Annotated in this window: 45 protein-coding genes, 1 tRNA gene and 2 pseudogenes (2 of these 48 only partly in view); 26 read left to right on the forward strand and 22 right to left on the reverse strand. The window is 40.7% G+C overall.

All coding sequences use genetic code 11. From position 1 onward, the window contains the following. Positions 1-563: the final stretch of an arginine--tRNA ligase gene (argS, locus tag P2E05_RS10835; RefSeq protein ID WP_163861885.1), read on the forward strand. Its footprint begins 1,168 nt before the window's first position; 563 of the gene's 1,731 nt are visible here — the last part of the coding sequence; its start codon lies off the left edge, out of view; the stop codon is at positions 561-563. A gap of 114 nt (positions 564-677) precedes the next feature. Here argS and murJ read toward each other — a convergent pair whose 3' ends face one another. Both murJ and rimJ read right to left on the reverse strand, forming a co-directional pair. Next, complete coding sequence (murJ, locus tag P2E05_RS10840; RefSeq protein ID WP_276122740.1) at positions 678-2,213, reverse strand: murein biosynthesis integral membrane protein MurJ; 1,536 nt, start codon at positions 2,211-2,213, stop codon at positions 678-680. 172 nt (positions 2,214-2,385) lie between these two features. Further along, positions 2,386-2,973 carry a ribosomal protein S5-alanine N-acetyltransferase gene (rimJ, locus tag P2E05_RS10845; protein WP_154622284.1) on the reverse strand — a complete coding sequence of 196 codons (588 nt, stop codon included), beginning with the start codon at positions 2,971-2,973 and terminating at the stop codon, positions 2,386-2,388. Between the two features lie 177 nt (positions 2,974-3,150). Between rimJ and mdtH the strand changes: the two genes are divergently transcribed. Together mdtH and P2E05_RS10855 are read left to right on the forward strand one after the other, a co-directional pair. Next, positions 3,151-4,353: a multidrug efflux MFS transporter MdtH gene (mdtH, locus tag P2E05_RS10850; RefSeq protein WP_154622283.1), complete on the forward strand. Its 1,203-nt coding sequence runs from the start codon at positions 3,151-3,153 to the stop codon at positions 4,351-4,353. Positions 4,354-4,479: 126 nt separating this feature from the next. Beyond that, the gene (locus P2E05_RS10855) at positions 4,480-5,040 is read left to right on the forward strand and encodes a lipoprotein (RefSeq protein WP_154622282.1); all 561 of its coding nucleotides are present in this window, start codon (positions 4,480-4,482) and stop codon (positions 5,038-5,040) included. 230 nt (positions 5,041-5,270) lie between these two features. Here P2E05_RS10855 and P2E05_RS10860 read toward each other — a convergent pair whose 3' ends face one another. Then, positions 5,271-5,816, reverse strand: coding sequence for a TorD/DmsD family molecular chaperone (locus tag P2E05_RS10860; RefSeq protein WP_154622281.1), 546 nt, complete (start codon positions 5,814-5,816; stop codon positions 5,271-5,273). Positions 5,817-5,999: 183 nt separating this feature from the next. Then, the gene (ghrA, locus tag P2E05_RS10865; RefSeq protein WP_272657703.1) at positions 6,000-6,941 is read right to left on the reverse strand and encodes a glyoxylate/hydroxypyruvate reductase GhrA; all 942 of its coding nucleotides are present in this window, start codon (positions 6,939-6,941) and stop codon (positions 6,000-6,002) included. A gap of 319 nt (positions 6,942-7,260) precedes the next feature. Here ghrA and P2E05_RS10870 point away from each other — a divergent pair. Continuing rightward, positions 7,261-7,348, forward strand: a tRNA-Ser gene (locus P2E05_RS10870). A gap of 6 nt (positions 7,349-7,354) precedes the next feature. On the opposite strand, the gene P2E05_RS10875 is transcribed toward P2E05_RS10870, so the two are convergent. The 5 genes from P2E05_RS10875 to P2E05_RS10895 all read right to left on the reverse strand — a co-directional run bounded on the left by P2E05_RS10875 (position 7,355) and on the right by P2E05_RS10895 (position 13,550). Beyond that, positions 7,355-8,884, reverse strand: a complete 1,530-nt coding sequence (locus P2E05_RS10875; protein WP_154622279.1) for an alanine/glycine:cation symporter family protein — start codon at positions 8,882-8,884, stop codon at positions 7,355-7,357. Positions 8,885-8,965: 81 nt separating this feature from the next. Next, a complete protein-coding gene (locus P2E05_RS10880) occupies positions 8,966-10,450 on the reverse strand; it encodes an aldehyde dehydrogenase (RefSeq protein ID WP_272657701.1) in 1,485 nt (494 codons plus the stop codon). 9 nt (positions 10,451-10,459) lie between these two features. Further along, entirely contained in the window at positions 10,460-11,323 is an 864-nt protein-coding gene (gene dapA, locus P2E05_RS10885; RefSeq protein ID WP_154622277.1) for a 4-hydroxy-tetrahydrodipicolinate synthase, read from the reverse strand. A gap of 19 nt (positions 11,324-11,342) precedes the next feature. Further along, entirely contained in the window at positions 11,343-12,590 is a 1,248-nt protein-coding gene (locus P2E05_RS10890) for an NAD(P)/FAD-dependent oxidoreductase (protein WP_154622276.1), read from the reverse strand. A 9-nt stretch (positions 12,591-12,599) separates the two neighbouring features. Next, positions 12,600-13,550, reverse strand: a complete 951-nt coding sequence (locus P2E05_RS10895) for a 4-hydroxyproline epimerase (protein ID WP_272657699.1) — start codon at positions 13,548-13,550, stop codon at positions 12,600-12,602. A gap of 151 nt (positions 13,551-13,701) precedes the next feature. Here P2E05_RS10895 and P2E05_RS10900 point away from each other — a divergent pair, with 151 nt between their 5' ends. The 6 genes from P2E05_RS10900 to dauA all read left to right on the forward strand — a co-directional run bounded on the left by P2E05_RS10900 (position 13,702) and on the right by dauA (position 21,328). After that, positions 13,702-14,517, forward strand: a complete 816-nt coding sequence (locus tag P2E05_RS10900) for a helix-turn-helix domain-containing protein (protein ID WP_163861898.1) — start codon at positions 13,702-13,704, stop codon at positions 14,515-14,517. Positions 14,518-15,064: 547 nt separating this feature from the next. Continuing rightward, positions 15,065-15,700, forward strand: coding sequence for a CDP-alcohol phosphatidyltransferase family protein (locus tag P2E05_RS10905; RefSeq protein WP_154623331.1), 636 nt, complete (start codon positions 15,065-15,067; stop codon positions 15,698-15,700). Continuing rightward, complete coding sequence (locus tag P2E05_RS10910; protein ID WP_154623332.1) at positions 15,697-17,463, forward strand: bifunctional alpha/beta hydrolase/class I SAM-dependent methyltransferase; 1,767 nt, start codon at positions 15,697-15,699, stop codon at positions 17,461-17,463. Before P2E05_RS10905 ends, P2E05_RS10910 begins: the two co-directional genes overlap by 4 nt. A 187-nt stretch (positions 17,464-17,650) precedes the next feature. Continuing rightward, entirely contained in the window at positions 17,651-18,991 is a 1,341-nt protein-coding gene (locus tag P2E05_RS10915) for a phosphatase PAP2/dual specificity phosphatase family protein (protein ID WP_272657698.1), read from the forward strand. Further along, positions 18,988-19,395, forward strand: a complete 408-nt coding sequence (locus P2E05_RS10920; protein WP_154623334.1) for a hypothetical protein — start codon at positions 18,988-18,990, stop codon at positions 19,393-19,395. Before P2E05_RS10915 ends, P2E05_RS10920 begins: the two co-directional genes overlap by 4 nt. A gap of 238 nt (positions 19,396-19,633) precedes the next feature. Beyond that, positions 19,634-21,328, forward strand: coding sequence for a C4-dicarboxylic acid transporter DauA (gene dauA / locus P2E05_RS10925; protein WP_154623335.1), 1,695 nt, complete (start codon positions 19,634-19,636; stop codon positions 21,326-21,328). 263 nt (positions 21,329-21,591) lie between these two features. On the opposite strand, the gene P2E05_RS10930 is transcribed toward dauA, so the two are convergent. Genes P2E05_RS10930 through hemA form a run of 6 tightly spaced genes read right to left on the reverse strand, consistent with a single transcriptional unit; the run spans position 21,592 to position 27,436 of the window. After that, on the reverse strand, positions 21,592-22,494 hold the full coding sequence (locus P2E05_RS10930; protein ID WP_154623336.1) for a TIGR01212 family radical SAM protein: 903 nt from the start codon (positions 22,492-22,494) through the stop codon (positions 21,592-21,594). A 12-nt stretch (positions 22,495-22,506) separates the two neighbouring features. Next, entirely contained in the window at positions 22,507-23,361 is an 855-nt protein-coding gene (gene kdsA, locus P2E05_RS10935) for a 3-deoxy-8-phosphooctulonate synthase (RefSeq protein WP_154623337.1), read from the reverse strand. 44 nt (positions 23,362-23,405) lie between these two features. After that, entirely contained in the window at positions 23,406-24,215 is an 810-nt protein-coding gene (gene sirB1, locus P2E05_RS10940; protein WP_154623338.1) for an invasion regulator SirB1, read from the reverse strand. Next, positions 24,215-25,060, reverse strand: coding sequence for a peptide chain release factor N(5)-glutamine methyltransferase (gene prmC, locus P2E05_RS10945; RefSeq protein ID WP_154623339.1), 846 nt, complete (start codon positions 25,058-25,060; stop codon positions 24,215-24,217). The genes sirB1 and prmC overlap by 1 nt, the downstream gene beginning before the upstream one ends. Continuing rightward, positions 25,060-26,142 carry a peptide chain release factor 1 gene (prfA, locus tag P2E05_RS10950; RefSeq protein ID WP_154623340.1) on the reverse strand — a complete coding sequence of 361 codons (1,083 nt, stop codon included), beginning with the start codon at positions 26,140-26,142 and terminating at the stop codon, positions 25,060-25,062. Before prfA ends, prmC begins: the two co-directional genes overlap by 1 nt. A gap of 31 nt (positions 26,143-26,173) precedes the next feature. Further along, positions 26,174-27,436, reverse strand: a complete 1,263-nt coding sequence (gene hemA, locus P2E05_RS10955; protein WP_154623341.1) for a glutamyl-tRNA reductase — start codon at positions 27,434-27,436, stop codon at positions 26,174-26,176. A 572-nt stretch (positions 27,437-28,008) separates the two neighbouring features. On the opposite strand from hemA, the gene lolB reads away from it, so the two are divergent. From lolB to prs, 3 genes are all read left to right on the forward strand, one after another. After that, entirely contained in the window at positions 28,009-28,647 is a 639-nt protein-coding gene (gene lolB, locus P2E05_RS10960) for a lipoprotein insertase outer membrane protein LolB (RefSeq protein ID WP_375097495.1), read from the forward strand. Beyond that, entirely contained in the window at positions 28,644-29,519 is an 876-nt protein-coding gene (gene ispE, locus P2E05_RS10965) for a 4-(cytidine 5'-diphospho)-2-C-methyl-D-erythritol kinase (protein ID WP_154623231.1), read from the forward strand. The genes lolB and ispE overlap by 4 nt, the downstream gene beginning before the upstream one ends. Positions 29,520-29,583: 64 nt before the next feature. Further along, positions 29,584-30,531 carry a ribose-phosphate diphosphokinase gene (gene prs / locus P2E05_RS10970; protein WP_006661866.1) on the forward strand — a complete coding sequence of 316 codons (948 nt, stop codon included), beginning with the start codon at positions 29,584-29,586 and terminating at the stop codon, positions 30,529-30,531. A gap of 651 nt (positions 30,532-31,182) precedes the next feature. Here the strand turns inward: prs and ychH are convergent. After that, positions 31,183-31,455 carry a stress-induced protein YchH gene (gene ychH / locus P2E05_RS10975; protein ID WP_154623230.1) on the reverse strand — a complete coding sequence of 91 codons (273 nt, stop codon included), beginning with the start codon at positions 31,453-31,455 and terminating at the stop codon, positions 31,183-31,185. Positions 31,456-31,749: 294 nt separating this feature from the next. On the opposite strand from ychH, the gene pth reads away from it, so the two are divergent. The 13 genes and pseudogenes from pth to P2E05_RS11040 form a co-directional block, all read left to right on the forward strand. Then, positions 31,750-32,340 (forward strand): aminoacyl-tRNA hydrolase, encoded by a 591-nt coding sequence (pth, locus tag P2E05_RS10980; RefSeq protein WP_163861917.1) that lies wholly within the window; start codon positions 31,750-31,752, stop codon positions 32,338-32,340. 120 nt (positions 32,341-32,460) lie between these two features. Beyond that, the gene (ychF, locus tag P2E05_RS10985; RefSeq protein ID WP_154622881.1) at positions 32,461-33,552 is read left to right on the forward strand and encodes a redox-regulated ATPase YchF; all 1,092 of its coding nucleotides are present in this window, start codon (positions 32,461-32,463) and stop codon (positions 33,550-33,552) included. Between the two features lie 201 nt (positions 33,553-33,753). Beyond that, positions 33,754-34,880, forward strand: a pseudogene (locus tag P2E05_RS10990) (tyrosine-type recombinase/integrase); the annotation flags it as partial. 775 nt (positions 34,881-35,655) lie between these two features. Beyond that, positions 35,656-38,364 carry a DUF2345 domain-containing protein gene (locus tag P2E05_RS10995; RefSeq protein ID WP_272658104.1) on the forward strand — a complete coding sequence of 903 codons (2,709 nt, stop codon included), beginning with the start codon at positions 35,656-35,658 and terminating at the stop codon, positions 38,362-38,364. Between the two features lies 1 nt (position 38,365). Further along, the gene (locus P2E05_RS11000; RefSeq protein ID WP_272658103.1) at positions 38,366-40,288 is read left to right on the forward strand and encodes a phospholipase D-like domain-containing protein; all 1,923 of its coding nucleotides are present in this window, start codon (positions 38,366-38,368) and stop codon (positions 40,286-40,288) included. Then, positions 40,289-41,254: an SEL1-like repeat protein gene (locus P2E05_RS11005; protein WP_276122741.1), complete on the forward strand. Its 966-nt coding sequence runs from the start codon at positions 40,289-40,291 to the stop codon at positions 41,252-41,254. A gap of 2 nt (positions 41,255-41,256) precedes the next feature. Next, a complete protein-coding gene (locus tag P2E05_RS11010) occupies positions 41,257-42,246 on the forward strand; it encodes an SEL1-like repeat protein (RefSeq protein WP_276122742.1) in 990 nt (329 codons plus the stop codon). Between the two features lie 74 nt (positions 42,247-42,320). Beyond that, positions 42,321-43,238 (forward strand): DUF6396 domain-containing protein, encoded by a 918-nt coding sequence (locus P2E05_RS11015; protein WP_420794211.1) that lies wholly within the window; start codon positions 42,321-42,323, stop codon positions 43,236-43,238. A 2-nt stretch (positions 43,239-43,240) separates the two neighbouring features. Next, positions 43,241-44,230, forward strand: a complete 990-nt coding sequence (locus tag P2E05_RS11020) for an SEL1-like repeat protein (RefSeq protein WP_272658101.1) — start codon at positions 43,241-43,243, stop codon at positions 44,228-44,230. Positions 44,231-44,232: 2 nt separating this feature from the next. Next, complete coding sequence (locus tag P2E05_RS11025) at positions 44,233-45,222, forward strand: SEL1-like repeat protein (protein ID WP_272658100.1); 990 nt, start codon at positions 44,233-44,235, stop codon at positions 45,220-45,222. Positions 45,223-45,234: 12 nt separating this feature from the next. Then, complete coding sequence (locus tag P2E05_RS11030) at positions 45,235-45,498, forward strand: PAAR domain-containing protein (protein WP_251464284.1); 264 nt, start codon at positions 45,235-45,237, stop codon at positions 45,496-45,498. Further along, the gene (locus P2E05_RS11035; RefSeq protein ID WP_251464286.1) at positions 45,495-46,619 is read left to right on the forward strand and encodes an alkaline shock response membrane anchor protein AmaP; all 1,125 of its coding nucleotides are present in this window, start codon (positions 45,495-45,497) and stop codon (positions 46,617-46,619) included. Before P2E05_RS11030 ends, P2E05_RS11035 begins: the two co-directional genes overlap by 4 nt. A 439-nt stretch (positions 46,620-47,058) precedes the next feature. Continuing rightward, positions 47,059-47,420 (forward strand): annotated as a pseudogene (locus P2E05_RS11040) (Arm DNA-binding domain-containing protein); the annotation flags it as partial. 384 nt (positions 47,421-47,804) lie between these two features. Here P2E05_RS11040 and P2E05_RS11045 read toward each other — a convergent pair. The 6 genes from P2E05_RS11045 to P2E05_RS11070 all read right to left on the reverse strand — a co-directional run. Next, a complete protein-coding gene (locus P2E05_RS11045) occupies positions 47,805-49,370 on the reverse strand; it encodes a DKNYY domain-containing protein (RefSeq protein WP_272657358.1) in 1,566 nt (521 codons plus the stop codon). A gap of 851 nt (positions 49,371-50,221) precedes the next feature. Continuing rightward, positions 50,222-50,365, reverse strand: coding sequence for a hypothetical protein (locus tag P2E05_RS11050; protein WP_154635653.1), 144 nt, complete (start codon positions 50,363-50,365; stop codon positions 50,222-50,224). Between the two features lie 828 nt (positions 50,366-51,193). Continuing rightward, the gene (locus P2E05_RS11055) at positions 51,194-54,433 is read right to left on the reverse strand and encodes a type I restriction endonuclease subunit R (protein ID WP_154625029.1); all 3,240 of its coding nucleotides are present in this window, start codon (positions 54,431-54,433) and stop codon (positions 51,194-51,196) included. 64 nt (positions 54,434-54,497) lie between these two features. Further along, entirely contained in the window at positions 54,498-55,640 is a 1,143-nt protein-coding gene (locus tag P2E05_RS11060) for a restriction endonuclease subunit S (RefSeq protein WP_163861927.1), read from the reverse strand. After that, the gene (locus tag P2E05_RS11065; RefSeq protein ID WP_272657359.1) at positions 55,637-57,184 is read right to left on the reverse strand and encodes a type I restriction-modification system subunit M; all 1,548 of its coding nucleotides are present in this window, start codon (positions 57,182-57,184) and stop codon (positions 55,637-55,639) included. The genes P2E05_RS11060 and P2E05_RS11065 overlap by 4 nt, the downstream gene beginning before the upstream one ends. Before the next feature lie 202 nt (positions 57,185-57,386). Next, positions 57,387-57,671 carry the 3' portion of a LysR family transcriptional regulator gene (locus tag P2E05_RS11070; RefSeq protein WP_154624116.1) on the reverse strand. The gene runs 594 nt beyond the window's last position, so only the last 285 of its 879 coding nucleotides appear in the window; its start codon lies off the right edge, out of view; the stop codon is at positions 57,387-57,389.

Consider the following 57,671-nt stretch of genomic DNA (forward strand, 5'->3'; position numbering starts at 1 on the left):
TTTCTGATTTATTAGATGAAGCGATCGAACGCGCGCAAATTCTAATCCGTGCTAAAAATCCTGATATGCCCGAAGATGAGCTTAATAATGTTGCTAATGTTGTTGGTATTGGTGCCGTTAAATATGCGGATCTATCAAAAAGCCGTACAACAGACTACATTTTTGATTGGGATAACATGCTCGCTTTCGAGGGAAATACCGCGCCATATATGCAATATGCCTACACCCGTGTCGCCTCAATCTTCAAAAAAGCCAACATCACACAAGCTGATCTGACTCAGCCAATGGCGTTACAAGATCCTCGTGAACTCGCACTTGCTACTCGTCTCATGCAGTTTGAAGAAACAATATTGATGGTAGCACGTGATGGTACGCCTCATGTCATGTGTGCTTATCTGTATGATTTAGCAGGTCTGTTCTCTAGTTTCTACGAGCACTGCCCTATTTTAACTGCTGAAAACGATGCACAACGTCAAAGCCGTTTAAAACTCGCACTATTAACTCAAAAAACCTTGAAAGCGGGCTTAGATACATTAGGCATCGAAACTGTCGAACGCATGTAATATACCGCTTGACCATCAACCCATATCCTAGGATATGGGTTTTTTATAGGTATCTTAATAATAAAAAACGCGCCCAAAACAGCGCGTTTTTTATATATGAATCAACAAATAATATTAAATGCTGTGCTTTTTAAAATCCCTTGGGCGGAAGCCTAAAGCAAACAGAGCCGCAAAATAACTCCCCGCACCGATAATCACGACAAACATTAAACGCAACATGCGCATGGCCATATTCCCGTCTTGCCATTCTGGCATAAACTGCAATACACCAAACAGAACCGCTGCCATGACAATAAGTGCGACGATGAGTTTAAAAATAAAGACTTTCCAACCTGCAAGTGGTTTGAAAATTTCTTGTTTGCGTAACTGCCAATACAGAACCCCAGCATTAAAACAGGCCGCCAAACCAATTGACAGCGCTAAACCTGCATGCTTCATTGGCCCAATAAAGGCTAAATTCATTAATTGCGTTAAGATTAACGTAACAATAGCGATTTTAACTGGCGTTCTAATATCCTGACGAGAATAAAAACCCGGTGCTAAAATTTTCACTAAAATCATGCCGGTAAGCCCTACACAATATGCCATCAATGCATATTGTGTCATCAACGAGTCATGCGCCGTAAACTTATCATATTGGAATAAGGACACGGTTAATGCTTCTGACAAAATAGCTAATCCAATGGCGCAAGGTAAGGCTAACAATAAGCAAAGGCGTAGCCCCCAGTCCATTAAATGACGGTATTCTTGATGATTGCCACTCGTAAAACTTTTTGATAGTGATGGCAATAAAATAGTCCCTAACGCAACCCCAAGAACACCGGAAGGTAATTCCATCAACCTATCGGCGTAATACATCCAAGATACGGAACCTGACTGCAAGAATGATGCGAAGATCGTATTGATAATCAAAGAAATTTGACTGACCGACACCCCAATAATAGCTGGCCCCATCATTTTCATCACTCGCCAAACCCCACTATCACGAAAAGAGATCCGCGGGAGGACAAGCATACCGATTTTTTTCAAATGAGGGAGCTGATAGACCAGCTGTAAAACCCCTCCCACAATAACCGCCCAAGCCAATGACATCACTGGCGGATCAAAATAAGGGGCAGCAAATGCAGCAAAGAAAATCATACTCACGTTCAGAAGGGTCGGGGCAAACGCGGGGACCGAGAAGCGGTTCCAAGTGTTCAATATTGCCCCTGCCAGTGATGCTAATGAGATCAAGAAAATATAGGGGAAAGTAACACGTAAGAGATCGGTGGTTAACGCAAATTTATCGGCATCTGTGGTAAAACCGGGTGCAGTGACATAGATTATCCATGGTGCGGCGATCATCCCAAGGACAGTCACAATGGCTAAAGCCAATGTCAGCATTCCAGAAATATAAGCAACAAAAGTACGGGTTGCTTCATCGCCTTGTTGATTCTTATATTCCGCTAATACTGGCACAAATGCTTGTGAAAATGCGCCCTCGGCAAAAATTCGGCGCAACAGATTGGGCAGTTTGAATGCAACAAAAAAAGCATCTGCCGCGGCTCCAGCCCCAAATACTCGAGCAATGATAGCATCACGGATAAACCCAAGCACTCGAGACATCATCGTCATGGAGCTTATCGCTGCTAATGATTTTAATAAATTCATGATAGGCAAACTAAAAGAAAACAATCGTGCCAGTTTATCAGCGCAGAGCATAACTGACTATGATTGAAAAGTTAAAATCGGATTTTACTCGTCTACTGAAAGCGACAACCCAGCGAGCATAGCCAGTGGCTGGTGTTTAGCAGCTCTTCAGCATATTGAGCAAGACACTTAATCAAGGTTTTATTTGTTTCCAATTTTCATTGGTAAGTGCTGTTAAAACATGATCACGCCATTGACCATCAATTTGCAAATATTGTTTTGCATAACCTTCTCGTTCAAAACCAAGACGTGCTAATAGATTGCCACTACGCAGGTTATGTGGCATATAGTTCGCCATAATCCGGTGCATGCCTTGATGTGTTTGCATATAACGGATAGTGTGAGCAAGAGCCTCATACATCAATCCCTTCCCTTGCCATTTTTCACCTAACGAGTAGCCTAAATAGCATGCATGAAAAGCGCCACGCAGCACATTACTAAAGTTAGCAACACCGATCACTTCATTTTCTTGATTATCTAATAATAAAAAATGATAGGCATTACCCTGACGATGCAATTCGGTCATTAGGTGTAAACGATTGTTCCAACTTGATGGATTGAAATGTGAGCTATCGCGAGTCGGCTCCCATGGTTTTAAAAACTCTTTATTTTCGCTGTAATAATCCGCTAACCGATAGCTATCACGCTCATACGCTAAACGTACAACCATTCTTTCTGTCACAAGACGTACTTTTGGCTCATTTGTTCGATAACCAAACATCGTTAACCCTTTTAAAATTGAATCACCAGAAACGGCGTAATGCTAAAAAATAAAACATTAATAACTCATCGTTCTAACGATAAAAAAATATCATCTTCCCTAGCCTATTCTACTGATATTATTGATGGGAGACATTAAGAATCCTTCCTTCTTTGTTATTTTTTACGATGGTGTGTCATGGCGCAGGTATCACAGGCGAGAAGTCTGGGTAAATATTTTTTACTCCTAGACAATATGTTGGTTGTTCTAGGTTTTTTTGTCGTGTTTCCATTAATTTCCATCCGTTTTGTTGACCAATTAGGTTGGGCGGCAGTCATTGTCGGCTTTGCACTCGGTCTTAGGCAATTTGTGCAACAGGGTTTAGGCATTTTTGGTGGCGCTATTGCAGACCGTTTTGGTGCCAAACCAATGATTGTCATAGGCATGTTACTGAGAGCTTGTGGTTTTGCATTAATGGCAATCGCTCATGACCCATGGGTGCTGTGGCTATCCTGCATACTATCCGCATTAGGTGGCACCTTATTTGACCCTCCCAGAACGGCATTGGTTATCAAATTAACCCGTCCCTATGAGCGTGGCCGTTTTTATTCGCTACTTTTGATGCAAGATAGTGCTGGTGCAGTGATCGGCGCACTGATTGGCAGCTGGCTACTCCAATATGACTTCCATTATGTCTGTTGGGCGGGTGCCTTCGTCTTCGTGGTTGCCGCAATCTGCAATGCTTGGTTATTACCGGCTTATCGTATTTCAACGGTTCGAACACCAATCAAAGAAGGCATGGGGCGTGTTCTTAAAGATAAACGCTTTGTCACCTATGTTGTTACCCTCGCCGGTTATTTTATGTTATCCGTACAAGTGATGTTGATGTTTCCCATCGTTGTTAATGAGCTGGCAGGTACCCCAACCGCAGTAAAATGGATGTATGCGATTGAAGCGATGATTTCATTAACGTTGCTTTATCCTATCGCTCGTTGGAGTGAAAAGCATTTTCGACTCGAGCAACGTTTGATGGCAGGACTCTTTTTAATGAGTTTAAGCATGTTCCCGATTGGCATGACAAGCTCATTACAGGTTCTTTTTGGGTTAATTTGTTTATTCTATTTAGGCACGGTGACCGCAGATCCTGCAAGGGAAACGCTAAGTGCTTCACTGGCTGATCCCCGTGCCCGCGGCAGCTATATGGGGTTTAGTCGCTTGGGATTGGCCTTAGGTGGCGCAGTTGGTTACACTGGTGGCGGCTGGATGTACGATATCGGTCATCAATGGAATGTACCACAACTACCTTGGTTCTTATTAGGAACGATTGGATTTATTACCCTGTGGGCACTGCATAAACAGTTTAACCGCAAAAAAATTGAATCCACCATGCTAAGTGGCTAATTCAACGTATGTTTAAGTGACTCAAGCAATCATAAATTGTAACGCTCACCAATAAAAATCAGAACAGAAGACCAACTAACCCCAATTATAGGATAAGATAATGGGGTTACTGTAAAAGGAGTGTTTATGAAACAATTTATCTTGGCGGCAATGATTGGCTGTTTGACGATACTGACTGGCTGTAGTCAAATCACTGAATTTTCTATCAGTGAAAACACACTTAACCAATATCTTGCGACAAAAGTTAAATATAACCATAAAGTCGGTATTTCCGGTGTGGCTGATGCAGATATTCAATTAGCTAACTTGAAATCAGAAATTGGTCGTAGTGAGCCCGGAAAAGTAGCATTAACAGGTGATGCAACCGTCAACTTAGACACTTTATTAGGTAAAACAGAGGCTAAAATTGCATTAACATTGACAGCCCGTCCCTATTTTGATGTAAAAACAGGGTCAATTTACTTAAAAGAACTCAATATTAGCCAATACCAAGTGACCCCAGAAAATATGGATACCGCTATCGCCGCTGTCATCCCTTATTTAAATAGTTCACTGGAAACTTTTTTTGAAACACAACCCGTTTATGTGTTAAATCCTGACAATGGTGCAGCTGAAGCAACCGCGAAAAAACTCGCTAAAGGGTTAGAAATTAAACCTGGGAAGTTAATTATTCCTTTAGTCGAGTGACATCCATAAATTTTTTCGATTGAAAACAGCACAAAAGGCAACGAATAATACGTTGCCTTTTTGCTATTTCGTCTTATTAGAAAGAACTTCACCGCTAATGTTGCACATGAGCAACCTATAACAGGTTCAAAAACACAAAACTTATCGTCAGAATAGTCCCTCATAAAGAGAAACGGCTCACCTATAGGATGGAGCTCCCTCTGAATAAGTGAATCGCAAAAGTGACAGCGTCACTCTGATTCTAATTCGTCACGCAGTGCAATAACTGCATCACGAGCAATTTGAGCTAATGTACGATAAAACGCGGTTGTTGCATGTGCTTCCATTTTTCCCAAAAATGCCCCATACCAGCTCAAGATAAAGCTATCAAATAACTCAATTTGGGCTGCTATTTCATCTTCTGCCGCTTGATCTTCCAACCACGATGCCGCCAATAGCAACGCACCAAACGCATCGACTCGGCCAGCAGTGAGTGTCATTCCTCTTTCAACAAGAAATTCACGAATTTCGGCTTCTGCTATTTCTTCATCATAATCATGAGCGAATACTGAAACTGCCGGTGTTTCACCAGTAAATAAAGCTTGATAGTCAGCAACGATAGCTTTCATATCAACCGATTTGGCCATACGTGCCCACAACTCATCCTGCTCTAATGGCCATGATGCTTTCAGTTTATCTTGAGCGATCATATCCAGTAGTGGCTTAACCACGCTATCATCAGGAGCACGTTGAAAAAGCGTTCCTAGAATACGACAAACGATCGAAAATTCGTTCATTTAAGTTTCCTGTGTTGCATTACGCGATAACTTATCATAAGTATACTCTATATCACTCCAGACGTAGTGAGACAAAAAACGAATCAGCGGCTAGCCATACCAATCACTCTATGGCTAGCACACCTAAACGCAGGAAAATGTTCTCTCGCACTCGCCTACCGTTTGAAGTCTCTCAAGTATACCTTAATACCCCCGCTGCATATCAACAACACCAACAGGTTCTTGTCCATTTTCAATTCGTTGAATATTGCTACTGATCATATCCATCGCTTCTTTCGGTAAAGTAATAGCAGCAATATGAGGGGTTATCGCCACACGTGGGTGGGTCCAAAAAGGGTGCATCTGAGGTAATGGTTCACTGGCAAATACATCTAAAGAAGCACCCGCAACCTGACCTGAGTCAAGTGCTGCCAGCAGATCTTGCTCAACTAGGTGAGAGCCTCGAGCCAAGTTAATAATATAGGCATTTTTTTGTAACTGACTAAATAAGCTTTGATTTAAAATACCGACGGTTTGTGCTGTACTCGGCAGTAAATTGATTATTACCCGAGTGCCCTGCAAGAAGCGACTTAATTGATCCTGCCCATAATAACTTTTCACTTTATGAATTTGTTTTTCGCTTCGGCTCCAAGTTCTCACATGAAAACCAAACTCTACCAGTCTTTTGGCGACGGCTTGCCCTAAGGCCCCTGCTCCCATGACTCCCACCACAAACTCTTCGTGTCGATTGGCAGGAAGAGGTTTCCATTGGCGCTGTGATTGAAATTGACGGTATTCATCCATGCGACGGAAGTAATACAGCACTTTCGCCATTGCGTATTCTTCCATCTGTTGTGCCATACCTGTGTCTTCTAAGCGCATTAATGGAACGCCAGCGGGTAAAGTGCCAAGGTTCTCATGCTCTTGTTTTAAAATAGCATCAACCCCCGCACCAAGGGCAAATATGCCTTTAAGATCTTTTCGGCCTGCTAGGCACTCATAAGGAGGTAGCCAAACCATAGCATAATCGGCACTTTGCTTATCGCCTCTAACCCACTGACGAATATTGGCTTGTGGAAGTCTTGCTTTCATGCCGTCTATCCACTCACTGGCATCAAAAAATGGATGATAAAATAGAATATTCATGACAACTCCTCTTGTGTTTACCACAGAGTGTGTCGAAAATGTTTTATTTTCAAGCGAATGCAACGAATGATAAGCGCTGTGATTGAGGTTTTGTTAAGCGGATAACGAATTTAATAATTAAGACTTGAAGTTTATAATTATTAAAGATCCTCGTCGAAAGATTAGATAGTAACCAAATTGTTTTTTATTTAACTAAACAGACCATCAAACTGCTAAAAAGCATCAATAGGGAGTTGACGCAAGGCCCACTTTTCCCTATAGTAGCGCCCCGTTGCAGTACGAGTTATTATCTAGCACTGCAACAAGGTATTTAAAATACGGTGAGGTGTCCGAGAGGCTGAAGGAGCACGCCTGGAAAGTGTGTATACGGCAACGTATCGAGGGTTCGAATCCCTCCCTCACCGCCATTTTATTTATAACTGCCTGTCCTCTGAGTATTTATCCTGTTCTGTTGTAAGTCGTTTCTCTGTTTCTTCCTGCTTATTGTCTTGATGATGTGATTGATATTCGCGACTAATTTCTTCCCATACTTCCGCATTTTCGATACCGGCTACTTTGGGGTCAAATACAGGGTCGATACCTAATTTCTCTTGTCTCTCATAGTCACGTAACGCACGAAGAGCTGGCTTAGATAAAAACACAATCGCAATTAAGTTTAGATAGCTCATACTGCCAAAACCAATATCACCCAAGCTCCACATCATGCTAACGGATTGAATACTGCCGATAAATATAATGACCAAAAAGACAATTTTTAGCAGCAGCTTTAAAATAGGGTATTTGAGTTTGCGATCCAAATAAACAATCGTCGTTTCCGCAATATAGTAATAAGCCATCAACGTGGTAAAAGCGAATAAAAAGACCGCTACTGAAACAAACCCAGAGCCCGTTGACTCAAAGACTGTTGAAACCGCCATTTGTGTCCATGCCGTTCCCGCCGCGACGCCCGGTATATGTTCAATGAGTGCAGTCGAGCTCCCATCAGGAAAGACGTTATACATATTAGTGACCAAAATCATCAGCCCTGAGGCAGTGCACACTAACACCGTATCAATGTAGATGGAAAAAGCTTGAATCAATCCTTGCTTTGCAGGGTGACTCACTTCTGCGGCTGCGGAACTAAAAGTGGCTTCCCCTGCTCCAGCGACATTCGAAAATACAGCTCGACGAACCCCCCAAGAGACAGCAGTCCCAACGATCCCCCCGAATACCGCATCCATCCCTAACGCACTACGGAAAATCAAACTAAACATAGCGGGCACTTTGTCATAATGGCTAGATAAAATAATCACCATCATCACAATATAAGCGAGTGCCATTAATGGAACAATTTTGTCCGCTGCGCTAGCAATACGTTTAACACCACCAAAAATTAGCCATGCCATGAGTAATGTCACGATTAATCCCGTCACCACAGGCGGAATATTAAACGATGTTTGGAATGAATCAGCTATCGTATTGGCTTGAATACCCGGAACTAATACGCCGTAAGACAGACAGATTACTGCCGCAACAAAAATAGCAAACGGCGTTAGCTTTAACCCTTTTTCGATATAGTAAGGTGAACCGCCGCGATATTGCCCATCAGAGCGTTGCTTATAAATTTGTGCAAGAGTTGACTCAATAAACGCACTCGCACCCCCTAAGAGCCCCATGACAACCATCCAAAATATCGCCCCTGGCCCACCTGCGGCAATAGCCGTTGCAACACCAGCAATATTACCGACACCAACACGACCTGATAAGGCTAAACAAAATGCTTGGAATGACGAAATCCCCTCTTTTGATGCTTTATTTTCTTTGAGTAAACAGATCATTTTAATCAAATAGCGAAACTGCACACCGCGTGTAGCTAATGTAAAATAGAGACCAACGCCAAGTGATAAAATCACTAAAGCATTACCCCAAATGTATCCAACGAGCGTGTTAACGATGGCTTCCATATGAGTACTCCTTCGTTATTGTCATGATGTTTGCAAGGTAAAAAAAAACCTGAACTTAATAAGCTCAGGTCTATCAAGGAATTAATGGTGGATCATCCAAATCACTTTTGTTTGTGTGTATTGCTCGAAAGCTTCCAGTCCATTATCTTTCCCGCCAAAACCGGATTGTTTAAATCCACCAAACGGCGTGGTAATGTTGCCCTCGCTAAATCCGTTAATGGATACCGTGCCAGCATTAATTTGGCGGGCCACTTTCATGACTCGGTGCACATTCTGACTGTAAAATGAAGCCGCTAACCCATAGTGAGTCTTATTGGCGAGAGTGATAGCCTCTTCATCGCTAGAAAACGTGGAGACGGCAAGTAAGGGACCAAACACTTCATTTTGAAACAGTGACATCTCCGGAGTAACATTGTCGAATATCGTCGGTTCAATGTACCAACCACTCCCGAGTTCACTGTGAATTTTGCCCCCAGCCACCCTTTTTGCGCCCTGTTGTAACGACAATTCAATAAAGGATTTTACTTTTTCAAAATGGGCTTTTTCGACCATTGGCCCAATTGAAACAGATTCATCCATCGGATTGCCAACTTTCCAATCCGCAATTGCAGTAACAAGCTTATCTAACAGTTTACGATGAATGCTTTCATGAACAATTAAGCGCGAACCACAACTGCAATTTTCACTCATATTCCAGAAAGCGGAGGCCATAATATGTGGTACTGCGGCATCGAGATCCGCATCGGCAAAAACGATTTGTGGGCTTTTACCACCACATTCTAAGACTATCTCTTTTAAATTACTTTCAGCGGAGTATTTAAGGAATAATCGGCCCACGTCAGTCGACCCCGTAAAAGAAACAATATCAATATCGTTATGCCGACCTATCGCCTCTCCTACTTTTTCACCTAGCCCACACACTAAACTCAAAGCGCCCTTTGGTACACCGGCTTCATAAGCCAGTTCCACCATTCGATAAGCGCTAAGTGAGGTTAATTCTGCGGGCTTCACGATTACCGAATTACCGGCAGCCAACGCTGGCGCCACTTTCCAAGCAAACATTTGCGCTGGAAAATTCCACGGTAAAACAGCACCAACAACCCCGATAGGTTCTTGAACAATCAATCCCAACTCTTGCTGACCCGTTGGGGCTACTTTGCCGAACATTTTATCCAGCGCTTCTGCATACCAATAAAAGGTTTCCACCGTTGCTGGCATGTCCGTATTCAAACATTCAGTAATTGGTTTACCTGCATCGATACAATCGAGCGCCGCCAGTTCCTCACTATGATATTCAATCAATTCAGCCCAGCGCAGCATTACCTGTTTGCGCTCTTGGGGTGATAAATTTTGCCAACAACCCTCAACAAAAGTACGCCTTGCGGTCAATACCGCGGCTTCAACATCTTGAGCATTACCATCTGCAATAAAACCGATTAGGCTATCGTCGATAGGCGTGCGGTTTTCCAGTTTTGCGCCACTATCACGATAGTTATCGATTAAGTTCCCTGCCCATAATTGACCTGCACGTGCACGTTTAAACACCTCTTCTTTAGTGGTTTTCATGGGTTCTCCTTATTTAATCAGAGCGAGAAAATCACGTTGTTGCTGTGGTGAGATATTTGATAGCGGCATTCTTACTGGGCCAACATCAACAGTGCCCTTGATACAACCGGCTTTGGCTTTCTGGTTATAATCTCCCGACTCCATTGAATAAATGGCAGGATAAATCTCGGACATGATGCGTTTTGCTGTTGACCAATCACCTTGCTGTGCCGCGTTATAAATAGCGACTTGCTCTGCTGGAAAGACATTTCCAGCACCTGCAATCCAGCTTTTCGCTCCCCAAAAGAAAAAATCAACGGGTTGGTCATCACACCCACAAATCACTTCAAAATTGTCAAACGGGGTTTGCAATAAGCGTAGCGCTCGACTGAAATCCCCACTACTTTCTTTAATGGCGACAATATTTTGAACTTTAGATAAATGCACTACGGTGTCATATTCAATTTCAATACCAATTCGAGCAGGGAAGTTATACATGATGATCGGCAATGGCGTTGCTAAAGCGACTTTTTCATAATGCGCGATCACACCCTGTTGATCAGGCAAGCTATAGGGAGGAGGCGACAGCATCAATCCTTCGTAACCTAAGGATTCCGCTTGATGCGCTCGTTTAATCGCTCCTTCGGTAGATAAGTCATTAATACCCGCAATTAGAGTGACTCGTCCTTTGGCGATTTTACTTACTGTCTTAAGAACTGTTTCACGTTCCTCTTCACTTAATGCGTAGTATTCTCCAGTCGTACCACAGACGACTAGGCCAGATACCCCCTTTTCGATTAACGTTTCGGTTAACTTAGCCAATCCACTGATATTTAAAGAATAATCATCATGAAAAGGTGTCACAATTGGAACGACGATGCCATGAAAATTCATATTAAATCTCCTTAAAATATTAAATAAAACGCTCAATTGAATAAGGGGAACAATCGATTGGTGTCGGTTGTTTTTTAAACAAGCAATGCACAATTTTGGCGGTGATTGCCGATTGAGTTAGCCCTAAATGTTGATGGCCAAAAGCAAAAATGTAAGGTCCTTTTTTATCAATAACTGGTAAAGAATCGGATAGCGTGGGGCGAAACCCCATCCACTCAGTACGTTGGTTTTCATTAAGTGGAGTTTTAAGCATGGGGTTAGCAAGAGGAATAAAATGGCGGGCACGTTGCATATTGGCAGGACGTTTTAATCCTGCGTACTCAACGGTGCCAGCAAGACGTAACCCCCCCTTCATTGGCGTCATGATAAAACGTCTATCTAAACTTGAGACAGGTATGCTCAAGCGATCCGTTTCATTCGGTAGCATTAAGTGATACCCACGTTCAGTTTCAAGTGGCACGCGAATACGACTGACCATGTTCACTAATGATTTAGAAAAGGCACCACCTGAAATAACGACCTGTTTAGCAACTAACTGCCCTTTGGTTGTCGTTAAAATGACGCGCTCACTTGAGGGAGAGTGAATGGCAGTCACTTCACATTGAGAGAGCACTTCACCACCTAATCTCACAAAATGCTCGGTTAATTTAGTGTGTAACGCTTTTAAGTCGACAACATGGCCAGTATCCGGATAGTAGAGCCCGCCCAATTGGTTGTTCGCAAGCCCTGGCTCACGTGCTAACAATTGCGCTTGGCTCAACCATTGGTTACTAACCCCTATTGAATTGAGATATTCACCTTGCTTTTGTAACTTTTCACCGGAGGCTTCTTTTTCAACGACTAATAAAGACCCCTGAATTTTGACTAACTCGGTTAATTGCCATTGGGCGCTGAATTCTTGCCATGCGGCAAGTGCTACACCATTAATCGTAGAAAGTGCATGATGAATATGCATGAAAGGCTTATGGCGCATATTACCTAACAAACGCAATAACCACGGTGTTAAGGGCAATAGGTAGCGCCAATCCAAACGCAAAGGACCAAGAGGATCAAATAGCATTGCCGGAATCGCTTTTAAAATCGCTGGGTCGGCGACAGGAAATACTTGTTCAGTCGCGATATGCCCCGCATTACCAAATGAAGCACCAGCACCAATATGATCTTTTTCCACAAGCAAAACATCGATATCATCGGCCTGTAGCGTAAGCGCGATACTTAATCCAATAATGCCGCCACCAACCACAATAACGGAATATTTTTTGTCCATAGGCACCTCTCACGAAGCCGTGATCCCCCAGCGAAACGGGTCTTCTTCATCAATGAGCAAGGTATTACGACCGCTAATATATGCCGTCCCTCGAATCGTTGGGATGATGCCATTACCATCGGCCCAGAGATAACTGGCTTCAAATTGGCTCCCAATCACACTTGCCTGATGCCAAAGTGCCCCTTCATTGAGTTTTCCATCTGCGGCTAAACAAGCGAGTTTAGCGCTGGTACCAGTACCGCAAGGGGAACGGTCATACGCACCACCAGGGCACAATACAAAACTTTGGCTATCTGCTTGTGAATGAGGAGCGAAAAGTTCAATGTGATCAATCTCTTGATCATCTTTTCCATAGATATTTTGCTCGGCTAACGCTGATTTGATTTTCAGGCAAATTTCTGTCAATGCTTTGCTATTACGGTGATGAATTGCTAATGGCGATTGCTCAACAAGAAAAAACCAATTTCCTCCCCATGCAATATCCCCTGTCACAATGCCGACTTCCGGAACATTCACGCTGACAGCTTTGCGATAGCGATAGGAGTAAACGTTTTGAATACTCACACTTCCGTCAGCATGTAATGTTGCCTGCACATCACCAACCGGTGTTTCAATCCTGTGCTCACCCACTGTTATTTTTCCGAGGTAAGCTAAAGAAGCCACAAGGCCAATCGTGCCATGTCCACACATGCCTAAATAACCTTCGTTATTAAAAAATATAACGCCCGCAGCGGCTTGTGGGTTTTGCGGCTGACAAAGTAGTGCGCCAACTAAAATATCATTGCCACGCGGCTCAAGTATGGTGGCCGTACGCCATGGGTCATATTCGTTTTTTAATCGTTGTAAACGCGATGCCATACTGTCGTTACCAAGATCAGGAAAACCGTCAATGACTAATCGCGTTGGTTCACCTGCCGTATGGGAGTCAATTACCTCAATTTGTGTATAACGCTTGTGCATATCACATCCTCTGTTCACATTAATTGTTAACAGAATGCTTGATTATTGTTAAAGATTCTTGATATCTTTCGTGCACACTGATGCGCAATTCAGCACAATATAAAAATATTTCAGAGAACTAATCACATTTGTTGAACCTGCCGGAGGCCGCATGATTAATTTAAATAAATTGCTGTTAATTAGTCAGGAAAATATGCTGTTTCCCGTTGATAATATTGAAATATTATTAAATCACCTCGGTCTCGTCATGCCGTTAATTAATACATTACCGAATGTCACTTTTTTTGTTAAAGATGAAAATGCAAAATATCTTCTTGCGAATGAAAATCTCGCTAAGCGTTGTAAAATGAATACTGTTGATGACGTCATTGGAAAACGTGCCGAAGACATCTTTCATTCTGAATTAGGCCGCAGTTACAGTTCACAAGATTATCTTGTGATGCAGAAAAAAATTAGTGTTATTAATAAACTGGAGTTACATCTTTATAAAGCTGGAATGCTAGGTTGGTGTGTTACGACGAAAGTCCCTATTTTCAATACCCATAACCACGTTATTGGTGTAGCAGGGATTTCTGTTGATTTACAAGACGAAAAGTCAGTAAGCCAAAAATTAAATAAACAGTTAGATCAAGTTGAAAAATTTATTAGTCACCATTTTGATACCCCGATCAAAATAACAACGCTTGCCGACATATCAGGTTTATCATTATCACAGCTTAATCGTCAATTTAAAGCGGTGTTTAACATTACCCCTCAACAATATATTCAAAAAAAACGCCTAGAACATGCTATAGAATTACTTGAAGAAGACCATTCAATTACTGAAATATCCATCAAATGTGCATACGCAGACCACAGTGCTTTTTGTCGCAAATTTAAAGAAATGACGACCATGACACCGAGCCAATTTAAACGAATGAGATTAAATATTGCGAATAAATATGTGATTGATGAACCGCTAATTTAAACAATAAAGTCACGGTTAAAATTAACTTATTCTTCCATCTTTTCGAAAAAACATCTTCTATTAAGATGTTTTTTTATGTTTTACATTTTATTCATGCCAAATAGCAGAATGGCTACCTTACCTATCTATCCTTCATCGGCACAATAATGAATATGATTAAACAGGCTGGAGGATTTTGATTTTATCGGTGTTCTTCAACTTATTATTCATTAAACACCTCCTTCACCTTATTATTTCATTATGTCTACCTGTCAAAATATCATCAATCTATTCTACACTCTGATAACATTTAAGATTGAATGATGATCTTGCTCACAAGTAGCGACATGATTATATTTGACAAATTTGAAAACAACTCTTTTGTTTAACGGATATAAAATATCATTTAATATCAAATTATTAATAACGCTCACACTGAAACTTAATCTTGTTGAGTCCCCCATCAAGGCGCTAACTTAGGATAGATCTTATTGCGGTAGAAAGATAATAGCGTATTGATATAGTGTATATTTGCAACATAATGGTTGTGATTAGCAAGGATGAATGGATGACAATTTACGATCTGAAACCCAAATTTCAGAACCTGCTACGCCCTATCGTTAAAAAACTTTATGACGCTGGTGTAACAGCAAATCAGGTAACGCTTGCTGCAATGCTGTTATCGATTTTAGTCGGCGCACTACTGTTTATTTTTCCAAATCCACACTTATTTATTCTATTACCCTTTGTATTATTCATTCGAATGGCCTTAAATGCCATTGATGGTATGCTTGCTCGTGAATATCATCAAAAAAGCCATCTTGGCGCAATGTTAAATGAAATCGGTGATGTTGTTTCCGATATCGCATTGTATTTTCCCTTTGTCCTACTATTTCCTCATAGTTTTGGGTGGATATTACTGCTCCTCTTTCTTTCTATCTTAACTGAATTTATTGGTGTCGTGGCTCAAGCTATAGGAGCTTCACGACGTTATGATGGCCCTATAGGTAAAAGTGACCGTGCTTTTATTTTTGGGACATTTGGACTCGTTATCGCGTTATTCCCACAACTGATGACCACAAACTGGTTTACCATGGTATTTGCTCTCCTTTCTTTATTGTTGCTTTATACCTGCTATAACCGTACCCGCAAAGCTCTGAATGAACTCAGCACAAAAGTGGCGCATAATAAGGAAACTCCATGAATATTCAGGAAGACTATGCGACTCAACGCCCTGTCGTTGAATCACAATTTATCACCAGTGACCGCACTTCTTTGTTTTATCGCTATTGGCCAACAGAACAATCAACAGATAAAGCGATTATTTTATTTCACCGAGGGCATGAACACTCCGGGCGAGTCGCTCATCTTGTCGATGAATTGAATTTACCCGACTATGCCATGTTTGCTTGGGATGCTCGGGGACACGGCCGCAATGATGGCCCTCGCGGTTACAGTCCCTCTTTAGGTACATCAATTCATGATGTTGATGAGTTTATTCGCCATATTTCCACTCAATATCAAATTCCATTAGAAAATATTATTGTTATCGGCCAAAGTGTTGGAGCTGTATTAGTGTCTACTTGGGTGCATGACTATGCGCCACCCATTCGGGGAATGATCCTTGCATCTCCCGCGTTCAAGGTTAAGCTATACGTTCCTTTTGCTCGTACTGGGCTTGCTTTAATGCAAAAAATGCGTGGCCTGTTTTATGTCAACTCCTATGTTAAAGCAAAATTTTTAACTCATGATCAAAAACGTATTGATTCTTTTAATCGAGATCCATTAATTACACGCCCTATTGCTGTCAACATTTTGCTCGAATTATATAAAACGGCTGATAGAGTCGTTGCCGATGCCGGTGCAATTACGCTACCGACACAATTGTTCATTTCCGGTAGCGATCACGTTGTACACCATAAACCCCAGCATCAATTCTATGAACGTTTAAACACCCCGATCAAAGAAAAACATGTATTAGCAAACTTTTACCACGACACGCTCGGGGAAAAAGAACGTCATATACCTATCGCTAAAATCCGTGAATTTATAGATAAACTCTTTTCATTACCTCATTACCGACATAATTATCAATATGAAGATACTTGGAGCGTGAGTGCTGACGCTTATCGCGAACTTACTCAACCACTCCCCCTCTGGAACCCTAAACATCTAGGTTATAAACTACTTAGCAAGTCTATGAGTACGCTAGGTAAAGCTTCAGAAGGCATACGTATAGGTTATGATAAAGGTTTCGATTCAGGCTCTACCCTTGATTACATTTATCGCGATAAGGCTCAAGGTAACGGCTTATTTGGTCGCATCATCGATAGACAATATCTTGATAGCATCGGCTGGCAAGGGATCCGCCAACGCAAAATCAATATAGAGAACATGATCAGACAAGCTATCCGTGACCTCAATGATAACCACCAGCCCGTACGTATTTTAGATATTGCAGCAGGACAAGGGCGCTATATCTTCGATGCCATCAATGACTATAGCAAGGTAGAATCGGTCCTCCTACGTGATTACAGCCCTGTTAACGTTGAACAAGGACGACTACATATCAAAGAGCGCTATCTTGAAGATAAAGCGTCTTTTGAAGAAGGTAATGCTTTCGATGCCGATAACTTAGCCGCCATTACCCCTGCCCCAACACTAGGTATTGTCAGTGGTTTATATGAACTTTTCCCTGATAATCATTTAATTCGTGCCTCTTTAAATGGCTTATCCCGCGCCATTCCTTCCGGTGGATTGCTTATCTACACTTGCCAACCATGGCATCCACAAGTTGAAATGATTGCTCGTGTATTGCCAAGCCATCAAGGTGGTCAAGCTTGGGTCATGCGTTGCCGTAGCCAAGGTGAAATGGATTCACTTGTTGCAGATGCCGGTTTCGAAAAACTTAATCAGCTAATTGATAACTGGGGAATATTTAGCGTTTCTATTGCACGACGCCGATAATCCCTATTTCAGCGATTCTCTTTGATAAATAAGGTGACTTCGTTCACCTTATTTCTTGATTAATTAAAGAGCCCTAGACTTCTGGCGCTATAATAACGCCTTATGTACCGCCACAACGCATAAATCCTGTATTTCCCATAAGAATACACAACAAAATGGACAAAAATGGACATAGATGGACAGACTAATGACAACCTCACATCAGCCTTTACCTCCTACTTCACGACGAAAAATTGGGTTATACGCTTTTATTTGGTTGCTCTTTTTAGCCCCTTTTTTCTTCCTTACCTATGGACAAGTTAATACTTATACTGCCACATTAACAAACGTCCCTTCTTACGTATATTCTTGGGAACAGCACATTCCTTTTTTATCTTGGACTATTATTCCTTATTGGAGTATTGACCTTTTTTATGGCCTATCTCTTTTTATGTGTACTTCATTAAGAGAACAAAAGATCCATGGAATCCGTTTAATAGTCGCATCATTAACTGCTTGTATTGGTTTTCTATTATTCCCCTTAAAATTTAGCTTTTCTCGACCGGACACGAGTGGAATAGCCGGTTGGATGTTTGAGAGCCTTGAATTATTTGATCTTCCCTATAACCAAGCGCCCTCATTACACATTATTTTATTATGGCTATTATGGTTACGCTTTCGTGCTCATACCCCAACAAAATGGCGGTGGTTACTGCATGGCTGGTCACTATTCATATTAGTTTCTGTCCTCACAACATGGCAGCACCATTTTATTGATGTCATCACTGGCTTTGCTGTTGGAATCCTGATCAGTTATTTTTTGCCAATCGACAGCAAGTGGCATTGGAACTACACAGGAAGCCGCCGCAGCTTAAAGATGACCATTAACTATGGCTTAGGTGCTATCACCTGCCTACTATTGGCTTTTATTATTCAAGGGGCTGCATGGCTATTTTTATGGCCTGCTATTGCCTTATTTATGGTTTCATTAGGTTATCTCGGGTGCGGTGCCTCCGTATTTCAAAAGACTCCCGAAGGCCAAATCTCCCCTTCCGCTTGGGTATTGCTTCTCCCTTACCGATTAATTGCTATTGCTACCTATCATTACTATGCAAAAGCATGTCGGCAACCCAGCCAAGTCAATGAACAACTTATTTTGGGAGGACGCCCACTGTATCATTTGTCAGCTCAGTCCGTTTTCGACATGACTTGCGAATGGCCTCGTAATTCTTATAGTCGCGGCTTAACTTACTGTAGCCAACCGCAAATAGATTTGTTACCACTGAGTGCCGCTGATATTGAACGAGCCATGTCGACAATGGATGCGCTAGCCCAAAATGGCGTGGTTTATGTCCATTGTAAACTCGGTTACTCACGTAGTGCGACAGTCGCCGTTGCATGGCTAGTCCATCGCCGTAGTGCTGTTAGCATTGAAGATGCCATTGAACAAGTCATGCAGGCTAGGCCACAAGTGATCCTCAATGCTGCAACTCTTGAGCAATTACATTATTGGTACCAACAATATTATTCAAAGCGGGCGCAATTATGAGTCATTTATCCAATAAGCAATGTGGCGATGTAATGATTATTTTTACAGCAAGTTGGCGTTATTTATGTTGCGCATCATTACTCGCTTTTATTTGCCAACTAATCTTATTTATCGATTCATTTACACAGCATCTTTATTTCTTTTTAGGAACTGTCTTTTTTATTATTAGTCATTATTATATTTTTAGACTCAGTTTAGATAACCATCTCTTTAAAGTATTATACCAAACCCCCGATGCTCATCATTTTGACCTAGCTCTACAGTTTCTTTTCAAGAAAAATCAACATGCTTTGTCTATGGAACAGCGTTGGATTGGAACAAAAAAACTCTTCAACTACGCCCTTGTCTTTGTCATTAGTGCGTGGGGTTGGCTATTAATTTCAATATTGATGACTAATCAATAATTAAATTTAATTCATCAGCCGTGTTATTTAAAAACGGTTATCACAATAATATAAAATCTTAAGGATCCCTTTTTAGATAGTTCAATGCCGAATATTCGTAGGTTTTTTTACTTTTGTCACTGTAAACGTTATGATAATTGCGAATTCATTGACACATAACAGACTTTTTTGTGTGAGTTCGGCGTATCCTTTGGTCTCTATTTTCCGTTATTTAACCCTGTTATTTTGGTGGGGTACAATGAGTACAAAAAAAATTAATCGTTTGCGCCCTTTTAGCGCTCTTATAGATTCATGTTGGAAAGAAAAATACACTTTTGCTCGTTTTATTAAAGATTTAATTGCAGGGATTACGGTTGGAATCATTGCTATTCCCTTAGCAATGGCGCTTGCTATTGCCAGTGGTGTTCCACCACAGTATGGCCTATATACTGCGGCCATAGCAGGTATTATTATCGCCATTACTGGTGGCTCACGTTATAGCGTTTCTGGGCCTACCGCTGCTTTCGTGGTGATCTTATATCCTGTTTCTCAACAATTCGGTTTAAGTGGGCTACTGGTTGCCACTTTAATGTCAGGAATTATTTTGCTGGCAATGGGATTTGCTCGTTTCGGTAAATTTATCGAATATATTCCTGTTTCTGTAACATTAGGCTTTACCTCTGGTATCGCCATCACTATTGCGACTATGCAAGTTAAAGATTTTTTTGGCTTGCAGATGGCCCATGTACCAGAAAACTATGTTGATAAAGTGGTTGCACTAGTCAATGCCTTACCAACATTGCAATACAGTGATACCTTGATCGGCATAATCACACTACTGGTACTGATTTACTGGCCAAAGCTGGGTTTAAAGTTACCGGGTCACTTACCAGCTTTAGTGGCTGGAACACTGGTTATGTGGGGTCTATCGCTGTTTGATAAACAAGTCGCGACCATTGGTTCCCAATTTAGTTACTTATTACCTGATGGGACTGAAGGTAATGGTATTCCACCTATTTTGCCTCAATTTATTTTACCTTGGGAGCTTCCCGGAAGTGCTCCTATTAGCTGGTCAATGATTACCGCCTTGATGCCTGCCGCTTTTTCCATGGCTGTGCTAGGTGCGATTGAGTCACTACTTTGTGCCGTGGTTCTGGATAATATGACCGGTAAAAAACACCATTCAAACAGTGAACTTATTGGACAAGGTTTTGGTAATATTGCCGCCCCATTCTTTGGTGGGATCACAGCAACCGCCGCGATTGCGCGTTCAGCGGCCAACGTCCGCGCGGGTGCCACTTCACCAATCTCTTCAGTCATTCATTCGCTATTAGTATTAATGACTTTATTAGTACTGGCACCAATGCTTTCCTACCTGCCTTTGGCTGCAATGTCATCCTTATTATTGATGGTCGCTTGGAATATGAGCTCGGCGCGAAAAGTCATCGACCTTATTCGTAGAGCACCTAAAGATGACATCATCGTTTTACTTCTGTGTATGTCTTTAACGGTTCTATTTGATATGGTTATTGCTATTACAGTAGGGATTGTTCTTGCCTCTTTATTGTTTATGCGCCGTATCGCGAATATGACCCGAATTAGTGAGCTACCGGAAACCGATGAAACAAAAAGTCGTTTAGTCGTACGCGTCAATGGCCCCTTATTTTTTGCTGCGGCAGAACGTATTTTTGATGAATTAAGAGTCAAAAGTGAAGGTTATGAAACGATCGTTATGCAATGGGATGCCGTTCCTGTACTTGATGCCGGTGGTTTAGAAGCATTCCAGAAGTTTATCGACCTAGTAAAAAAAGATACTCACATTGTTATTTGTGATATTCCATTCCAGCCATTAAAAACTTTGGCCCGTGCACGTGTAACGCCGATTGAAGGCGTACTGAGTTTCCATAACTCTATTGATAAAGCGCTAGAAGAGTTAAATAATCCACAACACTAGGCTTAATAACTCGCCATTGCAGGTCAATGGCGAGTATGTCATTTGCGCATGATTAAGACGACATGCAGTCACTTTCATTGTGACACTGCAATTTTAAACTGAATTTATATTAACTATACATTTTTGCTTATTTATTAATAAGCTACATATAATTTGAAACAACTTGCCATCCTTAATCGCCCATCACACGATGTATCATGGATAACACAATGATCAGTCTCAATAATTAACATACTTAATCTTAGACGATACCAAGATAACGCCTATAGCGCAGAACCTTGACCGCCATTCGTCAACAAGTATTGATATAGGTGATTCATTCCCAACCAGCGGTTTTCACACCATTGAGGAGCCAATAACGTGGGTCGTCGCGCACTCGCACAGATACGATGATAAATAATATCGACTGGCGTATGCCGGATCATTTCTCCCGCAATGTGTGTGTAATCATCTAATGCAATCGGCTCTATACGTCCTGCAAGCCAGCTTTTTGCCATAATACTACCATCGACAATATGCAACGGGTGTAATTTAATACCATCAGTACCGCAATCCAGTACCTTTTCTAAGGTTTGCATATTCATTTGCGCAGTTTCATTGGGTAAACCACAAATAAGGTGGGTACAGACTTTGAGCCCCAGCTTCCGTGCCTTCACCGCCGTTTGTTGATATTCAGAAAAACCATGCCCTCGGTTAATACGATGCAATGTTTTATCATGCGCGGTTTGTAATCCTAGTTCTAACCAAATTTCATAACCTTGCTCACGATAACTGTTAAGTAAAGCTAAAACCTCATCAGGCACACAGTCAGGGCGTGTACCTACGCACAAGCCAACGATGTCAACCTGCTTCAGCGCTTCTTCATATAACTGTTTTAAGATACAAACTTCAGCATAAGTACTGGTATAAGCTTGAAAATAGGCAAGGTAGCGATTGGCTCGGGTGATCTTGGAGACTTGATGGCGAATTTGTTCGCAAATAGATTGAGTTGATTGGCTTTCATCAGAAAAAGAGGCAACATGACAAAAAGTACAGCCACCGCGTCCTAGCGTTCCATCGCGATTCGGGCAATTAAAACCACCATGAAGCGTTATTTTATGGATTTTTTCACCGTAACGGCGCTGAAGATCAGCGCCGAACATGGTCACAACTTGGTTAAGCTGCATAATAGATTAGGATTAACGGCTAGTATCTAGCTCTGGAAAACTTTTCACTAACGAATCGATCGCTTGAACTTGCTGTAAGAATGGCTCTAATTTAGCCAAAGGCAATGCTGATGGGCCATCACAACGTGCATTATCTGGATCTGGATGCGCTTCAAGGAATAACCCAGCAAGACCAACCGCCATACCCGCTCTAGCGAGTTCAGCAACTTGAGCACGGCGACCACCTGACGCGGCTCCAAACGGGTCTCTGCATTGTAAGGAGTGCGTGACATCAAAAATGACAGGGCAACCATTTGATGCTTGCATCATAACGTTAAAGCCAAGCATATCAACAACTAAATTATCGTACCCAAAGTTAGAACCTCGGTCACATAAAATAATTTTGTCATTACCACCTTCAATGAACTTTTCAACAATATTGCCCATCTGACCAGGGCTAATGAATTGTGGTTTTTTAATGTTGATCACCGCGTCAGTTTTTGCCATTGCCGCAACAAGGTCTGTTTGACGGGCTAAAAAAGCAGGCAGTTGAATCACATCAACAACTTCTGCAACTGGTTGCGCTTGTGATGGTTCATGCACGTCAGTAATGATTTTCACACCAAAGGTTTCTTTCAATTCTTGAAAGATTTTCATTCCCTCTTCAAGGCCTGGGCCACGATATGAATGAATTGATGAACGGTTAGCTTTATCGAACGAGGCCTTAAAGACATAAGGAATGCCTAATTTTTGTGTCACCGTCACATAATGTTCGCACACTTGCATTGCCATATCGCGGGACTCGAGGACATTCATTCCACCAAAAAGAACAAACGGAAGATCGTTTGCGACTTTGATATCGCCAATGCTGACCATTTTTTGTTGCATGCTGTTACCTTTCATATCGAGACAGTTTGCTGTCTGTGCATAAATTAATGTAACACTACTGGAAGATTATCTAATGAATATATCTGAATTTTAATCATTTCAGAAATAGGATCTTCTGGGCAGTGCTCAATAAAATAGTTTAAATCATTCAGTGCTACATGATTACAATCTAGATGTGCGAGAATTAATCCACGGTCACGAATTTCATAAGGATCTTCAGGGTCTAACGTTAATAATGTTTCACACACTTTTAACGCTAATTCCATTTTCTTCTCTTCCATTAAAGAGGCTTTTAGCGTGTCAAATAATTTACGGATGATCACACTATTTTCAGCCACATCGAGCTGGTCATCTTCTAGTTCAGAATAGGGATCAACCGTTCCTTTCATCCATAAATTTAGTGTATGCCAAGTTAGCGTTTCACCATTAACTGGATTAATAAACCATTGTGAGCCATCATTTTTTTGAGCTGATAATAACAGCTGTGTTGGAAATACCGCTGGTTCAATATCGATTTCTAGTTTTTCAGCGATATAAAGGAAAATCGAGCCTAATGAAACTGGTGTGCCTCGTTTGGAAGATAAAACTTTATCTAACCACAGCATATCAGATAGTGCATAAATGCCATCTGCCCCACCGAATTGCCATTGACGATAAAAAAGCATCAATAATTGGTTAATTTTACTTTCATTATCCGCTTTCACATCAATAGCAGTCTTAGCGGCCTCCACGAGACTATCCAACTGAGCCTGTACTTGCATAAGAGGAAAATCGACACGAATGCTTTGGGAGACAATCATAATACCTTCGCTCAAAGGTATTTTGTTAAATTCAATATTTGCTATGGTTTTCATTACCTTTCCACTGCTTTATTCCACTGCCCAAGCGTAATTCTATCTCTACCGCCATAATCTTGGCAGGTTTCGATATTGCTATAACCATACTGTTTGAACAACTCACGAACTGCCACACCTTGCTGCCATCCATGTTCAACAAGCAACCAACCCTGCTGGCTTAGGTATTCTCTCGATTTAGATACAATATGATCTAAATCTGCCAGTCCTTGATTATCTGCCACTAATGCAGTTAAAGGTTCAAATCTTACATCACCTTGTTGTAAATGGAGATCATTTTCATCAATATAAGGTGGATTGCTCACAATCATATCAAAATGTTGTGAAGAAAGTGAGGAAAACCAATTGCTTTGTAAAAACTGCACATTATCAATGGCGAGACGTTGTTGGTTTCGTTGTGCTAAAGACACGGCCTCAGGGTTAAAATCAACACCAACAACTGAGCTATCTAAGCGTTCAGAAGCAAGCGCTAGCGCTATAGCCCCCGTTCCTGTACCGAGGTCAAGAATACGACAACTTTGAGGAGGTAGTCTTGATAAAGCCTGTTCAACAAGGCATTCAGTATCAGGACGCGGAATCAAAGTAGCTGGTGAGACAAATAAAGGCAAAGACCAGAATTCGCGCTCACCGATAATATAGGCAATGGGTTCACCTTGTTCACGGCGGCTCAATAATGCTTCGAGAGCTTGATACTCCGCGGGTGTTAAGGTCGTTTCTGCAAATGCAAAAATAAAACTACGACTCTGCCCTGTAATATGTTGGAGCAGAATTTCAGCATCTCGCTTCGCACTGTCACTGCTCGACAATCTCGCAACCGCTTGATTCACCCATTCGCCGTATTGCATTAGTCTTGCTCAGACAATGCAGAAAGTTGATCTGCTTGATATTCATTAATAATTGGCTGAATCAGCCCATCAAGTTTTCCTTCCATCACTTCATCTAAACGGTAAAGTGTCAGGTTGATACGATGATCCGTGACCCGACCTTGTGGGAAGTTATAAGTTCGAATACGGTCAGAACGATCACCCGAACCTAAAAGGTTACGGCGCTCTGAAGCTTCTGCTGCTTGACGTTTATCCATTTCAGCTTGTCGAATACGCGCACCTAATACAGACATCGCTTTGGCTTTGTTTTTATGTTGTGAACGCTCATCCTGACATTCAACCACAATGCCGGTTGGAATATGCGTAATACGGATTGCCGAATCGGTGGTGTTAACGTGCTGTCCACCCGCACCGGAAGAACGGAAGGTATCGATACGTAAATCAGCTGGATTGATCTCTGGCAGTTCAGCCTCAGGCAATTCAGGAAGGATGGCCACTGTACAAGCTGAAGTATGGATACGTCCCTGAGATTCCGTTTCTGGCACACGCTGCACACGATGACCACCAGATTCGAATTTCAAGCGTCCATAAACACTCTCACCAGAAATCTTGGCGATAACCTCTTTATAGCCACCGTGTTCACCATCACTCGTGCTCATTAGCTCGACACGCCAACGGTTAGCTTCTGCATAACGGCTATACATACGGAATAAATCACCGGCAAAAATAGCCGCTTCATCGCCGCCAGCTCCTGCGCGGATCTCTAAGAAGCAGTTATATTCGTCATCAGGATCTTTTGGCAGCAACAACAATTGTAATTGTTGTTCAAGCTCTTCATTGCGCTCTTTAGCTTCTTTCAGCTCTTCCTGAGCCATTTCTTTCATTTCAGGATCATCTAACATCATTTCTGCTGTTTCGATATCTTCCTGTACAGTTCGCCACGCTGAAAAACATTTAGCGACATCTGTCAGTTGAGCATACTCTTTTGAAAGGGCTCGGAAGCGCCCTTGATCAGCAATCACACCTGCATCGGCAAGGTGTGCTTGAATTTCTTCATAGCGTTCCTGTAATGCTTCCAGTTTTGCGACAATAGAAGGCTTCATTCGTTATATCAGACCCATAATTAAAATGTGGTTATTGATGGTTCAGCCCTAAGCTGTCCCTAAGTAGATTCAGACGTTCCATATCACCATCTCCAGCGGCTTGCTGTAAAGATTTAGTCGGTGCATGGATCAGGCGGTTGGTCAATTGTTGGGTAAGTTGTGTGATAACTTGTTCAGGGTCTGCACCCTGACTAATCGCCGCGAGTGCTTTTTCTGTCATACCCGCGCGGATTGCCTCAGCCTGCGCTCTGTAATCGCGAATTGTAGACACTGCGGCTTGCGAGCGCAACCAATCCATGAAATGGCTGCTTTCTTGTTCAACGATAAATTCCGCTTCAACCGCTGCTGCTTTACGCTGAGCTAAGTTTTGCTGAATAATCGACTCAAGGTCATCCACCGTATACAGATAAACATCCCTAAGCTTTTCAACATCGGGTTCAATATCGCGAGGAACCGCAATATCGATTAATAACATTGGCTTACTACGACGGATTTTCATTGCTCTTTCGACCATCCCTTTACCAATAATCGGTAATGGGCTTGCCGTTGAGCTGATAACAATATCCGCTTGCGCCAGCCGAGTATCAATGTCAGGTAGTGTGATCACTTCCGCATTAACCTCATTGGCTAATAGCTCAGCTCTTTCACGAGAACGGTTTGCTATCATCATTTTCTGTACACCATGTTCACGTAAGTGACGAGCCACTAATTCGATCGTTTCGCCCGCCCCTACTAACAATATATTCAGGTGTTTAAGTGACTCAAAGATTTGCCTTGCTAAAGTACAGGCAGCAAAAGCAACAGAAACCGCATTCGCACCGATCTCTGTTTCGGTACGAACACGTTTTGCGACAGAAAATGATTTTTGGAACAAACGCTCTAGTTCACTCGACAAAGAATGATTATCTTGTGAAAGTGCGAACGCTTTTTTGACCTGACCGAGAATTTGAGGTTCACCGAGAACTAAAGAATCTAAACCACTAGCTACTCGCATCAGATGGCTAACCGCGCGATCACCTTCGTGCCAATACAAGCTTGGTTTCAAATCATGATCGTTGATATCGTGAAACTCACATAACCACTGGATCAGCTGCTCTTGAGCACGCTCTTGTGATTCAAGACTCAAATACAGTTCGGTTCTATTACAGGTCGACAGCACGACGCCACCGCTAACTTGGGGCTGTTTTAGTAACTCCTCAAGTGCATGGTCAATTTTTTCTGGTCCGAAAGCCACTCGCTCACGCAAGGCCACCGGTGCCGTTTTATGATTGATGCCTAATGCTAATAGGGTCATTGTGCTTAACTACATTGCTCACATTGCTAATTATTTTTTCAGCAGTATAACCACACCACTGTTAATTGTTTACCCGCTATTGTAGATGATCTAGGCCACGCTTTCTATGGTCTACACGTAATGAAAACCATAAAGATGATCAACTCCTAACTTTTTCAGTACCAATGATGAAGAAGTTAGCCGATAACAATACTATTAGTCATGTTATTTTACACCGGATTATATTCGAGATGTACCATTTTTTTATTATATATATTAAGAAATTATCAATATTGATAATATATAGTGAGAATACGGTCACTTAACAGATCAAATCCATGATCACTCTCGTTTTCCTATTGTATAGATAGGCAAAACTTCTTCAATCCGATTGATAATTTGGTCGTTTTAACGCAATATTTCCGTTCCTTGTCGCGCTATTTTCTCTTTCCATGTTATCCATGACGATAATTTTCTCGATTGCGATAACAGAGATGCTTCGGCAAGAGTCACCATTATTGAAAGACGCGTTGTTATTTTTCACCCGATGATTTTTGAGAGTCGCTATGCAACTGTTTACTACTTGGTCTTTTCTGGGTCCTTCCTCCACTCGAGGCTTTTGGCGCTTATTACCACTTTCCTGTTTGTTGCTAACGGCGTGTGTCACCACAAAACAGACGACAACATCAGGTACTGGTTCCTCTGCGGATCCTGAATGGAAAGCTCACTTACAAGAAGTGAACGCGCTTCGGAATTACCAAACACGTGGCTCTTTTGTCTACGATGGTGGTCAAAGTAAAACCTATGCCAAATTCTTCTGGCAACAATATACACCTGAAAAATATCGCTTATTGTTAACAAACCCTCTGGGTAGCCGTGAGTTAGAGCTCACCGTAGAACCCGATTTAGCACGTCTGACGACAAAAGATGGACAAACTCATATGAGTGACGTGCCTTCAGAGTTGATTTATCAACTTACAGGCATGGAGATCCCTCTTGACGACCTAACAGCTTGGCTAACGGGCTCTCCGGGACGTGCGACAGAATATGAACTCGATGATAACCATTTACTCAAATCCGTCACCTTACAACAAGGTAATGGTGAAAAATGGCAGCTTAACTATCTTTCCTACGATACCAGCACTAAACCAATGTTACCAAGCAACCTTGAACTGAGTCAGGGTTCGCGCCTAATTAAGCTAAAAATGGATAGTTGGACCTTACAAAAATGACGTTAACATGGCCTTCACCTGCAAAATTAAATCTTTTTCTCTATATCACCGGTCGTAGAGCAGATGGCTACCATGAGCTACAAACGCTGTTTCAATTCCTCAATTATGGCGATGAGATTACCATAACCACTCGAGCTGACGATCAAATCAATCTACTCACCACCATGGCAGGTGTTGAGCCAGAAAAAAATCTAATCGTCAAAGCGGCTAAATTACTCCAATGCTATTGTCGTGATGTCCTTAACCTCTCCAAACCGCTGGGTGCTGATATTCACATTAATAAAATTTTGCCAATGGGCGGTGGTATCGGCGGTGGCTCGTCCAATGCGGCGACCGTGTTAATTGCTTTAAATGAACATTGGGCAACTGCAATTTCAGATGAAACCTTAGCCGAATTAGGTAAAAAACTCGGTGCGGACGTTCCGGTGTTTGTTCGAGGACACGCTGCTTTTGCGGAAGGCATTGGTGAAATTCTGACTCCAGCCACGCCTAAAGAGAAATGGTATCTGGTTGCTCACCCAGGAATTGAAATCTCAACCCCGATGATCTTCACAGATCCACAATTAAATAGAAATTCTCCAAAACGCCCACTACCCGCATTATTACTGGCTCCGTACGCAAATGATTGCGAACCAATTGCAAGAAAACGTTTTCGTGAGGTTGAACAGCTCGTTTCTTGGCTGTTAGAATATGCTCCGTCTCGCCTGACAGGAACAGGGGCTTGTGTTTTTTCTGAATTTGAAACGCAAGCCGATGCCCTAAAGGTGTTAAATAAAGCCCCATCGTGGGTGCATGGTTTCGTCGCTCAAGGAGTGAACGAATCGCCACTGCACAAGTTCCGCGCTGGGATAACCCGTGTATTGCACCAATAGTGACAAACTTAACTGTCTTATTGGTCAACAATATCTCTCTGGACGCAAGCCTGAGGTTTTTCTCGTGCCCGATATGAAGCTTTTTGCTGGTAACGCTACACCGGAACTAGCACAACGTGTTGCTAACCGCCTTTACACTAATCTTGGAGACGCGGCTGTTGGTCGTTTTAGCGACGGCGAAGTCAGTGTTCAAATTAATGAAAATGTTCGCGGTGGTGATATCTTTATCATCCAGTCAACCTGTGCACCTACCAATGATAACCTAATGGAATTGGTTGTTATGGTCGATGCGCTGCGCCGTGCATCTGCTGGTCGTATTACCGCTGTTATCCCTTACTTCGGTTATGCTAGACAGGATCGTCGCGTACGTTCTGCCCGTGTACCAATCACCGCTAAAGTTGTTGCCGATTTTCTGTCTAGTGTAGGTGTTGACCGTGTTCTCACCGTTGACCTACACGCTGAGCAGATCCAGGGCTTCTTTGATGTTCCTGTTGATAACGTGTTTGGTAGCCCTATCCTTCTGGAAGACATGCTCCAGAAAGACTTGGAAAACCCAATCGTTGTATCTCCAGACATCGGCGGCGTCGTACGCGCTAGAGCAATCGCGAAACTGTTAAATGACACTGATATGGCTATTATCGATAAACGTCGCCCACGTGCGAACGTTTCTCAGGTTATGCACATCATTGGTGACGTTTCTGGTCGTGACTGCATTTTAGTCGACGATATGATAGATACTGGTGGCACGCTGTGTAAAGCGGCTGAAGCACTGAAAGAACGTGGTGCAAAACGCGTATTTGCTTACGCGACTCACCCGATTTTCTCAGGTAACGCCGTCGACAACATCAAAAATTCAGTTATTGATGAAGTCATTGTTTGTGACACAATTCCTCTTTCACCTGAAATTAAAGCGTTGAACAAAGTTCGTACGCTGACGCTTTCAGGCATGCTAGCCGAAGCAATTCGCCGTATTAGCAATGAAGAGTCAATTTCTGCGATGTTTGAGCACTAAGCATTATTAACGAGGTATAACTACCTCGTTTTTTCTATTTGCTCAGCAGCAGAACGTCATGATTTAAGTAGCGCCCCTACGCTTGATATTCAACCGTAGGGGCTTTATGTATTGTCATACAACAACGTTATTCCCTTACCTAACTCTGTTATTTATTGTTATCTACATCTTTCACTCACCGTCAATCTGAACTCAAATGAAAAAATAAAAAGATATTGATGATAACCTTGAGGCCATTCTTTATTAATAGGCTGTATTATCGCCTGTTTATTTCAACTGTTATGTCGCTTTTAACTATCACATAAAAGAAATAAAAATAGAGGTAGGAATAACGTTGGTAATATACTGGGTTGCAATCAGAAGAAATGCGCAAAACAAATTCAGTGTGTTTCAGTCTATCTAAAGATAGTCATTAAATAATCAGCTACTCATACACCAATACACATAGTTGCCCATGCTCCAGTCATTATTACAGTAACATTCACTCAAAACATTGGTATTCAATCCACAAAATAATAGCGGGTCCCCAAATAATAAAGGTGCTGTAATCAGCACCCTTAGAAACGCTTAATTGACTTGAATACGTTATTTTACTTAATTCAATTTATTTAACACAATAATTCTAAATTGTATTAAATCAGACAAAATGACTTATGGATAGCGGTGATTATCACGGTTTGAATGGTTATAGTGTTTTATCAACCAGTAACGGTCGGCAACTTTGTCTCTTCCACCTAATCTTGCACCCGCCAGCCAAATCATAGCGCCGACAAAAATACCAAATAAAGACCCCATCGTAAGCATATCTGGTAAGTTAAGACTAAATACATGAGAAGATAAATTCAGCGCAATGCTTCCTATCATGACAATTAGACCCAACGCCATTAAAATATTACCAATTAAGAGAGCTGTTTTACGTTTCATATCTACCTCCCGTATCAGTAGATTGATAAGCAAAGCATGTTTGAAACTTCCGAAAAAATATATCTTTATGCTGTTATTATAGTGCATTAAGTAAAATTATTTGCGATGGCAATCACAGGGTTAGACTTTTTTCATTATTTCTGTACAAAAGATGCTTTTTATAAAAATATTTTACCCATAACTACATTTTATATTAAATCAGCCCGCATCAGCGCTATTTCAATTTTGTACATCTTCCCCTCTCAGGGTAAACTAGGCCTAATAATTGAATTAACTGACAGTGAACTATTAGCCGTGAGCAAAATAAAACTAATTGTTGGCCTTGCCAATCCTGGTGCTGAATACGCCCAAACTCGTCATAATGCTGGAGCATGGTATGTCGACCAGCTGGCAGAACGTCACCATCAATCCTTAAAAGAGGAAGCCAAGTTTTTTGGCTACACCGCCCGTATCAATTTAAATGGTCATGATGTACGACTCCTCGTTCCGACGACCTTCATGAATTTAAGTGGTAAAGCGGTTTTATCCATGGCTAATTTTTATCGCATCAATCCTGATGAAATTTTAGTCGCTCATGACGAATTAGATTTACTTCCAGGTGTTGCTAAGATGAAACTTGGCGGCAGTAACGGTGGTCATAACGGCTTGAAAGATATCCAAAACAAGTTCAGCAATAACCCTAATTTTTACCGCTTACGTATTGGTATCGGCCATCCAGGCGATAAAAATAAAGTGGTTGGTTTTGTTCTCGGCAAACCAACTGCTACGGAACAAAAGCTGATTGATGAAGCTATCGATGAATCATTACGCTGTACCGACATTTTACTCAGTGATGGAATGGATAAAGCAATAAACCGTCTGCATAGTTTTAAAGCGACAGCGTAAAATCAGCCTATACAAAGAGTTCATTTCATCAAAAACAACTTTTTGTGTATAATCAGCGCCAATTTTCTAACATTCAGGGCAGCACTCGCCTGCCCCTTGCTATTTTAAGGTGAGAAACATATGGGTTTTAAATGCGGTATCGTTGGTCTGCCTAACGTGGGTAAATCCACACTGTTTAATGCGTTGACCAAAGCCGGCATCGAAGCAGCCAACTTTCCTTTCTGTACGATTGAGCCGAACACAGGTGTTGTGCCAATGCCAGACCCACGTCTTGATCAATTGGCTGAGATTGTAAAACCACAACGCATTTTACCCACTACGATGGAATTCGTTGATATCGCTGGTTTGGTTAAAGGTGCATCAAAGGGTGAAGGTTTAGGTAACCAATTTCTAACTAACATCCGTGAAACGGAAGCCATCGGGCATGTTGTTCGTTGCTTTGAAAATGACAATATTATTCACGTTGCGGGTCAAGTAAACCCAGCGGAAGATATTGATGTTATTAATACTGAGTTGGCTCTCGCTGATCTTGATACCTGCGAACGAGCGATCCATCGTATTCAAAAACGCGCCAAAGGCGGTGATAAAGATGCGAAAGCGGAACTCGAAGTTCTGGAAAAATGTTTGCCGCACCTTGAAAAAGCCGGCATGTTAAGAACTTTAGACCTTAGCACTGAAGACAAAGCAGCCATCCGTTACTTAAGTTTTTTAACGCTCAAGCCAACGATGTATATTGCAAACGTGAATGAAGATGGCTTTGAAAATAACCCATATCTTGACACGGTATATAAGATCGCTGAAGCAGAAGGCTCTGTCGTTGTTCCTGTTTGTGCTGCAATCGAGTCAGATATCGCTGAACTTGAAGATGAAGAACGTGATGAATTTATGGCAGATTTGGGAATTGAAGAACCCGGACTGAATCGCGTGATCCGTGCAGGTTATGAATTATTGAATCTTCAAACCTACTTCACCGCGGGCGTAAAAGAAGTTCGAGCTTGGACCATTCCTGTTGGCGCAACTGCACCTCAAGCGGCAGGCAAAATTCACACAGATTTCGAGAAAGGCTTTATTCGCGCTCAAACCATCGCATTTGATGATTTTATTAAATATCGCGGTGAGCAAGGAGCAAAAGAAGCCGGTAGAATGCGTGCTGAAGGTAAAGATTACATTGTCCAAGACGGCGATGTATTAAACTTCTTGTTTAATGTGTAAGCCTATACTCTAGTTTTAGATTGTCACATTAAGCATCATTTAAAAACAGCATAAAATTCATAATATTACTATGGTTTTATGCTGTTTAATGTCTCACTGAATTTCATGAAAACTCACACCTAAATAAATATATTGCTTATTTATCTTCTCTTTTTTCAGTGAGTATAATCATATAAATCCACATAATTACTTGAATTTATTATATTTACTGACACAAAATACAGAACAGCAAAATCTAAAGAAAAACTTTCCGTATCAATGACTTCAACGGTTTGTACCTTGAAGTGATACCTAATGGTAAAAAAGCTGGCAGTTTCATTTTCAAATAAATGGAAAATCGAGCATGCTGGCATTAGGCAACTACCCATTGGTAACACTAGCTGAAGCCAGCTCTAAATGTGATGATGCTAGAAAACTCGTATCAGCAGGAATTAATCCAACACAAGCTAAGCAACTAGATAAGATCAGAAAAGCGAACGAATCTGCAAATACATTTCAGATCATCGCAAAAGAATGGTTGCAAATGAAAGATTGCGCTGATGTGACCAAATACCGTCGCCTTGATATGTTGGAGCGCATTTTATTTCCTTCTATCGGTGCATTACCAATAAGAGAAATTACATCTCACCATATTCTCAAAATATTGCAGCGTGAAGTTCAAAGAGGCGCTCCAACAGTTGCAGCTGAAGCTAAACGGACGATATCCGCGATTTTTGAATTGGCTGTTGCCACATTAAGAGCTGATAGTGATCCAGTATGGGCAATAAGAAAAGCTCTCCCAGCAAACAAAACACAACATAAAAAAGCCCTCACTACGGATCAAATAGGTCAACTACTCAACAACGTTGATAATAGCCGTGGCACCTTTCAACTGAACTATTGTATGTGGTTAATGTGGTGGACGCTTTCTCGTCCATCTGAAGTCGCTGAGGCGGAATGGTCTGAATTCGATCTTGATAATGCACTTTGGACTATCCCAGCTGAGCGAATGAAAGCACGAAGAGAACATATTGTTCCTCTGCCTACACAAGCTATTACGATTCTAAGATCTCTTTATGGTTTTACTGGTAACCGCAAACATTTATTTCCCGGTCGTGATTCTTGCCATAAACCAATGTCTACTAACTCGCTAAGGCAATTTCTTAAAACGAGAGGTTGGAGTGGTATATATAGCCCTCATGCGACCACGTACAACAGGCAGCACACGATTAAATGAGTTAGGATATCGACCTGATGCTATCGAAGCACAATTAGCCCATATGGACTCAAATAGCGTTAGACGTTCATATAACCATGCAACTTACCTTGAAGAGCGCAAAATCATGATATTACCACTGGATACGCAATCCCTAGAATACCGTTGCTTGATTCAGGCTATCGTCTGGCAACGAATCGTGGTTTGGGTCGAGGAAATCGAAGTTGAAGGCGGTACAGCCAATATATTGAAATCTGTCTCACCATTTGAATACCTGATTGATACGCACAGCGATGACACTTATCGAGATACGCTCAGCAACAATGCCAGTTCTTACCGTTTTCTAGCCACCCTGCGCCCTGAAACCCCATTAGACGTATTAAGGCAACATGGACGCATTAGTTATCAACCCTGCTGGAAGCTACCTCGAATAGCACAAAAAGAATGGCAAGGTTTATGGGTACCGAATGAGGATGGATGGGAAAACCTATCAGAGGAAAATATTCATCAACCAAAAGGGATTGGTGAGTGGCCTGATTTACCTCATAAAAGTATGAAGCCATTGGTGCACGGGCTGCAAGAAGATGGCGGGGATTATTTGCGGTACTTGATTTATTGGAAAAGCCAGTGCCAATAATCAAAAAATATGGCACATCACGGAAAACACGCCTATTCCCCAAGGAGGTCTAACCGCTTCCTTTTTATATTCTTTGCTGAATCCGACTAACGCTTTATCTCACCCAGATAAATCCTATTCATCACCTATTATTCAATATTGTTTCACATTCAATTTGTCTTTATGCGCAGTAATCCGTTATCTTAACGTAAATTACTTAACATTAAAGTGGGTAACCTCACTCGCGGCTTATTGTATTTTCGGTTACCACGGTGGACACAAAGGAAATAAGATGAGCTTAATGGATAATGCACTACGACCTTTTTTATCCCATAATCGCTACCAGCTTGCTGTACAAGGTCGCCAGACCCACTTAGATGTTGAGCACTTCACGGGACGTGAAGCCATTAGCGAAACGTACCGTTATCAGATTACCTTTACTTCCACAGAGAAAAACCTGCAAGCACCACAGTTTCTTCGCCGCAGTGCTGATTTTACCTTTTCGTCACCCACTCTACCGCTGGCTGCGCTGAACACACTGACTGAACCGCAAAAACGTGTTCATGGCGTGATCACCCACTTCAAGCGGCTGTCTGGCTCCGCTGATGAAGCACAATACCAAATTGTGATAGAGCCATTTGTCTCTCTGTTACGTCATCAAATGCGCTCTCACCGTTTTTTCTTAAATAAATCCGTGCCGGACGTCATTGACCTCATTTTGCGTGAGCATGACATGAAAGGCTGGGAATTTGAGTTTCATTTGCAACGCCAATACCCTAAACGGGAGCAAATCAACCAAATCAATGAGAGTGATTGGCAATTTATCGAACGCCTGTTAAGTGAAGTCGGGATTTTCTATTCCTTTAGTCTTCAAGCCGACACTAAAACCGAAGTCATTCATTTTGGGGATAGCCAACGTGCGTATGTGTATGATTTGCAGCTCCCGTTAAACAGTCCTTCTGGCATGAATGATAATGGCGTGGAGAGTGTGTGGGGATTATCGCTGCGTCATCAAGTGGTGGAGCGTAGTGTGACCACCAAAGATTACAATCACCGCCAAGCAATGCAAACCTTGCAATCCATTGAAACGGACATGACCCGAGGCAATGGCGACGACATCAATTATGGTGATGTGTACCATTATCAAGCTCGCCACCTTGAGCGCGGTGAGAAGTACCAACCTGAAACGGAAACCGCTCACTTTTGGTCACGCCTTGACCATGAGCGTTTTCTGGCTCGTCAGACTCAGTTGCACGGTAAAAGTAACTCACCGATGCTAACGCCATTATTGGTGCTCAAAATTACCGATAACCAACTGCCTTCAACATTACCGTCTGACTTTCAATCTGAAATCTTAATCACACGCTTGCGATTTTCAGGTAGCCGCAGCAATGCCTTAGTCGTGCAGTTTGATGCAACGTCGTACACCGAAACTTTGTGCTGGCGTCCGACTTTGAAGCCTCGCCCTGTGATTGCTGGGACTTTGATGGCGCGTATCACCAGCGCCAAATCCCACGATATTTACGCTCATCAAAACGAACACGGTTTTTATTGGGTGAAATTCGATGCCGACCGTGATGAAAAACCGACGGGGTATGAAAGTATGCCCGTACGACTGGCGAAACCCTACGCAGGCGATACCTACGGCATGCACTTCCCGTTAATTCAAGGGACAGAGGTTGCTATTGCCTTCCATGAGGGTGACCCAGACCGACCGTATATCGCCCATGCGTTACACGATTCCCATCGTCCCGACCACATCACTGACAAAAATAATACCCGCAATGTCATTCGTACCCCTGCGAATAATAAGCTACGCATGGAAGACAAACGCGGGGAAGAACACATCAAATTCAGCACCGAATACGGGGGGAAATCGCAACTCAATTTAGGGCATCTGGTTAATCAAGGGCGTGAAAAGCGCGGTGATGGCTTTGAGCTGCGAACCGACAGCTGGGGGGCGATACGTGCGGGGAAAGGGCTGTTTATCAGCACCGATTTACGCACGAAAGCCTCTTCAGAACAACTGGATATGCGCGAAGCCAAGCAACAACTGGATGATGCATTGAACCTAGTGAGCTCCCTACGGGAAGCAGCCGAAGTCGCAAAAGCAGAGCTGGCAGACATGAAAGCTCAGCAACGCTTATTAACTGAGTCCATCAACGAATTGCAGCAGGCAGCGTTATTGCTTAGTGCGCCAGCAGGTATTGCCTTAACCTCACCCAAAACCGTACAGGCTCACAGCGGTGAAAACATTACCCTGACGGCCAATAAACAGGCAGATATCTCAGTCGGTAAAAAAATTACCTTAGCCGCAGGTCAAGCCATCAGCTTATTTGCTCACACCTTAGGAATCAAAGCCTTTGCAGCAAAAGGTAAAGTGGAAATTCAAGCTCAAAGTGATGAAATGCATCTCACCTCACTCAAAGACATGACCGTCACTAGTACCGGTGGTAAAACCGTCGTTGCCGCTAAAGATGAACTTCTATTGACCTGTGGTGGCGCCTATATTCGATTAAAAGGCGGGCAGATAGAGTACGGTAGCCCCAATAACCAAACGGTGAAAGCCACTAATTGGGTGGTTGAAGGACCGGCGTCTATGGATGTCACTCACCCGCAATTCCCGCAATCGATGCCAAAACAAACCTTGCGTTTTCAACTGAGCTCCTCACCACAAAGCCCGATGAAGGCGCGTGCATTTGAGCCGTATGAACTGTATGCCAATGGAGCACTGATTTTAAAAGGTATGAGTGATGCGCAAGGTAATGTCCAAATTGACCATGATATTCCCACCGATAGCTATCAACTATACCTACTCAGTGGGGATCGTTATGACATTACAGTACCACCACCTGCTGAAGATGATGACAGTAACGAGCCTACAGTCAATATTGGATTTAGACCAAGCGCACCTAGCCAAGAGCGTGAAAATGCACGTATTGGCGATGCATGGGGTCAAAACCTTTCAGAGTTTTTAACCGCATTCAAAAAGGATAAGTAATATGTCTGGAGGTAATTGGAGCCAATTCCCGCTAGGAGTTCAACTCCCAACATCAGCAACGCCACCGATGATTGATATACCAGTATCAAGTTGCATGGTGGCACATGTGACGCCAAGCTGGATACCTGAACGCACGAAATACCCCATGAGTTTATTTACCTATGCACCATTAATTAATGGACAACAAACCTTTGCTGCCGTTGCGGAAGCTATTCGTAAAGCGAAAAAAAGTATTGATATTATTACATGGGGCTTTCAACCCTCTATGTATTTTGAACGTAGTTCGGATGCCCGAGAAGGTCAATATCCGATGATTGGCGAGTTGTTAGAGCAAAAGGCCAATGAAGGTGTGCAAGTGCGTGTACTTGTGTGGTTTGATCATGTGGGAAAACATTTTGAGAAAAGCTTTCCCGGTTGGGGGAAACAAGTGATATCGCCATCCCAACTCAATGATTTTCTTGTCTTTGGTGCAAAGCTCGATTATCAAACCCAAAAACAATATCAGTTTGATATCGCTTGGAACCGTAAAGTTCATATGGGCCTTGTCAAAAACTTGTCAGTACGGACTCGTGATATTACAATGAGTATACCTGATTCGCGATTAAAAGATGTTACGGCGCGAACCAATCATCAATTTTCGAGTCAAGAAACTGAGCTAAGTGCTCGCTGGGCTGCTTTAGCGGCTGGTTCAACGCATCATCAAAAAGCGGTTTTAATCGATTATGAAGAGCCTGAAAATGCGATTGGTTTTGTGATGGGGCACAATATGCACTCGGAATATTGGGATCAAGATGCACATGCCATCACTCGTTATAAGGAAGAGTCATGGCTTGGTCGCGATGGCGTAACTGCGTGGCAGGATACCTCAAACTGTGTGTATGGTGAGCTACTGTATGATTTAAATGATAACTTTGTGTCGGCGTGGAAAAAAACTGATGGTTTTTTCGCCAGCAAAGGTGACGATGTAGAGCAACTTGCACAGAGAGAAAGTCGCTCACGATGTGACTATATCCCGACACCTGAGCATATCAAAAAACTCAACGCCCATTACACATTTTTAGCCAATAATCCTTTAGTTCCCACGGGCGGAAAAATTTGCCGAACCCAGCCACAACACGATGAATACGATATATTAAAAGCCTATGATCATGGTGTTAAACATGCCCGTAACTACATCTATTTTGAAAACCAATATTTTCGTTTGTCATCTATAGCGACCAATTTACGGGATATGGTTGAAGAACGAAACCGACGTTTTTTACAAGCTGCTGAAACTGACAGCAAATTACAAAGCATTAAACCACCTCCGTTCTATCTTTTTGTTGTCACTAATTCAACGGAAAAACCCTCTGTCGGAAGTTCGAATGAAGTAGGCGGTTATCAAACTTATAAGATGTTAGAACAACTTGGTCGTCGAGATTTAATGAAAGAGCACGTTTACGATCAATCGTTCAAACCTAAGTCGGGTTATTGGGGGGTCTATATTCGAAGTGAAGATATCAAAAGCCCTGATGATATTCAGCCTGAAAAAATTGAGGGGCTAGAAACAATGATCTGTACACTTGTCTCTCCTGATTCGGATAGATGGCAGCAAGTGTATGTACACAGTAAATTAACTTTAGTCGATGATACCTTTTTAATTCAAGGCTCTGCCAATATTAATTTACGCAGCATGGCATTCGACAGTGAAATCGCCGTGATATTGCAAGATACCGATGATTTTCCAATTGTGAAGCCGTTAAGGGAAAAGTTATGGGGATTGCATAAGAGGACTGGGAGTGTTTCTAGTAGCTTAGATACAGAATTTGAAAAATGGAAAGATCTTCTTGCTGATAATAAAGAAAATAAAAAAGATAAAAAACAACCAGTAAGTTCTCTTCTTCCCTTCGAGGATAAAACTATTAGTTTAAAAAATGCGGATTAAATGATGAACATAAAAATAAACATCGCATTATTATTGGGATTTATTCTGCTGATGGGCTGTAAGCCTATTGATAAAAAGGACGTCACTGTGACTCAAAAAGCCAAACCCGATTTAACCTTCACCTGCGTGTATGAAAAAGACACGCTACCACCCGTTGATCCGGAAGCGGATATTTGGTTTAAACAAGCACGTGAACTTGAAAAAGTGAATAAACATCAACGAGATTATACCAAAATTGGTGATCTCTACCGCAAAGCCGCGGAGCGTAATCACCCCAAAGCCATGCTTAACTTAAGCAATTTAATCAGTTATGGCAAAGTGCCACCAATAGCAGGAAAAGGTCCCGCACAAGAGGTGTGGGATATTATTCAAAAAATGGCTAAATTGAACATCAGCTATGGTTATTACCAAATGGGACATTATCTAGACACGGGTTATGGTGTAGCTGCTGATAGAACGAAAGCGTTAGCGTATTTTCGTCAAGCTGCAGATTTAGGTAATCCAGAGGCTCAATATGTGATTGGAGATATACTTGTTTCTCAACGCTTATCGGACAGAGATAACCCTGCCTATCAACCCGAAATAGGAAAAAGTATGTTGGATTGCGCAGCTAAACAAGGTAATGGGGAAGCTGCGCGTCGATTTGCTACATACTCTTTTAATGTGGAAAATAATGTTGATACTACCTTAATATACTATCAACTAGCAGTTAAAAATGGTTTGCGTAGTGCTGCATCTAGGTTAAATCAAGTTTTTGACCCAAATACAACTCCAAAAGATTATTACTATCTAGGTGTAAAACCAGATCTTGAACGTTCTGCTCGTTATGAAGCTATTGCTAATGAGATTAGAAATAATCCCGAGGCACGCTTTCCCGATATCGATAAAATCGTACCCCTCCCCCCTGCTGAACTCCCTGAATGGGATGGTACGTTTGAATATAAAAAACAGGTTGAAGGACAATAATCATGACTTGTTCCTTTTTATCCTCTAACCATCTAGCCAGTCAATATGCTGTCGTCGTATTAGGCTTGCTATTGATGGGTTGTAAACCCATTGATAAAAAGGACACCATTGTGACTCAAAAAACAGAACCTGATTTAACTTTCACCTGCGTGTATGAAAAAGACACATTGCCTCCCGTTGACGCTGAAGCCGATGTTTGGTTTAAACAAGCCCGTGAACTTGAAAAAGTCAATAAATCTCAACGGGATTATGCTCAAATTGGTGCACTCTACCGTAAAGCCGCAGAGCGAAATCATCCTAAAGCCATGCTGAATCTCAGTAACTTAATTAGTTATGGCAAAGTGCCTCCGATTGAAGGTAAAGGTTCTGCACAAGAGGTATGGGACATTATTCAAAAAATGGCAAAATTAGACATCAGCTATGGTTATTACCAAATGGGACACTACCTCGATACAGGCTATGGAGTCGTCGCTGATCGTACTAAAGCTTTAGCCTATTTTCGCCAAGCGGCTGATTTAGGTAATCCAGAAGCGCAGTATTTTATTGGTGATATCTTTATATCACAACGAGTTTCAGATAGCGATAATCCAGCTTATCGTCCCGATATTGGTAAAAAAATGCTTGCTTGTGCCGCGCAACAAGGACATGGAGAAGCCAGTTATAATTTAGCTGCGTACTCAAGAGATGTAGAAAAAAATATTGATAATACTTTAAAGTTTTTTCAAATTTCCGCAAGGAACGGGTATCGAATGGGAGCTTCTATGCTAAGTAAAGCATTTTCTCCAAATTCAACACCTAAAGATTATTATTATTTACCAATTAAACCTGATCCAGAACGCTCAGCCCGTTATGAAGCAATTGTCAAAGAAATCGATGCTTCTGACGAAACCGCCAAGTTCCCCGATATCGATAAAATCGTACCCCTCCCCCCAGCTGAACTCCCTGAGTGGGATGGGTCCTTTGAATATAAAAAACAGGTTGAAGGACAATAATCATGACTTGTTCCTTTTTATCCTCTAACCATCTAGCCAGTCAATATGCTGTCGTCGTATTAGGCTTGCTATTGATGGGTTGTAAACCCATTGATAAAAAGGACACCATTGTAACTCAAAAAACAGAACCCGATTTAGCCTTCACCTGTGTGTATGAAAAAGACACGCTACCACCCGTTGATCCGGAAGCGGATATTTGGTTTAAACAAGCGCGTGAACTAGAAAAGGTCAATAAATACCAGCGGGATTATAAGCAAATTGGTGTGCTATATCGTAAAGCAGCCGAGCGAAATCACCCCAAAGCCATGTTGAATCTCAGTAACTTAATTAGTTATGGCAAAGTCCCCCCGATTGAAGGCAAAGGCCCCGCACAAGAGGTGTGGGACATTATTCAAAAAATGGCAAAATTAGACATCAGCTATGGTTATTACCAAATGGGACATTATCTCGATACGGGTTATGGTGTACCTGCTGATAGAACGAAAGCGTTAGCTTATTTTAGGCAGGCTGCCGATTTAGGCAGCCCAGAAGGGCAATATGTTATTGGTGATATTTTTCTCGCTCAACGTTTATCAGATAAAGACAATCCTGCTTATCAACCTGAAATTGGAAAAAAAATGCTTGCTTGTGCTGCTCAACAAGGTAATAAAGAAGCTGCATTTACAGCAGCGATGTTTTATAAGAGTGTGGAAAAAAACTTTGACATAGCATTAGAATTTTTTCAATTAGCATCGGAAAATGGACATAGAATCTCAGCTTCAATACTCATTGATACATTTAAAATAGACACAACACCAAAAGACTATTATTACCTAGCGGTTAAACCAGACCCAGAACGCTCAGCCCGTTATGAAGCAATTGTCAAAGAAATGGATGCTTCTGACGAAACCGCCAAGTTCCCCGATATCGATAAAATCGTTCCCCTCCCCCCTGCTGAACTCCCTGAGTGGGATGGGTCCTTTGAATATAAAAAACAGGTTGAAGGACAATAATCATGACTTGTTCCTTTTTATCCTCTAACCATCTAGCCAGTCAATATGCTGTCGTCGTATTAGGCTTGCTATTGATGGGTTGTAAACCCATTGATAAAAAGGACGTCAATGTGACTCAAAAAACAGAACCCGATTTAGCCTTCACCTGTGTGTATGAAAAAGACACGCTACCACCCGTTGATCCGGAAGCGGATATTTGGTTTAAACAAGCGCGTGAACTAGAAAAGGTCAATAAATACCAGCGGGATTATAAGCAAATTGGTGTGCTATATCGTAAAGCAGCCGAGCGAAATCACCCCAAAGCCATGTTGAATCTCAGTAACTTAATTAGTTATGGCAAAGTGCCTCCGATTGAAGGTAAAGGTCCTGCGCAAGAAGTATGGGATATTATCCGAAAAATGGCTAAATTAAACATCAGTTACGGTTATTACCAAATGGGACATTATCTCGATACGGGTTATGGCGTGGCGGCTGACCGCACAAAAGCTTTGGCTTATTTTCGCCAAGCGGCTGATTTAGGTAATCCAGAAGCGCAGTATTTTATTGGTGATATCTTTATATCACAACGAGTTTCAGATAGCGATAATCCAGCTTATCGTCCCGATATTGGTAAAAAAATGCTTACTTGTGCCGCGCAACAAGGACATGGAGAAGCCAGTTATAATTTAGCTGCGTACTCAAGAGATGTAGAAAAAAATATTGATAATACTTTAAAGTTTTTTCAAATTTCCGCAAGGAACGGGTATCGAATGGGAGCTTCTATGCTAAGTAAAGCATTTTCTCCAAATTCAACACCTAAAGATTATTATTATCTACCAATTAAACCTGATCCAGAACGCTCCGCCCGTTATGAATTAATAGTCAAAGAAATTGACGCATCTGACGAAACAGCCAAGTTCCCCGATATCGATAAAATCGTCCCCCTCCCCCCAGCTGAACTCCCTGAGTGGGATGGGACCTTTGAATATAAAAAACAGGTTGTAGGACAATAATCATGACTTGTTCCTTTTTATCCTCTAACCATCTAGCCAGTCAATATGCTGTCGTCGTATTAGGCTTGCTATTGATGGGTTGTAAACCCATTGATAAAAAGGACGTCACTGTGACTCAAAAAACAGAATCCGATTTAGCCTTCACCTGTGTGTATGAAAAAGACACATTACCTCCCGTTGATCCTGAAGCGGATATTTGGTTTAAACAAGCTCGTGAACTTGAAAAAGTCAATAAATATCAAAGAGATTATACGCAAATTGGTGTTCTATACCGTAAAGCCGCAGAGCGTAACCATCCTAAAGCGATGATTAATTTAAGTAATTTAATCAGTTACGGTAAGGTGCCACCGATTGAGGGAAAAGGTTCAGCGCAAGAGGTTTGGGATATTATCCAAAAAATGGCTAAATTAAACATCAGCTATGGTTATTACCAAATGGGGCACTATCTTGATACAGGCTATGGTGTTGTAGCCGACCGCACAAAAGCGTTAGCCTATTTTCGCCAAGCAGCGGATTTAGGTAGCCCCGAAGCTCAATATGTCATTGGGGATATATTTGTTTCTAAACGAGTATCCGATAAGAAAAATCCTGCATATCATCCTGAAATAGGTAAATCCATGTTAGATTGTGCATCTATGCAGGGGCATGGAGATGCGGCATATCGACTCGCTAGTTATATGCGCAATGTTGAAAAAAATAATATTAAAGCTAGTATTTATTTCCAGTTATCAACAAAAAATGGAAATCGTGATGCCGCATCAACCCTCTCTGATGTATTTGATTTAGCGACTACATCAAAAGACTATTATTATCTAGCGGTTAAGCCAGATCCGGTACGCTCAGCTCGCTATGCGGCTATAGTCAAAGAAATTGACGCATCTGACGAAACCGCCACATTCCCCGATATCGATAAAATCGTTCCCCTCCCTCCCGCCGAATTACCGGAATGGGATGGCACGTTTGAATATAAAAAACAACAGGATAACCAATAAAAGGATCTTAACATGCGCGCACTTGTTCGATTAGGTGACAAAACTACTCATGGCGGCGAAGTTATTTCCGCTTCTGGCTCGATGATGTACGGTAAGCCCATTGCCTTAGTGGGAGATAAAGTCAGTTGTCCGAAAAAAGGACATGGTGTCAATGCCATTTTACCCGGATCAACGCGCATTTTAATATCCGGTCGCCAAGCGGCATTGAATGATTTTCAAACCGAATGTGGCTGTACCCTCATTGCGAGCCTTTCCTCGTCAGGTGAACAGTCATGATGAGTTGGAAAATCCCCTCTTTAGAGCATCCACCAGAGCCTCCATTACCGCGTGTGGGGCTTTGGTTGTTTTTGGTTGTTCTCATTGGTATTGCTGGATTTGGTATTGGCGTGTATTTATCTTCAATTACCTTATTGTCTAGCGAAATCAGTAACAATCAAATAATCGCTTTATTTGTTGTTCTTCCGGTGATCATTATCTTGTTCATCCGATTACTTGTTTATTCAATCACGGCTTATCGTCATCAACTTTTTACGAATATGTTAGATGACGCCCACAATGAATGGCGTTATTGGGCGGGTAAGCACCTTGGATTATTAACGCATTCACGATTAACTCAAATCGATGAAGAGAAACTAGAGGGCGTACCTTTATCTTCATTACCAATCAATAAAGATAATATATTGACACTAAACGCCTTGAAATCCCTTTCTTCATGGGAAAAACAAGAAACGGCGATACAAAAATTGCTTGCCCCAATCGCGGCATTTTATCATCAACACGCTCTCACACAGCCGATAACACTGTATTGGCAAGCAGAAGAAAGTGGGACTAATTGGACGGAACTTATTGAGCAGGAAGCTGCTCGCCTATCATTGCCACTTGAATCTGTTGAAATATTACCATACATGTCTCTCAGTGAATGGCTATTGACACTGTATGAAAACTCCTTTGAACCTAAGTTATACGCTATTTTAGCATTTCAATTAGACTCAACGGCAAGTGAAGAGGCCGCTAGTCTATTACTCGCCCCTCAAGGATTCTACGAGAGTTTAAGAGTACCTATCAAAGCGAAGATCCTGCGCCCAATATCTACGGATAAAGAATCTTTTTCTGATGCACTGAAAACACAATGTGAATTTCAATTAAGTGGAGAGCAATTAACCGCCATCTGGCATAGTAATATTAGTGATAATAATAAAGGGGAATGTATTCAGGGTTATATTCAGCAAAACATGGCTTGTCTTTCTGAATATTTTTATGATGCTGATGCCCTACTAGGGATAAGCGACTTAGCAAGGTATGGAGTGGTGTTGTCTTTAGCAAGTGAATCACCACAACCTGTACTCATTACTCATCAAAATGGGAACAATCTGTTCTTACAACAATTAGTTACCTAACACCACATACCAAGAAATGGGTATTAATGAATAGTCTAGAGTTACGCTTTTATTCAGGTGCTCCCTATTATGAATAGCCTTTATGCTGATATACTTTTACTTAGATAATGTTATCAGCACTAAGTTTAATACGATACTTTTCTCTAAATGAGTACACCGCTGAGTACAAAATATAAACCTTAAAATAAAATCATTATGATTCAATTAAATAACCTAAACCTAACGGTTTAATGTGTAAGCCTATACTCTAGTTTTAGATTGTCTCATTAAGCATCATTTAAAAACAGCATAAAATTCATAATATTACTATGGTTTTATGCTGTTTAATGTCTCACTGAATTTCATGAAAACTCACACCTAAATAAATATATTGCTTATTTATCTTCTCTTTTTTCAGTGAATATAATTATATAAATCCACATAATTACTTGAATTTATTATATTTACTGACACAAAATACAGAACAGCAAAATCTAAAGAAAAACTTTCCGTATCAATGACTTCAACGGTTTGTACCTTGAAGTGATACCTAATGGTAAAAAAGCTGGCAGTTTCATTTTCAAATAAATGGAAAATCGAGCATGCTGGCATTAGGCAACTACCCATTGGTAACACTAGCTGAAGCCAGATCTAAATGTGATGGATGCTAGAAAACTCGTCTCAGAAGGGATTAATCCAACACAAGCTAAGCAACTAGATAAGATCAGAAAAGCGAACGAATCTGCAAATACATTTCAAATCATCGCAAAAGAATGGTTGCAAATGAAAGATTGGGCTGATGTGACCAAATACCGTCGCCTTTGATAGACCCTGTAAATAATTCTGTGTATCTGTAATTTCTTACGGCCATAAGCATAGTAAAATCGTTAATGTTAACTTCTCCATTACAATATAGAGAATCTAACTATAATCATCCTAAATTTTCATAAAGAGAGGCTAATAATATATTATTTAATTAAAGGCGCTGTATATTTATTCACTGACAAAATAGTTTCAATAGTAATAGACTGTTATCTCTAACACTCGAAAGATAAGAAAAGATTAATTTCAAAGAGAACAGTATGATGTGATTGCTAGAACAACAATGCTATCAAGTAAATGATGAGCAATGCATAACTTCTTTTAGCGAGTCATCATGATAATAAGTGACCTTGGCCACTTATTATCTAAATACTCATTGTTGAATTAACCAAAAGTGTAATAACGCTCAACATCCTTTTCCGCATACTCTTGGTGTGTATATCGATGCTCTTCGTAGTAATAATAATTTTTATCACGCCCAATAGTAGGCTTAATCACTGTAAAGGTCTCAACATCAACACCTTCAAGTAAATGTGCCTGACACCAGATGTTTTGCCCAACACGGCAAAAATTGCTTTTTGGATAAAAATATAATTCACCATCATCAGGTAGTGTTAATGGTTGAAGTTGTTGATTGAAGTACCATATATGCTGCTTATCACGCCAATAAGCCCCATGATAAACATCAATGAGTTCTACTGTTGACGCATCAGCGTTCTCTATATTTTTCCAACAAATCCTAACATTGTTAGCATCTTTCACTAACCCTAAACGCCAATCAACAATTTCAAAACTGTGGGGATCGAAACCTTCTAATAATTTTGTTCCCTCCCAGACATGTTTTTTATCGAGATAATAATTTTCTTGTTGGCGAAATGTTGCTGCGTCAGCATGTTCTAACACACCGTTATAATAAAAGACTTGATTACCCGATATTGAAAATATGTTGTCAAATTTTGTCACAGTACGAGGGTCGACTCCTTCAATTTTAAAAACTCCCTGCTGGTGGTTTGAGCCGTAAAAAGCATTTTTATCGATATAATGGCTATCATTGATTTTTTGAAAAGTTGCCATATCCACGGTGATAGCGCCAAGCTTAAATTGACGATTTTCTATCACAGAAAACCATAATGTATTGTCAATTTGTAATATAAAGTCAGTGTCGTAATCCCCCTCAAGCAAACGAATCGTTTTTCCTAATAAATTCGTATCTATCAATATGGGCATATTTAACGATAGTTTAGGATGCAGCCATACCGAATTATTGTCAGAATAGATATTGTTTAAACTATCGGTAAATATGCGCTTAAACGTGAAAGGATTAGCATTAGGCAATACCTCATTTTCCCAGCTAACAACCTGAGTTCCATTAGAGAAGAAATCTGTGTTTTTAATATGAATACGGTTATCTGGGGTCGCATTACGCAAATATATATTGTACTGACGTTTAGTTTGATTCCATAATTTGCTATCAATCCATTTTTTTATATTATCTTCACTGGCATCCTCAAGCTCTTGCAACCACTCCTGTGCCCAGTTTGGAGTATCAAAACGAGTGACTTTATCTGATAGGGTTGATTTGTCTTTTTCAACAATCAAAGTACCTGCGATATTTTCACCATATATTACCGTCGCGGTAGTATTTCTTGCGACAAAAGAGGCCGTTGTTTTTAAAATCTCAACAAGATGTAAAATATGATCACTAAGCTCATCCGATACTAACCATAATCCACAACGTAAAACTGCCTGCTGTTTATCATGTAACAACAAAAAGCGTAATTCATCTGAAGGGGCATTGAGATAAGTTAAAAACGATTGAGCAATGGTTTGTTGCTGTAATTTCTGGGTATGACCTGATGCTTCTGCTATCGTAAATTCTGATTTTAACCAACGATCAAAGGCTGCCCGTGATAAAGGTATTTCTCCAAATAAATACTGCGGTTCTGCCATAATATATTCCCTCTTACTAACGCATATGTTCTATCGTCTTGTCTCCCTAAGAGTAAGTAAACCTACATTTCCCTTCAATAAATAGCCATCGATAAAGGAATATACCTCAAATGCAATTTAGGGGGAGAGACAAAGATGTCAGTGTCTTTTAATGATAACCGTGCATCATGGATAGACAATAAATTGACTTAGGCAACAATATTACCCGTTATTTTGTTAGTAGGGAAAATATTTTTTAGAAACCGCTTAGCGTTTCGTGAATAAATCTGCGCCTTTGTATTCATGATATAGAGAATGGCATTTAAAATTAAATTAACAAAAATATCACTTTAAATACATTTGACCATCATCATGATAAATAGACTAACTTAATTACCCCCTAATAAGCAAACATAATTATGATATTTAATCATAAGAACTACTCAAACAAAAAGCACACGATAAAAGATATCATATCAGTTTGCTTTTGTTATATTACCCACAGTAAAATCCATTACATGGGGCTAGTGACAATGACTTTTTTTGTATTTATCATTAAGAATAGACTCATTATTAAATATACTAAAAAATCATTGAGTGAATATACATAAATCTTATTCAGTTATTTTATAGACATCATGAGCCATTCTCATTACTCTCACATTTTCTCCTATAATTCCAATGGTATTCCTCCTTCTATTTTGCTTGTTTTTTGGATTAACTTTAATATCCAAGATATTGAAACAACAATATCAAATAGCATTTTCTATGCTTCTATATAGGAATTTAATTTTCAATATAAACAATACTATTATCTGTTCATATAGCACCAATCATCAATTCACTTTATAATGAATTGATTGAGTTATATTTTAACGTTCTACAGCTGTATCATTGTTTGATAAGATTTCTTGACTTGAACTTACCTCACCCTCTTCATTATTGATGATGCTATCTTGACATGCTAATAAAAAAGTCGTTAATAAAACCATTATCACCATTGTTATTTTATTCATAAATTCACCTCATCACATTTAATTATCACCATTAATTGATTTTTCTATTATCGATAATCCATAAAAACATTTTATTAAAATCATTATTCATTCTTAAAATGATACCCATATTTAATATTTATATAACAATAAAATACCGTTAATGGGATCCACCACTAGAGATAAAATTCCTCTTTGATATCTGTAGTTCTTTAAACTATAGCATAGAATATAAAAAACACCTTTACAGTAAAAAATAAAAACAAATAGCTTTGCAGAAAATAAAACAGGAAGAAAAACCTTATATTTAATACTTATTATGATTGATATCCGTATATTCTCTCACTAATGACTTCATTTTCTTATCTTTATCATAAAACATAACAATAAAAACTGTTATTAAGTGAGCACATGAAAAAAGTTTCATCTTATTGATATTATCATTTAATTAATCAGTAATTTTATGTCTATATTTTATTAATCATCATAAATATTAAAGCCTATTATTAGTTATAGAGTAACATTGATTATATCAGCCTTTATTCTTATGCATCGATTTTACTCGTTATATCATGACTCGTGTTATTGATAATCAACTAATATTTTTCGAGATTTAGATAAGATGATTACGTTTATTAACGATAAATAGGTATATCTTTATAGAGTGCGGTCATTAATAACAAGAGAGACGATAATTTTTTGTTTTATCCATAGTGCAAAGACATCCTTGTCTACTTAGCTTAAAGTGATACTATCATCACTAGATTATTAGCTCACTTTTATCTCACTCCGGCACTCCATTAGTGCCCCTTCTTCGCTATTAGCGCATAAATATAAATCGAGCTTCATTCACTCCGAACTTAATAGTTCATTTGATAGTAATTCAGCCTGTGCCAGTACAGTCTCTGTTGCCAACAATGACATATCGGGCGGATAGCCATAGCGGTTAAGTAAGCGTTTTACGATCACTCGGATTTTTGCTCTAGCAGATTCTTTTATTGTCCAATCTAACGTTACATTGCTACGAATCATTTCAGTCAAAACCACCGCGAGTTCTCTCAGTTTATCTTTACCAATTAACTCTTTAGCACTGTCATTTTCAGCAACCGCAGTATAAAAGGCATATTCATATGGCGATAATTTCAGCTCATTTGCCTCTGCATCTACTTTGTTAATATCTTTAGCTAATTTGATTAACTCATCGATAACCTCAGCTGCCGTTAAAATTTTATTTTGGTAGTTTTTTATCGCTCCACTAAGCATTTCCATTAGTTTTTTACCTTGAATAATACTAGTGGTGGTTCTAACTTTTATTTCATCTGCTAATAGCTTTTTCAATGTTTCTAATGCAATATTTTTATGTTGATAGTCTTGCATCTCCATTAAAAACTCGTCAGACAGAATTGATATATCCGGTTTTTTAATTCCAGCTGCATCAAAAACATCCACAACTGTATCAGTCACTAATGCCTGATCAATAGTTTGTTTAACTCTTAGCTCTATATTTTCATTACTTGTTATTCCTCCAACCGTATTATCGAATTTCACCAAGCGCGCTTTCACCGCTTGAAAAAAAGCGATTTCGGGTGTGGATTCCATTGCTATGGGATGAGGAGTCGCGAGGGCAAATGCTTGAGACAATGCTGTCACTGCGGTGAGAAAACGTATTTTTCCTTTACCTTCATCCAGCCCTAAAATGAAATCTTCTGCTTCTAAAATAATGGCTAATTTACGAGAAGTACTTGCAGTAAAATACTCTCTATAATCAAAACCAAATAGCATTCCTTGCAGAATTTCTAGTTTCTCCTGCATCACAGTAACGGCTTCATCCTGATCTAAGGTTGGTTTACCTTTCCCCCCCGCATCCGAATAAAAAGATAGCGCCGATTTTAAATCAGCCGCAATACCTAAATAATCAACGACCAACCCACCTGATTTATCCTTATACACTCGGTTAACACGTGCAATGGCCTGCATCAGATTATGGCCTTTCATCGGTTTATCGATATATAAGGTGTGCATACTTGGAGCATCGAATCCTGTGAGCCACATGTCTCGGACAATGACTAATTTAAGTTTATCATCCTCATCTTTCATACGGTTAGCTAATAGCTGTCGATCTCTTTTCGTTGTATGATGTTTAGAAATTTCAGGTCCATCAGATGCAGAAGATGTCATCACAACCTTAATCACGCCGTCATTAAGGTCATCGCTGTGCCATTCAGGTTTTAACGCAACTATTTCATTATATAAATCCACAGCAATACGACGTGACATTGCCACGATCATGCCTTTACCTTGATTAGCATTCGCGACTAAACGTTCTTCAAAATGGGTCACTAAATCCTCAGCGATCGCTTTAATTCGTTCCTTGCTACCAATAATTCCCTCAATACGAGCCCATTTTGCTCTCTGCTGTTGAGTCAATGTGAGCTCTTCTTCACTAAATTCCTCATCAAAAGCTTCTATAAGCTGTTTGCCTTCTTCGCTAATTTTGACTTTGGCTAAGCGGCTTTCATAATAAATCGGTACTGTTGCACCATCTTCCACTGCTTGGGCAATATCATAGATATCAACATAGTTACCGAATACAGCTGGTGTATTCACATCCGTTTTTTCAATCGGTGTTCCTGTAAATCCAAGGTAGGTTGCGTTAGGTAACGCATCTCGCATATATTTAGCAAACCCATAAACGGTTCGCTTACCAACAACTTCTCCTTGTTCATTTTTAACATCAACCTCTTTTGCACCAAAACCATATTGAGAACGATGCGCCTCATCAGCAATGACCACAATATTGCTGCGATCTGAAAGTAATTCATAAATACTGCTACCCGTATCGGGTTGGAATTTCTGAATAGTCGTAAATATCACGCCACCCGAACCAACCTTCAGTAATTCTTTCAATTCTTCGCGGTTGTCGGCTTGCTTTGGTGTTTGACGTAATAATTGCACCGCAGATGAGAAGGTACCAAAAAGCTGATCATCTAAATCATTACGGTCTGTAATAACCACTACGGTTGGATTATCGAGTGCCAATACAATTTTTCCGGTATAAAACACCATAGAAAGCGATTTACCAGAACCTTGTGTATGCCAAACAACCCCTGCTTTTCTATCACCTATTTTTTGTTCTTGTACTAAGTGCTGCTTATTACGCCCTTGATAACGTAATGCAACTTCTGCTGACGGGGAGTCTGCATTCACATTTGCGGCACGTATTGTCGAAAGTACCGCTGCGTTCACTGCATAATATTGGTGATAAGCGGCCATTTTTTTGACCGTTTTGATCGAGATAATGCCATTTTTATCTTCCTGTTTGCTCGACTCAAATACAATAAAATAGCGGATCATATCGAGTAAGGTCACTGGATTTAGTAAACCTTGCGTTAATACTTCTAATTGTGGTTGCGTTCTTTTCGCTTCAGTCATGCCATTATCGGTTTTCCATGCCATAAAACGCTCAAAATCAGCCGATAACGTTCCAGCTTTGGCTTCCAATCCATCAGAAATAACACTAAAAGCGTTGTAGGTAAATAAGGAAGGAATATCCTGTTGATAGGTTTTTATTTGTTTATATGCCCCTTCTATCGTGGCATTTTCATCAGTCGCATTTTTTAGTTCAATAACGACAAGCGGTAAGCCGTTAATATAAATAATTACATCAGGTCGACGCTCTTTACGATCTTCTCTAATGGTTACCTGATTAACAACAATAAATTCATTATTGTCGGGCTGTGAAAAATCCACCAGCCAAATATATTCACCTTGTGTATGACCATTTTTGGTCACCTCAATATTAATTCCTTCCGTCAATAAACGATGAAAATTGAGGTTATTATTCATTAAATCTGGGGAGTTTATTTGTGTAACTTGTTTCAGTGCTTCTTGGCATTTTTCTTCGCTTAAATGAGGATTTAAACGCTTTAATGCTGTTAATACGTTTTCCTGAAGGATGACTTGGTTGTAGGCGCGTAATGAATTAATGCTTGTTGGCTCTATATCAGGACCATAAACATATTTATAGCCTAACAGTTGTAATTGCTCAATCGCCATTTTTTCAATATCGGATTCCGTCATTTTTGACATTATTATCATCCTATCAGGTAGAGGTAATAAAAAAGCAGCGTTCAATTCACGCTGCCTACTACAATTATTGTTCTGCTTCTGGAGTATATTTTACGCGCACTTCCCCACTCATCAGTTTAGGAAGTAAGGTATCACGGAGTTTTTCTAGGGTTTGGATTTGCTTTTGATTATCACTTCCTTTGTGATTTAATAATTGAACTATATCCGTAAATTTAGTTACCAGAATATTCGGTGGTAATTTGAATATAAAGCTGGGTAATGCTTTTTTACTCAAATGGATCACAGACGAGCCATTTGAGCAAGAGAGAGCGTGCTCTTTAAAATCAGAACTTTTTAACAAATAAAATAGGAATTCTTTAGTCAAAGAGTCTGAAATTAGCTCAACCTTAACTAAGTCCATACTTATGACTAAATTGGTATAGTTATGTATGTTTTGAACATAGATAGGATTTCCTATTAGAGATGCATCCTGAGTCAAGTCAGTATGGGCAACAACAATATCTTTATCAATAACTAGCTGAGATTCTTTATAGTTACCAACGAATTCCTTAAATCCATCAGCTCTCAACCCTCCATCGCGTGAAAAATTTTTCAATGTAACAAGAGCTGTAGAAGAATCTTTTAACTCTGAACTTTTGTAAGAAACACCATTAATACATTTAATATATGAACTAAGTGGTACTAAGGGCCATACATTGTTAGCCTCTTCCACAAACCACTGTCGAAAAAGCGTTTCCGCCATAGCTTCTAAAGTTTTATTTTGACGATGAAGAAGATTTATTTTGTCATCCAACGAAGATAACACCGAGGCGATAGCTTTTTGTTCTATACCATCAAGTGTTGTTTCTACTTCAATTGCATTTAATAATGTCTGAGTTAACAAAGGATGACTTGAACCCTGAGCATACTGGTTTAAATCTAAATACTTAAATAAATAATATAAATAATCAGGATTATTATTATCTAAGGCTTTGGCTGATAACGCATTATCAGAAACCCATACAGGACTTTTCTCTAAATACGTTGCCCCACAATACGCCCCTACCCGACCAATAATCAGTGTTTCACCAGCATAGTTATACTTATCAGTAAAGTCTAATATTCCATTACCACCATAAACAGGTATTTTTCCTTTTTCTTTTGGTCTACTTTTACCATTTCCAAATTTGACTAACTGTTTAAGAGTCACATTTTGCCACTCACTCATATCATCACCTTCGCCAAATTCTCAGCAATTGCTTGATTGAGTTTTGCTTCTTCTTCTAATTGAGCTTCGAACTCCGCTTTCAACTGGGTAAAGCGCTCTTTAAAATCAAAATCATCTTCCTCATCGGCAAGTCCTACATAACGACCTGGAGTTAGCACATAATCCAGCTCAGCCACTTTCTCAACGGAAACCGATGCACAAAAACCTGCAACATCTTCATAAACACCGTCTTTATTACGCCAATTATGATAAGTATCCGAAATTAGCTTAATATCATCATCGGATAACACTTTAGTGCGGCGATTAATTAAATGACCAAGATTACGCGCATCAATAAACAGAATTTCACCACTCCGATCTTGATATTGAGTAGAGTTCTTACGGTCACGACGCATAAACCATAATGCCGCTGGAATTTGCGTATTAAGAAACAGCTTAGCAGGCAGATTAACAATACAATCGATTACATTGGCATCTTTAACTAATGCTGCACGAATATCGCCTTCGCCTGAAGTTTTCGACGTTAATGCGCCTTTCGCTAATACAACACCGGCTTGTCCTTTTGGTGAAAGGTGATACAAGAAGTGCTGCATCCATGCAAAGTTAGCATTACCTACAGGCGGAGCTCCATGCTGCCAACGGGCATCTTTGCGCAACTGTTCACCAGACCAATCAGAAACGTTAAACGGTGGGTTAGCAATAATAAAGTCAGCACGTAGGTCTTTATGAGCATCATTAAGAAACGAGCCTTCACTATTCCATTTCACTTGTTCAGAGTTAATGCCTCTGATAGCCAAGTTCATCTTCGCCAAACGCCATGTGGTCTGGTTAGATTCTTGCCCATAAATCGAAATATTATCGATATTTCCTTGATGTGACTCGACAAATTTTTCAGACTGCACAAACATACCGCCGGAACCACAACATGGATCGAATATACGACCTTCATAAGGCTCAAGCATATTCACTAATAGAGAAACTATCGATTTAGGTGTATAGAACTGGCCGCCTTGCTTACCTTCCGCAAGAGCAAACTCACCTAAAAAATATTCAAAAACATGGCCTAAGACGTCAGCGGAACGTGATTTAGCATCCCCTAAAGCAATATCACCAATAAGGTCAATCAATTCCCCTAATACCGTCGCATCAAGGTTTTGACGTGCATAAACTTTCGGAAGCACCCCTTTTAGTTGCGGGTTATCCTCTTCAATCGCCTCCATTGCCTCATCGACTAATTTACCAATATTCGGTTGTTTAGCGTTATTGAGAAGGTTTGACCAACGGGCTTTCTCTGGAACAAAGAAAACGTTATAAGCCATGTATTCATCGCGATCTTCAGGATCTGCACCAGCAAACTCACCCTCACCTTTTTTGAGCTTTTCATAATGCGACTCAAAAGAGTCAGAAATATATTTTAAGAATATCAGTCCAAGAACAACATGTTTATATTCGGCAGCATCAATATTCTTACGCAGCTTATCTGCTGATTTCCACAGAATAACTTCTAATGGTTCAACTTTTGTCTCTTTTGGTTTTCTTGCCATGATTCCATTACTTACATCAATAAAGATAATGGAACTATTGTGACTTATTTATTGATGAAAATCTAACTATGGATGGCTTATTTTAAGGATCAGGCCGATTTTACTACCTCGATATCCATCAATAAAAAGGCCACCACTTTTTATGGGGATAAAAATCATAGAAATAGTCACAGTATGTTGATATCTATAATCTTTACAATAACTACAACATTTCTATCGCCAAATCATGCCATGCTTTCGCTCTACGGCTTTGCGGTATATTTTTCAGTGTTGCTAATGCTAATTCATACGAAAGTACCGGCTCAACGACAGGGATGATCGATAAACCATCAGCCCGCGTTTTATTCCACATACTATCAGGCAGCAAGGTGATGCCGACACCTGCTCTCACCATTGCAGTAACTAAATCTAAATGGCCACTACGCCCCACAACCGTAGGCTTTTTCCCATAAATCCCGCACGCACTAGTGACGAGTTCATTAATTCG

The sequence above is a fragment of the Providencia stuartii genome (assembly GCF_029277985.1).
In the GTDB taxonomy this organism is placed as follows: domain Bacteria; phylum Pseudomonadota; class Gammaproteobacteria; order Enterobacterales; family Enterobacteriaceae; genus Providencia; species Providencia zhejiangensis.

Excerpts from the sequence above, each read along its gene's own strand:
- murJ (WP_276122740.1), bottom strand. The coding sequence starts at position 2,213 with ATGAATTTATTAAAATCATTAGCAGCGATAAGCTCCATGACGATGATG.
- rimJ (WP_154622284.1), bottom strand. The coding sequence starts at position 2,973 with ATGTTTGGTTATCGAACAAATGAGCCAAAAGTACGTCTTGTGACAGAA.
- mdtH (WP_154622283.1), top strand. The coding sequence starts at position 3,151 with ATGGCGCAGGTATCACAGGCGAGAAGTCTGGGTAAATATTTTTTACTC.
- P2E05_RS10855 (WP_154622282.1), top strand. The coding sequence starts at position 4,480 with ATGAAACAATTTATCTTGGCGGCAATGATTGGCTGTTTGACGATACTG.
- P2E05_RS10860 (WP_154622281.1), bottom strand. The coding sequence starts at position 5,816 with ATGAACGAATTTTCGATCGTTTGTCGTATTCTAGGAACGCTTTTTCAA.
- ghrA (WP_272657703.1), bottom strand. The coding sequence starts at position 6,941 with ATGAATATTCTATTTTATCATCCATTTTTTGATGCCAGTGAGTGGATA.
- P2E05_RS10875 (WP_154622279.1), bottom strand. The coding sequence starts at position 8,884 with ATGGAAGCCATCGTTAACACGCTCGTTGGATACATTTGGGGTAATGCT.
- P2E05_RS10880 (WP_272657701.1), bottom strand. The coding sequence starts at position 10,450 with ATGAAAACCACTAAAGAAGAGGTGTTTAAACGTGCACGTGCAGGTCAA.
- dapA (WP_154622277.1), bottom strand. The coding sequence starts at position 11,323 with ATGAATTTTCATGGCATCGTCGTTCCAATTGTGACACCTTTTCATGAT.
- P2E05_RS10890 (WP_154622276.1), bottom strand. The coding sequence starts at position 12,590 with ATGGACAAAAAATATTCCGTTATTGTGGTTGGTGGCGGCATTATTGGA.
- P2E05_RS10895 (WP_272657699.1), bottom strand. The coding sequence starts at position 13,550 with ATGCACAAGCGTTATACACAAATTGAGGTAATTGACTCCCATACGGCA.
- P2E05_RS10900 (WP_163861898.1), top strand. The coding sequence starts at position 13,702 with ATGATTAATTTAAATAAATTGCTGTTAATTAGTCAGGAAAATATGCTG.
- P2E05_RS10905 (WP_154623331.1), top strand. The coding sequence starts at position 15,065 with ATGACAATTTACGATCTGAAACCCAAATTTCAGAACCTGCTACGCCCT.
- P2E05_RS10910 (WP_154623332.1), top strand. The coding sequence starts at position 15,697 with ATGAATATTCAGGAAGACTATGCGACTCAACGCCCTGTCGTTGAATCA.
- P2E05_RS10915 (WP_272657698.1), top strand. The coding sequence starts at position 17,651 with ATGACAACCTCACATCAGCCTTTACCTCCTACTTCACGACGAAAAATT.
- P2E05_RS10920 (WP_154623334.1), top strand. The coding sequence starts at position 18,988 with ATGAGTCATTTATCCAATAAGCAATGTGGCGATGTAATGATTATTTTT.
- dauA (WP_154623335.1), top strand. The coding sequence starts at position 19,634 with ATGAGTACAAAAAAAATTAATCGTTTGCGCCCTTTTAGCGCTCTTATA.
- P2E05_RS10930 (WP_154623336.1), bottom strand. The coding sequence starts at position 22,494 with ATGCAGCTTAACCAAGTTGTGACCATGTTCGGCGCTGATCTTCAGCGC.
- kdsA (WP_154623337.1), bottom strand. The coding sequence starts at position 23,361 with ATGCAACAAAAAATGGTCAGCATTGGCGATATCAAAGTCGCAAACGAT.
- sirB1 (WP_154623338.1), bottom strand. The coding sequence starts at position 24,215 with ATGAAAACCATAGCAAATATTGAATTTAACAAAATACCTTTGAGCGAA.
- prmC (WP_154623339.1), bottom strand. The coding sequence starts at position 25,060 with ATGCAATACGGCGAATGGGTGAATCAAGCGGTTGCGAGATTGTCGAGC.
- prfA (WP_154623340.1), bottom strand. The coding sequence starts at position 26,142 with ATGAAGCCTTCTATTGTCGCAAAACTGGAAGCATTACAGGAACGCTAT.
- hemA (WP_154623341.1), bottom strand. The coding sequence starts at position 27,436 with ATGACCCTATTAGCATTAGGCATCAATCATAAAACGGCACCGGTGGCC.
- ispE (WP_154623231.1), top strand. The coding sequence starts at position 28,644 with ATGACGTTAACATGGCCTTCACCTGCAAAATTAAATCTTTTTCTCTAT.
- ychH (WP_154623230.1), bottom strand. The coding sequence starts at position 31,455 with ATGAAACGTAAAACAGCTCTCTTAATTGGTAATATTTTAATGGCGTTG.
- ychF (WP_154622881.1), top strand. The coding sequence starts at position 32,461 with ATGGGTTTTAAATGCGGTATCGTTGGTCTGCCTAACGTGGGTAAATCC.
- P2E05_RS10995 (WP_272658104.1), top strand. The coding sequence starts at position 35,656 with ATGAGCTTAATGGATAATGCACTACGACCTTTTTTATCCCATAATCGC.
- P2E05_RS11000 (WP_272658103.1), top strand. The coding sequence starts at position 38,366 with ATGTCTGGAGGTAATTGGAGCCAATTCCCGCTAGGAGTTCAACTCCCA.
- P2E05_RS11005 (WP_276122741.1), top strand. The coding sequence starts at position 40,289 with ATGATGAACATAAAAATAAACATCGCATTATTATTGGGATTTATTCTG.
- P2E05_RS11010 (WP_276122742.1), top strand. The coding sequence starts at position 41,257 with ATGACTTGTTCCTTTTTATCCTCTAACCATCTAGCCAGTCAATATGCT.
- P2E05_RS11015 (WP_420794211.1), top strand. The coding sequence starts at position 42,321 with ATGGGTTGTAAACCCATTGATAAAAAGGACACCATTGTAACTCAAAAA.
- P2E05_RS11020 (WP_272658101.1), top strand. The coding sequence starts at position 43,241 with ATGACTTGTTCCTTTTTATCCTCTAACCATCTAGCCAGTCAATATGCT.
- P2E05_RS11025 (WP_272658100.1), top strand. The coding sequence starts at position 44,233 with ATGACTTGTTCCTTTTTATCCTCTAACCATCTAGCCAGTCAATATGCT.
- P2E05_RS11030 (WP_251464284.1), top strand. The coding sequence starts at position 45,235 with ATGCGCGCACTTGTTCGATTAGGTGACAAAACTACTCATGGCGGCGAA.
- P2E05_RS11035 (WP_251464286.1), top strand. The coding sequence starts at position 45,495 with ATGATGAGTTGGAAAATCCCCTCTTTAGAGCATCCACCAGAGCCTCCA.
- P2E05_RS11045 (WP_272657358.1), bottom strand. The coding sequence starts at position 49,370 with ATGGCAGAACCGCAGTATTTATTTGGAGAAATACCTTTATCACGGGCA.
- P2E05_RS11050 (WP_154635653.1), bottom strand. The coding sequence starts at position 50,365 with ATGAATAAAATAACAATGGTGATAATGGTTTTATTAACGACTTTTTTA.
- P2E05_RS11055 (WP_154625029.1), bottom strand. The coding sequence starts at position 54,433 with ATGTCAAAAATGACGGAATCCGATATTGAAAAAATGGCGATTGAGCAA.
- P2E05_RS11060 (WP_163861927.1), bottom strand. The coding sequence starts at position 55,640 with ATGAGTGAGTGGCAAAATGTGACTCTTAAACAGTTAGTCAAATTTGGA.
- P2E05_RS11065 (WP_272657359.1), bottom strand. The coding sequence starts at position 57,184 with ATGGCAAGAAAACCAAAAGAGACAAAAGTTGAACCATTAGAAGTTATT.